At 70.7% G+C, this 54356-nt stretch carries 57 protein-coding genes and 1 tRNA gene (1 of these 58 running past the window's edge); 29 read left to right on the top strand and 29 right to left on the bottom strand.

Annotation, left to right across the window (positions count from 1 at the left end; genetic code table 11):
- Together VEC03_RS09880 and VEC03_RS09875 are read right to left on the bottom strand one after the other, a co-directional pair.
- Window positions 1-731, bottom strand: the 5' portion of a protein-coding gene (locus VEC03_RS09880) for a PDR/VanB family oxidoreductase (RefSeq protein WP_324914763.1). Its footprint begins 226 nt before the window's first position; 731 of the gene's 957 nt are visible here — the first part of the coding sequence; its start codon is at window positions 729-731; its stop codon lies beyond the left edge, outside the window.
- A gap of 5 nt (window positions 732-736) precedes the next feature.
- The gene (locus VEC03_RS09875; protein ID WP_324914761.1) at window positions 737-1780 is read right to left on the bottom strand and encodes an aromatic ring-hydroxylating dioxygenase subunit alpha; all 1044 of its coding nucleotides are present in this window, start codon (window positions 1778-1780) and stop codon (window positions 737-739) included.
- A gap of 208 nt (window positions 1781-1988) precedes the next feature.
- On the opposite strand from VEC03_RS09875, the gene VEC03_RS09870 reads away from it, so the two are divergent.
- From VEC03_RS09870 to VEC03_RS09825, 10 genes are all read left to right on the top strand, one after another.
- Window positions 1989-2732, top strand: coding sequence for a GntR family transcriptional regulator (locus tag VEC03_RS09870; RefSeq protein WP_324914759.1), 744 nt, complete (start codon window positions 1989-1991; stop codon window positions 2730-2732).
- 175 nt (window positions 2733-2907) lie between these two features.
- Entirely contained in the window at window positions 2908-4080 is a 1173-nt protein-coding gene (locus VEC03_RS09865; protein ID WP_324914757.1) for an ABC transporter substrate-binding protein, read from the top strand.
- A 109-nt stretch (window positions 4081-4189) separates the two neighbouring features.
- Window positions 4190-5062: a branched-chain amino acid ABC transporter permease gene (locus tag VEC03_RS09860; RefSeq protein ID WP_324914755.1), complete on the top strand. Its 873-nt coding sequence runs from the start codon at window positions 4190-4192 to the stop codon at window positions 5060-5062.
- Complete coding sequence (locus VEC03_RS09855) at window positions 5059-6033, top strand: branched-chain amino acid ABC transporter permease (protein WP_324914753.1); 975 nt, start codon at window positions 5059-5061, stop codon at window positions 6031-6033. The genes VEC03_RS09860 and VEC03_RS09855 overlap by 4 nt, the downstream gene beginning before the upstream one ends.
- Entirely contained in the window at window positions 6030-6809 is a 780-nt protein-coding gene (locus VEC03_RS09850) for an ABC transporter ATP-binding protein (RefSeq protein WP_324914751.1), read from the top strand. The genes VEC03_RS09855 and VEC03_RS09850 overlap by 4 nt, the downstream gene beginning before the upstream one ends.
- Window positions 6802-7506: an ABC transporter ATP-binding protein gene (locus VEC03_RS09845; protein WP_324914749.1), complete on the top strand. Its 705-nt coding sequence runs from the start codon at window positions 6802-6804 to the stop codon at window positions 7504-7506. Before VEC03_RS09850 ends, VEC03_RS09845 begins: the two co-directional genes overlap by 8 nt.
- An 11-nt stretch (window positions 7507-7517) precedes the next feature.
- On the top strand, window positions 7518-8495 hold the full coding sequence (locus tag VEC03_RS09840) for a Bug family tripartite tricarboxylate transporter substrate binding protein (RefSeq protein WP_324914747.1): 978 nt from the start codon (window positions 7518-7520) through the stop codon (window positions 8493-8495).
- 9 nt (window positions 8496-8504) lie between these two features.
- On the top strand, window positions 8505-9407 hold the full coding sequence (locus tag VEC03_RS09835; protein ID WP_324914745.1) for an NAD(P)-dependent oxidoreductase: 903 nt from the start codon (window positions 8505-8507) through the stop codon (window positions 9405-9407).
- 6 nt (window positions 9408-9413) lie between these two features.
- A complete protein-coding gene (locus VEC03_RS09830) occupies window positions 9414-10379 on the top strand; it encodes an AEC family transporter (protein WP_324914744.1) in 966 nt (321 codons plus the stop codon).
- Between the two features lie 51 nt (window positions 10380-10430).
- Window positions 10431-11414, top strand: coding sequence for an acryloyl-CoA reductase (locus tag VEC03_RS09825; RefSeq protein WP_324914742.1), 984 nt, complete (start codon window positions 10431-10433; stop codon window positions 11412-11414).
- A 1-nt stretch (window position 11415) separates the two neighbouring features.
- On the opposite strand, the gene VEC03_RS09820 is transcribed toward VEC03_RS09825, so the two are convergent.
- The 3 genes from VEC03_RS09820 to VEC03_RS09810 all read right to left on the bottom strand — a co-directional run bounded on the left by VEC03_RS09820 (window position 11416) and on the right by VEC03_RS09810 (window position 13806).
- The gene (locus tag VEC03_RS09820) at window positions 11416-11730 is read right to left on the bottom strand and encodes a hypothetical protein (RefSeq protein WP_324914740.1); all 315 of its coding nucleotides are present in this window, start codon (window positions 11728-11730) and stop codon (window positions 11416-11418) included.
- Window positions 11731-11996: 266 nt separating this feature from the next.
- Complete coding sequence (locus VEC03_RS09815; protein ID WP_324914738.1) at window positions 11997-13001, bottom strand: cysteine synthase A; 1005 nt, start codon at window positions 12999-13001, stop codon at window positions 11997-11999.
- A gap of 70 nt (window positions 13002-13071) precedes the next feature.
- A complete protein-coding gene (locus tag VEC03_RS09810) occupies window positions 13072-13806 on the bottom strand; it encodes a Mut7-C RNAse domain-containing protein (RefSeq protein WP_324914736.1) in 735 nt (244 codons plus the stop codon).
- A gap of 151 nt (window positions 13807-13957) precedes the next feature.
- Between VEC03_RS09810 and VEC03_RS09805 the strand changes: the two genes are divergently transcribed.
- Window positions 13958-15130: an SGNH/GDSL hydrolase family protein gene (locus VEC03_RS09805; RefSeq protein WP_324914734.1), complete on the top strand. Its 1173-nt coding sequence runs from the start codon at window positions 13958-13960 to the stop codon at window positions 15128-15130.
- 30 nt (window positions 15131-15160) lie between these two features.
- On the opposite strand, the gene VEC03_RS09800 is transcribed toward VEC03_RS09805, so the two are convergent.
- The 4 genes from VEC03_RS09800 to wrbA all read right to left on the bottom strand — a co-directional run bounded on the left by VEC03_RS09800 (window position 15161) and on the right by wrbA (window position 18077).
- Window positions 15161-15919: an alpha/beta hydrolase family protein gene (locus VEC03_RS09800; protein WP_324914732.1), complete on the bottom strand. Its 759-nt coding sequence runs from the start codon at window positions 15917-15919 to the stop codon at window positions 15161-15163.
- Window positions 15916-16842, bottom strand: coding sequence for a DUF5996 family protein (locus tag VEC03_RS09795; RefSeq protein ID WP_324914730.1), 927 nt, complete (start codon window positions 16840-16842; stop codon window positions 15916-15918). The genes VEC03_RS09800 and VEC03_RS09795 overlap by 4 nt, the downstream gene beginning before the upstream one ends.
- An 11-nt stretch (window positions 16843-16853) precedes the next feature.
- On the bottom strand, window positions 16854-17411 hold the full coding sequence (locus tag VEC03_RS09790; RefSeq protein WP_324914728.1) for an NADPH-dependent FMN reductase: 558 nt from the start codon (window positions 17409-17411) through the stop codon (window positions 16854-16856).
- Between the two features lie 63 nt (window positions 17412-17474).
- On the bottom strand, window positions 17475-18077 hold the full coding sequence (gene wrbA / locus VEC03_RS09785) for an NAD(P)H:quinone oxidoreductase (RefSeq protein ID WP_324914726.1): 603 nt from the start codon (window positions 18075-18077) through the stop codon (window positions 17475-17477).
- Window positions 18078-18220: 143 nt separating this feature from the next.
- On the opposite strand from wrbA, the gene VEC03_RS09780 reads away from it, so the two are divergent.
- The 3 genes from VEC03_RS09780 (at window position 18221) to VEC03_RS09770 (ending at window position 20234) form a co-directional block, all read left to right on the top strand.
- Window positions 18221-19153, top strand: coding sequence for a LysR family transcriptional regulator (locus VEC03_RS09780; RefSeq protein WP_324914724.1), 933 nt, complete (start codon window positions 18221-18223; stop codon window positions 19151-19153).
- A gap of 117 nt (window positions 19154-19270) precedes the next feature.
- Window positions 19271-19657, top strand: coding sequence for an OsmC family protein (locus VEC03_RS09775; RefSeq protein WP_324914723.1), 387 nt, complete (start codon window positions 19271-19273; stop codon window positions 19655-19657).
- A gap of 127 nt (window positions 19658-19784) precedes the next feature.
- Window positions 19785-20234 carry a hypothetical protein gene (locus VEC03_RS09770; RefSeq protein ID WP_324914721.1) on the top strand — a complete coding sequence of 150 codons (450 nt, stop codon included), beginning with the start codon at window positions 19785-19787 and terminating at the stop codon, window positions 20232-20234.
- 4 nt (window positions 20235-20238) lie between these two features.
- Here VEC03_RS09770 and VEC03_RS09765 read toward each other — a convergent pair whose 3' ends face one another.
- Together VEC03_RS09765 and VEC03_RS09760 are read right to left on the bottom strand one after the other, a co-directional pair.
- Window positions 20239-22161, bottom strand: coding sequence for an FAD-binding monooxygenase (locus VEC03_RS09765; protein WP_324914719.1), 1923 nt, complete (start codon window positions 22159-22161; stop codon window positions 20239-20241).
- Between the two features lie 4 nt (window positions 22162-22165).
- Window positions 22166-23197 carry an NAD-dependent epimerase/dehydratase family protein gene (locus tag VEC03_RS09760; protein WP_324914718.1) on the bottom strand — a complete coding sequence of 344 codons (1032 nt, stop codon included), beginning with the start codon at window positions 23195-23197 and terminating at the stop codon, window positions 22166-22168.
- Between the two features lie 108 nt (window positions 23198-23305).
- Between VEC03_RS09760 and VEC03_RS09755 the strand changes: the two genes are divergently transcribed.
- Together VEC03_RS09755 and VEC03_RS09750 are read left to right on the top strand one after the other, a co-directional pair.
- Complete coding sequence (locus VEC03_RS09755) at window positions 23306-24190, top strand: LysR family transcriptional regulator (RefSeq protein WP_324914716.1); 885 nt, start codon at window positions 23306-23308, stop codon at window positions 24188-24190.
- Between the two features lie 171 nt (window positions 24191-24361).
- Window positions 24362-24628 carry a hypothetical protein gene (locus VEC03_RS09750; protein WP_324914715.1) on the top strand — a complete coding sequence of 89 codons (267 nt, stop codon included), beginning with the start codon at window positions 24362-24364 and terminating at the stop codon, window positions 24626-24628.
- Window positions 24629-24725: 97 nt separating this feature from the next.
- Here VEC03_RS09750 and VEC03_RS09745 read toward each other — a convergent pair whose 3' ends face one another.
- The 3 genes from VEC03_RS09745 to VEC03_RS09735 form a co-directional block, all read right to left on the bottom strand.
- Window positions 24726-25208 (bottom strand): DUF456 domain-containing protein, encoded by a 483-nt coding sequence (locus tag VEC03_RS09745; RefSeq protein WP_324914713.1) that lies wholly within the window; start codon window positions 25206-25208, stop codon window positions 24726-24728.
- A gap of 65 nt (window positions 25209-25273) precedes the next feature.
- A complete protein-coding gene (locus tag VEC03_RS09740; protein WP_324914711.1) occupies window positions 25274-25864 on the bottom strand; it encodes a DUF6064 family protein in 591 nt (196 codons plus the stop codon).
- A 3-nt stretch (window positions 25865-25867) separates the two neighbouring features.
- The gene (locus VEC03_RS09735; RefSeq protein ID WP_324914709.1) at window positions 25868-26764 is read right to left on the bottom strand and encodes an aldo/keto reductase; all 897 of its coding nucleotides are present in this window, start codon (window positions 26762-26764) and stop codon (window positions 25868-25870) included.
- Between the two features lie 129 nt (window positions 26765-26893).
- Between VEC03_RS09735 and VEC03_RS09730 the strand changes: the two genes are divergently transcribed.
- On the top strand, window positions 26894-27853 hold the full coding sequence (locus tag VEC03_RS09730) for a YafY family protein (RefSeq protein ID WP_324914707.1): 960 nt from the start codon (window positions 26894-26896) through the stop codon (window positions 27851-27853).
- Window positions 27854-27883: 30 nt separating this feature from the next.
- Entirely contained in the window at window positions 27884-28585 is a 702-nt protein-coding gene (locus tag VEC03_RS09725; RefSeq protein ID WP_324914777.1) for a trimeric intracellular cation channel family protein, read from the top strand.
- Here the strand turns inward: VEC03_RS09725 and VEC03_RS09720 are convergent.
- Entirely contained in the window at window positions 28539-29180 is a 642-nt protein-coding gene (locus VEC03_RS09720) for a helix-turn-helix domain-containing protein (protein WP_324914705.1), read from the bottom strand. The genes VEC03_RS09725 and VEC03_RS09720 overlap by 47 nt on opposite strands.
- Before the next feature lie 73 nt (window positions 29181-29253).
- Here VEC03_RS09720 and VEC03_RS09715 point away from each other — a divergent pair, with 73 nt between their 5' ends.
- Window positions 29254-29709: a cupin domain-containing protein gene (locus VEC03_RS09715; protein ID WP_324914703.1), complete on the top strand. Its 456-nt coding sequence runs from the start codon at window positions 29254-29256 to the stop codon at window positions 29707-29709.
- Between the two features lie 8 nt (window positions 29710-29717).
- On the opposite strand, the gene VEC03_RS09710 is transcribed toward VEC03_RS09715, so the two are convergent.
- Both VEC03_RS09710 and VEC03_RS09705 read right to left on the bottom strand, forming a co-directional pair.
- Complete coding sequence (locus VEC03_RS09710) at window positions 29718-30458, bottom strand: N-acetyltransferase (protein WP_324914702.1); 741 nt, start codon at window positions 30456-30458, stop codon at window positions 29718-29720.
- A gap of 10 nt (window positions 30459-30468) precedes the next feature.
- Window positions 30469-31341: a hypothetical protein gene (locus VEC03_RS09705; protein ID WP_324914701.1), complete on the bottom strand. Its 873-nt coding sequence runs from the start codon at window positions 31339-31341 to the stop codon at window positions 30469-30471.
- 716 nt (window positions 31342-32057) lie between these two features.
- Between VEC03_RS09705 and VEC03_RS09700 the strand changes: the two genes are divergently transcribed.
- Together VEC03_RS09700 and VEC03_RS09695 are read left to right on the top strand one after the other, a co-directional pair.
- The gene (locus VEC03_RS09700; protein WP_324914699.1) at window positions 32058-32999 is read left to right on the top strand and encodes a universal stress protein; all 942 of its coding nucleotides are present in this window, start codon (window positions 32058-32060) and stop codon (window positions 32997-32999) included.
- Window positions 32989-33543: a hypothetical protein gene (locus VEC03_RS09695; RefSeq protein WP_324914697.1), complete on the top strand. Its 555-nt coding sequence runs from the start codon at window positions 32989-32991 to the stop codon at window positions 33541-33543. Before VEC03_RS09700 ends, VEC03_RS09695 begins: the two co-directional genes overlap by 11 nt.
- Window positions 33544-33564: 21 nt before the next feature.
- Here the strand turns inward: VEC03_RS09695 and VEC03_RS09690 are convergent, their stop codons facing one another.
- Genes VEC03_RS09690 through VEC03_RS09680 form a run of 3 tightly spaced genes read right to left on the bottom strand, consistent with a single transcriptional unit; the run spans window position 33565 to window position 36682 of the window.
- Window positions 33565-33972, bottom strand: a complete 408-nt coding sequence (locus VEC03_RS09690; RefSeq protein WP_324914695.1) for a RidA family protein — start codon at window positions 33970-33972, stop codon at window positions 33565-33567.
- A 16-nt stretch (window positions 33973-33988) separates the two neighbouring features.
- The gene (locus tag VEC03_RS09685; RefSeq protein WP_324914693.1) at window positions 33989-34975 is read right to left on the bottom strand and encodes a tripartite tricarboxylate transporter substrate-binding protein; all 987 of its coding nucleotides are present in this window, start codon (window positions 34973-34975) and stop codon (window positions 33989-33991) included.
- A gap of 42 nt (window positions 34976-35017) precedes the next feature.
- Entirely contained in the window at window positions 35018-36682 is a 1665-nt protein-coding gene (locus VEC03_RS09680) for a thiamine pyrophosphate-binding protein (protein WP_324914692.1), read from the bottom strand.
- Between the two features lie 94 nt (window positions 36683-36776).
- On the opposite strand from VEC03_RS09680, the gene VEC03_RS09675 reads away from it, so the two are divergent.
- Window positions 36777-37766: an AraC family transcriptional regulator gene (locus tag VEC03_RS09675; protein WP_324914690.1), complete on the top strand. Its 990-nt coding sequence runs from the start codon at window positions 36777-36779 to the stop codon at window positions 37764-37766.
- A 122-nt stretch (window positions 37767-37888) separates the two neighbouring features.
- Here the strand turns inward: VEC03_RS09675 and VEC03_RS09670 are convergent.
- Window positions 37889-37962, bottom strand: a tRNA-Gly gene (locus VEC03_RS09670).
- Between the two features lie 110 nt (window positions 37963-38072).
- On the opposite strand from VEC03_RS09670, the gene VEC03_RS09665 reads away from it, so the two are divergent.
- Window positions 38073-39272: a helix-turn-helix transcriptional regulator gene (locus tag VEC03_RS09665; RefSeq protein WP_324914689.1), complete on the top strand. Its 1200-nt coding sequence runs from the start codon at window positions 38073-38075 to the stop codon at window positions 39270-39272.
- A 123-nt stretch (window positions 39273-39395) separates the two neighbouring features.
- On the top strand, window positions 39396-40661 hold the full coding sequence (locus tag VEC03_RS09660) for a hypothetical protein (protein WP_324914688.1): 1266 nt from the start codon (window positions 39396-39398) through the stop codon (window positions 40659-40661).
- Between the two features lie 88 nt (window positions 40662-40749).
- Here the strand turns inward: VEC03_RS09660 and VEC03_RS19125 are convergent, their stop codons facing one another.
- A complete protein-coding gene (locus VEC03_RS19125; protein ID WP_414708474.1) occupies window positions 40750-41325 on the bottom strand; it encodes a helix-turn-helix transcriptional regulator in 576 nt (191 codons plus the stop codon).
- A 112-nt stretch (window positions 41326-41437) separates the two neighbouring features.
- Here VEC03_RS19125 and VEC03_RS09650 point away from each other — a divergent pair, with 112 nt between their 5' ends.
- The gene (locus VEC03_RS09650) at window positions 41438-42496 is read left to right on the top strand and encodes a class I SAM-dependent methyltransferase (RefSeq protein ID WP_324914687.1); all 1059 of its coding nucleotides are present in this window, start codon (window positions 41438-41440) and stop codon (window positions 42494-42496) included.
- Window positions 42497-42516: 20 nt separating this feature from the next.
- On the top strand, window positions 42517-42738 hold the full coding sequence (locus VEC03_RS09645; RefSeq protein ID WP_324914685.1) for a DUF1059 domain-containing protein: 222 nt from the start codon (window positions 42517-42519) through the stop codon (window positions 42736-42738).
- Between the two features lie 168 nt (window positions 42739-42906).
- Here VEC03_RS09645 and VEC03_RS09640 read toward each other — a convergent pair whose 3' ends face one another.
- Window positions 42907-43965, bottom strand: coding sequence for a mechanosensitive ion channel family protein (locus VEC03_RS09640; protein ID WP_324914684.1), 1059 nt, complete (start codon window positions 43963-43965; stop codon window positions 42907-42909).
- 209 nt (window positions 43966-44174) lie between these two features.
- A complete protein-coding gene (locus VEC03_RS09635; protein ID WP_324914683.1) occupies window positions 44175-45653 on the bottom strand; it encodes an NAD-dependent succinate-semialdehyde dehydrogenase in 1479 nt (492 codons plus the stop codon).
- Window positions 45654-45791: 138 nt separating this feature from the next.
- Between VEC03_RS09635 and alaS the strand changes: the two genes are divergently transcribed.
- A complete protein-coding gene (gene alaS, locus VEC03_RS09630; protein WP_324914682.1) occupies window positions 45792-48413 on the top strand; it encodes an alanine--tRNA ligase in 2622 nt (873 codons plus the stop codon).
- A gap of 23 nt (window positions 48414-48436) precedes the next feature.
- A complete protein-coding gene (locus VEC03_RS09625) occupies window positions 48437-48940 on the top strand; it encodes a hypothetical protein (RefSeq protein ID WP_324914681.1) in 504 nt (167 codons plus the stop codon).
- A 4-nt stretch (window positions 48941-48944) separates the two neighbouring features.
- Here VEC03_RS09625 and VEC03_RS09620 read toward each other — a convergent pair whose 3' ends face one another.
- The 5 genes from VEC03_RS09620 to VEC03_RS09600 form a co-directional block, all read right to left on the bottom strand.
- Window positions 48945-50084 (bottom strand): ABC transporter substrate-binding protein, encoded by a 1140-nt coding sequence (locus tag VEC03_RS09620; protein WP_324914679.1) that lies wholly within the window; start codon window positions 50082-50084, stop codon window positions 48945-48947.
- A gap of 135 nt (window positions 50085-50219) precedes the next feature.
- Window positions 50220-50942 carry a tRNA (guanosine(46)-N7)-methyltransferase TrmB gene (gene trmB, locus VEC03_RS09615; protein WP_324914678.1) on the bottom strand — a complete coding sequence of 241 codons (723 nt, stop codon included), beginning with the start codon at window positions 50940-50942 and terminating at the stop codon, window positions 50220-50222.
- Entirely contained in the window at window positions 50935-51816 is an 882-nt protein-coding gene (gluQRS, locus tag VEC03_RS09610; protein WP_324914677.1) for a tRNA glutamyl-Q(34) synthetase GluQRS, read from the bottom strand. The genes trmB and gluQRS overlap by 8 nt, the downstream gene beginning before the upstream one ends.
- Before the next feature lie 6 nt (window positions 51817-51822).
- The gene (locus VEC03_RS09605) at window positions 51823-52902 is read right to left on the bottom strand and encodes an NAD(P)/FAD-dependent oxidoreductase (RefSeq protein WP_324914676.1); all 1080 of its coding nucleotides are present in this window, start codon (window positions 52900-52902) and stop codon (window positions 51823-51825) included.
- Between the two features lie 39 nt (window positions 52903-52941).
- Entirely contained in the window at window positions 52942-53892 is a 951-nt protein-coding gene (locus tag VEC03_RS09600; RefSeq protein WP_324914674.1) for a LysR family transcriptional regulator, read from the bottom strand.
- Window positions 53893-54004: 112 nt separating this feature from the next.
- Here VEC03_RS09600 and VEC03_RS09595 point away from each other — a divergent pair.
- Window positions 54005-54356 (top strand): pirin family protein (locus VEC03_RS09595; protein WP_324914672.1); only part of this gene is annotated, 352 nt, incomplete at its 3' end.

Genomic DNA, 54356 nt, shown 5'->3' with positions numbered 1-54356 from the left:
ACCAGCTGCCCGCTGCTGGCGATCCGGACGTCGAACGCGCCGTCGCCCTCGGCCGCCTTGGGCGCTGCGCCGAAGTACTCCAGGTGGATCTGCTCGGGCCCGAAGCCGGCGGCGCGGGCGCCCTGCACCGCGAAGTCGATGAAGCCCATGGGGCCGCAGACGTACAGGTGGGTGTCGGCATCCTGCGGCCCCAGGGCCGCCGCCAGGTCCAGCTTCTGCGCCGGCCCCCCGTCGTCGAAGTGGAACTGCACCCGGTCCGCGAAGGGCGAGCGCAGGATCTCCTCGCGGAACGCCGTGCGCGCGGCCGAGCGCGTGCAGTAGTGCAGGGTGAAGTCGGCGCCGATCGCCGCCAGCCGCTGGGCCATGCACAGCAGCGGCGTGATGCCGATGCCGCCGGCCAGCAGCACGGTGCGGCGCACGTGGACCAGCGGGAAGTGGTTGCGCGGCTCGCTGATGGTGAGCACGTCGCCCTCGCGCACGCGCTCGTGCAGGCCGGCCGAGCCGCCGCGGCTGGCGGCGTCGCGCAGCACCGCGATGCGGTAGCGGTGCTGCTCGCCGTCGTCGTTGCACAGCGAATACTGGCGGATCGGCCCGCCCGGCACGTGCACGTCGATGTGCGAGCCGGCGCCGAAGGCCGGCAGCGGGCCGCCGTCGGGCCGCACCAGCTCGAAGCTGGCGATGTCCTGCGCTTCCTGCGTCCGGCGCAGGACCTTGACGGTGATGTCGGTCATGCGCTTCAGGCAGCCTGCTTCAGGGGCTGCTCGGCCGCGATCAGCCGGTCGATGATGCGGCGCGACTGCACGCCGCCGGCGTCGATGTTGAGCATCAGCAGCCGGCGGTCCGGCCAGGCCGACAGGTTGCGCTGCTGCGCTTCCAGCACGGCCAGGTCCTCGGCGAACACCTTGCCCTGGCCTTCGCGGATCTGCGCCGTGAGCGCCGCGTCCTGCGGCCGGAAGTTGCGCGCCATGCCCCAGAAGTACCACATGGTGGTGTCGGTCTCGGGCGTGATGAAGTCCACCACGATGCTGGAGACCTTGTCCTTCGGGTCGGCGTGGTAGCCGCCCTTGCCGGCATGGGCCACGCCCACTTCGATCATCACGTGGCTCGGCGGGTAGAAGTGGCAGACCTGCCAGCGGTCCACCGGCACGTCGTCGGCCAGCCCGGCGCCGCGCAGGTTGGCGCGCCAGAAGGGCGGGGCCATCACGTTCTCCATGAAGCGGCTGGTGATCACGTGGTCGCCCTCGGTCTTGGTCGTGACCGGCGTCTCGTCGATCTCCTTCTGGCCGATGCTGCCCACGTGCACATAGGCCTCGTGCGTCAGGTCCATCAGGTTGTCCACCATCAGGCGCCAGTCGCAGGCGATGTGGTACAGGCCGCCGCCGTAGGCCCAGGCCGGGTTGCCGGCCCACTCCAGGTGGTGGATCGTCGACGGATCGGCCAGCGCCGGGTCGCCGGGCCAGACCCAGACGAAGCCGTATTTCTCGGCCACGGGGTAGGCCCGCACCTTGGGAAAGCCCTGCACGCGCTGGCCGGGCATGGACACGGTCTTGCCCTCGCAACCCATGACCAGTCCGTGGTAGCCGCAGACCAGCTGGCCGTCGCAGACCCGGCCCAGCGACAGGGCGGCGCCGCGGTGCGGGCAGAAATCCTCGACCGCGGCCACCTGGCCGGGGGCGGGGCGCCAGAAGACGATCTTCTCGTTGCAGATGGTGCGCCCCAGCGGTTTGGCGTCGATCTCGTCGGGGGTGCAGGCGACGTACCAGGCGTTCTTGGGAAACATGGCAGCGTGGGTCCGGTGGATGGAGAATTGGGTGTTGAGAATACGCAATGTATACAACGAATGCGAAGGGGCGCAAGAAAGCCCTTGCCGAAAGGGCGTCGGGAAGCTCGGGTTCACGCTGGCTTGCCAGCGGCCCGTTCCCCTGTATATTGCTTTGGTTCCCTGCGTCCCGCAGGGGATTCGGCCTCTCTGGTACCTGGATGTATACATGAAAGATCCCAACCTGGATTCGAGTTCCCAGGCCGTCAAGGCCCAGCTGCGCCTGCGCGAGCTGATCCTGTCCGGCGAACTGGCCGGCGGCAGCCGCATCGCCGAGCTGGCCATCGTGGAGAAGCTGGGGGTCTCGCGCACGCCCATCCGCAGCGCGCTGATGCGGCTGGAGCAGGAGGGCCTGCTGGACGCGCTGCCCAACGGCGGCTACGCGGTGCGCACCTTCAGCGAGCGCGACGTGGCCGACGCGATCGAGCTGCGCGGCACGCTGGAAGGGCTGGCGGCGCGGCTGGCGGCCGAGCGCGGTGCGCCGGCGGTGGTCCTGTCCGAGGCCCGCCAGTGCCTGACGGGGATCGACGCCGTGCTGGACCAGCCGGCGCTCGACGACGAGGCCTTCTCCCGCTATGTGGCCCTGAACCAGCGCTTCCACGCGCTGCTGGCGGAACTGGCCGGCAGCGCCGTGTTGGCGCGCGAGCTCGACCGCGTGGTCAGCCTGCCCTTCGCATCCCCTTCCGGCTTCGTGGTCGTCCAGGCCAACTCGGCGCGGGCGCGCGACATGCTGGTCGTGGCCCAGGACCAGCACCGGCAGGTGCTGGAGGCGATCGAGCAGCGCGAGGGCGCGCGGGCCGAGGCCATCATGCGCGAGCACTCCCGGCTGGCTCAGCGCAACCTGCGCGAGGCCATGCAGGGCCACCACCTCGACCGGATGCCGGCCGTGCGACTGATCCGCAAACGCGCCTAGAGGACCAGGTGCGGATGCCTTGCACTCGCCGGATATCGCAAGGCCAGCTATGCCCAAGCGGGATAGCTGATAGACCGGCCCCTCCCTTGGCTCGCGCGCCGGCGCTATGCAGAATCACAGCCCGGCAGCGGATGCGCGGCCCGCGTTCATTCCCTTCCTTCGAGGAGAACTTTCCATGCACAAGAGAACCCTGCTGCGGGCCACGGCCTGCGCGGCCCTGCTCGCCAGCGGCGGCCTGGCATTCGCCCAAGGCGCGCCGCTCAAGATCGGCCTGATCCTGCCCATGACGGGCCAGCAGGCCACCACTGGCCGCCAGATCGAGGCCGCGGCCAAGCTGTGGATCGCGCAGAACGGCGACACCGTCGCCGGCCGCAAGGTGGAACTGATCGTCAAGGACGACACCAGCCTGCCCGACATGACGCGCCGCCTGGCGCAGGAACTCCTGGTCAACGAGAAGGTGGACGTGCTGGCCGGCATGGGCATCACACCGTCCGCGCTGGCGGTGGCGCCGCTCGCCACCCAGGCCAGGACGCCGCTGGTGGTGATGGCTGCGGCCACCTCCAGCATCACCCAGGCCTCGCCCTTCATCGTGCGTTCCAGCTTCACGCTCCCGCAGGTGTCGGTGGCGCTGGCCGACTGGGCACCCAAGAACGGCATCAAGAACGTGGTCACGCTGGTGAGCGACTACGGCCCCGGCATCGACGCCGAGAAGTTCTTCAAGGAGCGCTTCCAGTTCAACGGCGGCAAGGTGCCCGAGTCGCTGCGCGTGCCGCTGCGCAACCCGGACTTCGCCCCCTTCCTGCAGAAGGTGCGCGACCTCAAGCCCGACGCGCTGTTCGTGTTCGTGCCCTCGGGCGCCGGCGCGGCGGTGATGAAGCAGTTCGCCGAGCGCGGCATGGACAAGGCCGGCATCCGCCTGATCGCCACCGGCGACGTGACGGACGACGACCAGCTCAACGACATGGGCGACGTCGCCATCGGCGTGGTCACCTCGCACCACTACTCGGCCGCGCACCCGTCGGCCGCCAACAAGAAGTTCGTCGAGGCCTTCCAGAAGGCCAACAACGGGCTGCGCCCCAACTTCATGGCCATGGGCGGCTACGACGGCATGCGCCTGATCTACGAAGCCGTGAAGAAGACCGGCGGCAAGGGCAAGGGCGAGCAACTGGTCAACGCCATGAAGGGCATGATGTTCGAGAGCCCGCGCGGCCCCGTGCTGATCGACGCCCAGACCCGCGACATCACGCAGAACGTCTACCTGCGCAAGGTGGAGAAGAAGGACGGCCAGCTCTGGAACGTCGAGTTCGACGTGATCAAGGACGTGAAGGACCCCGGCAAGACGAAATGACTGTCTTGCGCCCTCTCCCCCTTGGGGAGAGGGCGGGGGTGAGGGGCACGCGCGCTGCCCCCACCCCAACCCTCCCCCAGAGGGGGAGGGAGCAAATTCCGCCCCCGACATGCTCACCATCCTCTTCGACGGCATCGCCTACGGCATGCTGTTGTTCATCCTGGCCCTGGGACTGGCCGTGACCATGGGGTTGATGAACTTCATCAACCTGGCGCACGGCGCCTTCGCCATGGCCGGCGGCTACGTCACGGTGCTGCTGATGCAGCGCGCCGACGTCCCCTTCCTGGTGTGCCTGCCGATCGCCTTCATCGTCCCGGCGCTGCTGGGGGCGGTGCTGGAGCGCACGCTGTACCGGCCGCTGTACAACAAGCCGCACCTGGACCAGGTGCTGTTCTCCATCGGCCTGACCTTCATGGCCGTGGCCGCCGTCGACTACTTCGTCGGTTCCACCCAGCAGATCATCCAGCTGCCCGAGTGGCTACGCGGCCGCACCGAGCTCGCCGCCGGCGACTGGCGCCTGGGCATGGGCCACTACCGCCTGTTCATCATCGCCGTCTGCGCGGCCCTCACCGTCGCCCTGCAGTACGTGCTGTCGCACACCCGCTTCGGCAGCCGCCTGCGCGCCGCGGTGGACGACCAGCGGGTCGCCGCCGGGCTGGGCATCAACGTGAACGTGGTGTTCCTCGCGACCTTCGCCTTCGGCAGCGGCCTGGCGGGCCTGGGCGGCGCGCTCGGCGCCGAGGTGCTGGGGCTGGACCCGACCTTCCCGCTCAAGTTCATGATCTATTTCCTGATCGTGGTGGCCGTGGGCGGCACCTCCTCGATCACCGGCCCGCTGCTGGCCGCGCTGCTGCTGGGCATCGCCGACGTGGCGGGCAAGTACTACATCCCCAAGCTGGGCGCCTTCATCGTCTACACGCTGATGATCGCCATCCTGATCTGGCGGCCGCAGGGCCTGTTCTCGCGGGGGGCCAAGGCATGAGCGGCGAACGTGCCCAGGCGGCGCTGCTGCGCGCCGCCCGCTGGAAGCCCTGGGAGCCGGTGCTGTGGCTGCTGGCGTTCGCCTCGCCGCTGCTGCTGTCGCAGTACTCGGCGATCGTCAACGAGATCGCCATCGTGGCCCTGTTCGCCGTCTCGCTGGACCTGGTCCTGGGCTACACCGGCATCGTGTCGCTCGGGCATGCGGCCTTCTTCGGCTTCGGCGCCTACAGCGCCGCACTGTTCGCCAAGCACGTGATGCCCGATCCGCTGGCCGGCCTGGCCGTCGGCATCGTGGCTGCGACCGTGCTGGGGGCCGTCGCCAGCCTCACGGTGCAGCGCGGCAGCGACCTCACGCGCCTGATGGTGACGCTGGGCGTCGCGCTGATCCTGCTGGAGCTGGCCAACAAGCTCGACTGGCTGACGGGAGGCGCCGACGGCCTGCAGGGCGTGATCATGGGCCCGGTGCTGGGCCGCTTCGAGTTCGACCTGATGGGCCGCACGGCGGCCTGGTATTCGCTGTCGGTGCTGCTGCTGTGCTTCCTGCTGGTGCGCCGTTTCGCGCGCTCGCCCTTCGGCGTGTCGCTGGAGGCGATCCGCGACAACCGGCTGCGCGCGATGGCGGTCGGCATCCCGGTGGGCTCGCGCGTCGCGATCGCCTACACGGTCGCCGCGGCGCTGGCCGGCGCCGCCGGCGCGCTGCTGGCGCAGACCACCGGCTTCGCCTCGCTGGACGTGTTCGAGTTCCATCGCTCGGCCGACGTGCTGCTGATCCTGGTGGTGGGCGGCACCGGCTGGCTGTACGGCGGCGTGCTGGGCGCCATCGTCTTCAAGCTGATGCAGGACTTCCTGTCGGCCATCACACCGCAGTACTGGACCTTCTGGCTGGGCCTGTTCCTGGTGGTGCTGGTGCTGGTCGGCCGCGACCGGCTGTTGAAGCCCTGGACCTGGTTCCGGCGCGGGAGGGCGGCATGAGCGACATCGTCCTGTCCGCCCAGGGGCTGGTGAAGCGGTTCGGCGGCATCACCGCCACCAGCAACGTCACCCTGGACCTGCAGCGCGGCGCGCGCCACGCCCTGATCGGGCCGAACGGCGCCGGCAAGACCACGCTGATCAACCTGCTGACCGGCGTGCTCGATCCCACCGAGGGCCGCATCACGCTGGAAGGCCGCGACATCACCCGGATGGCGCCGCACCGGCGCGTGCGCATGGGCCTGGTGCGCACGTTCCAGATCAACCAGCTCTTCCCCTCGATGACGCCGCTGCAGACGCTGGCCTTCGTCACCTCGCAGCAACGCGGCGTGGGGGCGCGCTTCTGGCAGGCGCTGGGGCGCGACCGCGGCGTCACGGAACGCTGCGAGCAGCTGCTGGAGCAGTTCCGCCTCTCCGAGGTGATGGACCAGCGCACCGAGCACCTGGCCTACGGCAAGCGCCGCCTGCTGGAGATCGCGATCGCGCTGGCCTGCGAGCCGCGCGTGCTCCTGCTGGACGAGCCGGTGGCCGGCGTGCCGGCGGGCGAGCGCGAGGAAATCCTGCAGACCGTCGCGGCCTTGCCGGCCGACGTGTCGGTGCTGCTGATCGAACACGACATGGATCTGGTCTTCAGTTTCGCCAACCGCATGACGGTGCTGGTCAACGGCGCCGTGCTGACCGAGGGCACGCCCGAGGAGATCGCCGCCGACCACCGGGTGCGCGAGGTCTACCTGGGGACCGGCGAGTCGCACCGTCCCGCGGAGGTGGCCCATGCCTGAGCTGCTCCGGGTCGAAGGCCTCAGCGCCGGCTACGGCGAGGCCGTCGTGCTGCAGGACGTGTCGTTCGCGCTGGAGGAGGGCGCCACGCTGGCCCTGCTGGGCCGCAACGGCACCGGCAAGACCACGCTGATCAACACCCTGGCCGGCGTGACCCGCCGCCATGCCGGCAGCATCGCGCTGGGTGGCGCCGCCCTGCACAAGTTGCCCACCCACCAGCGCGCCGGGGCCGGCATCGGCTGGGTGCCGCAGGAGCGCAACATCTTCAAGTCGCTCACCGTGCACGAGAACCTGACGGCGGTGGCGCGGCCCGGCAAGTGGACGCCGGACGGCGTCTACGCCATGTTCCCGCGGCTGGCGGAGCGCAAGGCCAACCTGGGCACGCAGCTGTCCGGTGGCGAGCAGCAGATGCTGGCCGTCGGCCGCGCGCTGGTGCTCAACCCGCGGCTGCTGCTGCTGGACGAGCCGCTGGAGGGCCTGGCGCCCATCATCGTCGAGGAACTGCTGCGCGCCATCCGCCGCATCACCCGCGACGAGGGCCTGTCGGCCATCATCGTGGAGCAGCATCCGCAGGCCATCCTGGCAATTTCCGATCGCGCCGTGGTGCTCGATCGCGGCACCGTGGTGCATGGCGGCAGCGCGAGCGAGCTGCTGCACGACGAGTCGCTGCTCGACCGGCTGCTGGGCGTGGCGCGCTAAGCTCCGCGCCGATGTTGCACCGACGCCGGATCCTTCGCGCTTCGCTCGCCCTGGCCGCGGTGTCGCCGCTGGCGATGGCCCAGCCGGCCTTCCCCTCGCGGCCGATCCGCATCGTGGTGCCCAACGGCCCGGGCGGCGCCGCCGACCTGACCGCCCGCGCCGTGGGGCAGGCGATGGCCGCCGACCTCGGCCAGCCGATCGTCGTCGAGAACAAGCCGGGTGCAGGCGGCGTGGTCGCCGGCGAGCAGGTCGCGCGCGCCGAGCCGGACGGCCACACCCTGCTGCTGGTGTCCAGCGGCACGGCCGTCAGTGCCGCGCTGTTCAAGTCGCTGCCGTTCGATACGCTGCGCGACTTCGCGCCGGTGTCGCAGCTCGCCGTCTTCGACCTGGTGCTGGTCGCAGCCGAGGGCGGGCGCTTCCGCACCCTGCAGGAACTGCTGGCCTGGTCGCGCGCCCATCCCGGCCGGCTGAACCTGGGCACGCCGCAGGTGGGCACCACGCAGAACCTGGCGGCCGAGCTGTTCAAGGCCGCGGCCGGCCTGGACGCGCAGGTGGTGCCGTTCAACGGCACGCCGCCGGTGGTGAATGCGCTGCGCGCCGGCCAGCTGGACGCGGCGATCGACATCGCCGGCCCGCTGATGGGCCAGATCCGCGGCGGCGCGCTGCGGCCGCTGGCCGTGCTGGGCGATCGCCCGGCGGTGCAGCTGCCGGGCGTGCCGCCGGCGCGCGAGGCCGGCGGGTCGCTGGCCCACTTCAGCGTACGCTCCTGGAACGGCCTGGCCGCGCCGGCGAAGACGCCGGCGGCTGCCATCGAGCGGCTGAATCGCGCCATCAACGCCGCCCTGGCGCGCCCCGAGGTGCGACGGCAGCTGGCCAACCTGAACATGGAGGCGCAGGGCGGCACGCCCGCGCAGCTGGGCGAGCACCTGGCCTCCGACATCCGCCGCTGGGCCGAGGTGATCGCCAGGGCGGGCATTCCACGCCAATAGGAGGACAGCATGCAATTGCCACGCATAGGCCTGGTCGGTTACGGCGAGGTCGGCAAGATCTTCTCGGCCGGCTTGAAGGGCCAGCCGGGCGTCGTCCAGGCCGGCGCCTGGGACCTGAAGTTCGCGCAGCCCGGCACGCGCGACGCCGAGCTCGCGCATGCGCGCGAGGTCGGCGTGGTGGCGCACGATTCGATGCAGGCACTGTGCCAGGCCAGCGACCTGGTGATCTCCGCCGTGACGGCCTCCAGCACGCTGGCCGTGGCGCAGGAAGCCGCGCCGCACCTGCGGCCCGGTGCCGTGTTCCTGGACCTGAACTCGGCCTCGCCGGGCACCAAGCAGCAGGCGGCGGCGCTGGTCGACGCGCGCGGCGCGCACTACGTGGAAGCGGGCGTGATGACCTCGGTGCCGCCCTACGGCATCCGCGTGCCCATGCTGCTGGGCGGCGCGAAGGCGGCGGAGCTCGCGCAGCTGCTCACCGCCTGGGGCATGGACGCGAAGGCGGTCTCGGAGCAGCTGGGCGTGGCCAGCGCCATCAAGATGTGCCGCAGCGTGATGATCAAGGGTCTGGAGGCGCTGGTGATCGAAAGCTACACCACCGCGCGCCAGTACGGGGTCGAGGAGCACGTGCTGCCCACGCTGGCCGAGACCTTCCCCGGCATCGACTGGCCCAGGCAGGGTGCGTACTTCTTCAGCCGCGTGGCGCAGCACGGCAAGCGCCGGGCCGAGGAGATGCGCGAGTCGGCCAATACGGTGAAGGAGGCGGGGTTCCCGCCGCTGATGGCGGCCGCCATCGCCGACAAGCAGCAGTGGGTGGCCGACCAGGCCGCCGCCGGCGTGTTCCAGGGCATCGGCAAGGACGCCCCCTGGCAGGCCTATGCCGACCGGCTGATCGCCGCCTGCCCCAAGGGCTGAGCGGCCTTGGGTTCCGTCCTCTCGATCACGCTGCCGATCTACCTGGTGATGGCGGTGGGCTACCTGGCCACCCGCGCCGGGCTGTTCGCGCGCGCGGAGATGCGCGTGTTCGGCAAGTACGTGATCAACCTCGCGCTGCCGGCGCTGCTGTTCAACGCGCTCTCCTCGCGCAGCGTGGGCGAGGTGCTGGAGCCGGTGTTCGTCGCGGCCTACGGCGGCGGTGCGCTGGTGGCCATGGGTGCCGGCATCCTGTGGGCGCGCAAGGCGGCGGGCAAGAGCGTGTCCGGCGCCGCGACCGTGGGCATGGGCATGTCCTGCCCGAACAGCGGCTTCATCGGCTTCCCGCTGGTCCTGCAGCTGTTCGGCGCGTCCACCGCCGGCGTCGGCCTGGCGCTGGCGATGGTGGTGGAGAACCTGCTGCTGCTGCCGCTGGCGCTGGCCATCGCCGACAGCGACCAGGGCGACGCGCCGTCCGGCAGCACGCGCGGCCAGCGGTTGCGCGCGGCCCTGTGGCAATCGGCGCGCGGCATCGCCCGCAACCCGATGATCCACGGCATCGCCCTCGGCTTCCTGTTCTCGCTGTTCGGCTGGCGGTTGCCCGAGCCGCTGGCCAAGGCCGTCAACCTGTTCGCCGTGTCCACGGCCGCGATCTCGCTGATGGTGATCGGCGGCTCGCTGGTGGGCATCCCGGCGCGCGGCATGGCGCGCGACGTCTCGGTGGTCGCTGTCGGCAAGCTGCTGCTGCACCCGCTGGCGGTGCTCGCGCTGGTCTGGCTGCTGCCGCCCATGCCGCGCGAACTGCAGGTCACCGTGGTCGTGATGGCGGCGGTGCCCATGCTGGGCATCTACCCGATCCTGGCGCAGAAGCACGGGCACGACAGCATGGCGGCGGCCGCGCAGCTGGGCACCACGGTGGCGTCCTTCTTCACCCTCACGACCCTGTTGTGGTTGCTGCCGCAGTTGCCGCGCTGAAGCCGGCGGCTGTGTAGCATCGGGCGATCCACCCGAGCAGAAGGAGCACCCATGGACAAGTTCAAGGCCTACCTGGTCACCAAGCAGGATCGCGTGTCGGCGGCGTTCACCGAGATGGACGAATCGCAGCTGGACGACGGCGAGGTCGACGTCCGGGTGGAGTACGCCAGCATCAACTACAAGGATGCGCTGGCGGCCACGGGCAGGATGCCGGTGATCCGGCGCTTCCCCTGCATCGGCGGCATCGACGCGACCGGCACGGTGCGCGCCTCCCGCTCGCCCCTGTTCAAGCCGGGCGATGCCGTGATCGTGCACAGCCACGGCTTCGGCGTGTCGCACCACGGCGGCTACTCGCCGGTGGCGCGCGCCCCGGCGGACTGGGTCAACCGCCTGCCGGCGGGCATGAGCACGCTGGAGGCCATCACCATCGGCGTGGCCGGCTACACCGCGGCGCTCGCCGTCGAACTGATGGAGCTGAACGGGCTGGCGCCGGACAAGGGCAAGGTGCTGGTCAACGGCGCTTCCGGCGGCGTGGCCAGCGTGGCCATCGACCTGCTGTCGCAGCGCGGCTTCCACGTGGTGGCCGCCACCCGCAAGCTGGCCGAGAAGGACTACCTCACGGCCCTGGGTGCCACCGAGGTGGTCGACGCCGCCACGCTGCCGGTGGGCAGCAAGCCGCTGGAGAGCGCGCTGTGGCAGGGCGCGGTCGATTCGCTGGGCGGCCAGGCGCTGACCGGGCTGACCCGCACCATGCAGCGCGATGGCGTGATCGCCAGCATCGGCAACGCCCTGGGCGTGGAGTTCACCACCACCGTCATGCCCTTCATCCTGCGCGGCGTGCGGCTGATCGGCGTGAACTCCGACAACGACCGCGTCCTGCGCGACCATCTCTGGCAGCGGCTCGGAAGCGACCTGCGGCCCCGGCACCTGGCGAGCATCGCGCAGGTGCACCCGTTCGAGGAGCTGCCGAAGATGATCGATGCCGTGGCGGGCGGGCGGATCAAGGGCCGGACGGTGATCCGCGTGCAGGACTAGCTCAGTTGCGCGCCCCGCCCCCGGCAGCCACGTCGGGTGCCTTGCGGGCCGACCGCCACCAGCGCAGCTGGCGCTCGAAGTCGCCGCCGAAGTCGCGGTGGCGCAGGGCGTCGGCCACCTTCTGGCAGCGGATCATGAAGTCCTGGTCCACGCGCGTCTGCGCCGACACGCGATCGCACTCGAGGTAGGCAGCGCGCAGCTGCCCGCTGCTCGCCCGGGCGAATTCGGCGTCCTGCACGGGCAGGGGGTTCGCCAGGCAGCTCGCGCCCGCGGTCAGGGCGACGAACGGAAAGGGGAGGAACTTGCGAAGGCTCACAGCCGGCTCCTGGAAGGATGGGCTGCCAAGGGTGGAGGTCAGGTCCCTGCCCGGGTACGAGGGTGCGCGTCGGAGCGCTTCGGCGCGCCGGTGGGCAGCTCTGGGAGGGTGCAAGCGCCTGATCGTGCCCGTGGTCGGTCCACGTTGTCGGGGGGCTGGAATATACAGACCGCCCCGGCGAATATCAAAGACTTTTCCTTGTCCAGCAGGTCCGCATGATCGTCGCGCAGCCGATTGCCCGGCAGCGCAGGCCCGTGAGGGGCGCGTCAGGACGCCAGCCAGGCAGGGACGGGCAACGATTTCTCGCGCAGGAACGCGGGGTTGTACAGCTTGGACTGGTAGCGCGTGCCGGAGTCGGCCAGGATGGTCACGATGGTGTGGCCGGGCCCGAGGTCGCGCGCCAGGCGGATGGCGCCGGCCACGTTGATGCCGCTGGAGCCGCCCAGGCACAGCCCTTCCTCCTTGAGCAGGTCGAACAGCAGCGGCAGCGCCTCCTCGTCGCCGATCGCGTAGGCATCGTCGATGGGCGCGCCTTCCAGGTTGCGCGTGATGCGGTTCTGGCCGATGCCTTCGGTGATGGAGCTCCCCTCGCTGCGCAGTTCGCCGTGCTTGACCCAGTGGTACATCCCCGCGCCCATCGGGTCGGCGGCCGCGATGCGCACGCCGGGCTTGCGCTCCTTGAGGTACAGGCCGGTGCCCGCCAACGTTCCGCCGGTGCCGATCGAGCAGACGAAGCCGTCGACCTGGCCGTCGGTCTGGCGCCAGATCTCCGGACCGGTGGTGCGCACGTGCGCTTCGCGGTTGGAGAGGTTGTCCCACTGGTTGGCGTACAGGACGCCGCCGGTTTCCGAGCGCGCGAGCTCCGAGGCCAGGCGCTCGGCCACGTGCACGTAGTTGGCAGGGTTGCTGTAGGGCGCCGCAGGCACCTCGCGCAACTCGGCCCCGTACAGGCGCAGTGCGTCCTTCTTCTCGCGGCTCTGGGTTTCCGGGATGACGACGATGGTGCGGTAGCCGCGGGCGTTGCCCACCAGCGCCAGCCCGATGCCGGTGTTGCCGGCCGTGCCTTCGACGATCACGCCGCCGCGCTTCAGGTCACCGCGTGCTTCGGCACCCAGCACGATGTGCAGCGCGGCGCGGTCCTTGACCGAGCCGCCGGGGTTCATGAACTCGGCCTTGCCGAGGATGGTGCACCCCGTCCGTTCGGAGGCCTTGCGCAGCCTGATCAGCGGGGTGTTGCCGACTGCATCGGCAAATCCGTCACGCACGTCCATGACGAGTCAGGATAGCGCGGCTGGATAAGACTACTGGCGAGTCGAGCATCCGCGATCGGATGGGCGGCGATCACCGCTGCGCTGCCAGCACGGCGCGCAGGCGCTGCCAGTGCTCGCCTTCCCAGAACAGGCGCCCGCAGCCTTCGCAACGTCCGAAGCGGTCGTACCGCGCGCGTACGGTGGGCGGCAGGTGTTCCTCCACCTGCGCCTTGGCCACGGCCTGCAAGGCCGAATTGCAGTGCGGGCAGCGCGTGAAGGGGCGGGCGCTGCGCGCCAGGTCCAGCCGCTCGACGACCTCGCGCAGCTGCTGCTCCGGGTGCAGTGCATGCACGTAGCAGCCGTGCGTGATGCTGGCCCGCATGAGCAGGCCACGGTCGCGCGTCAGCACGACGCGGCCCTGCGCCGCGGCGATGCATTCGATCTCCTCGCCGGCGAATCCGTTGTCGTGCAGGGTGTCCAAGCCCATCATGCGCAGCAGGCGGGCGACGGTGCCGAGGTGGCAATCGGCAACGAAGCGCGTGTCGCGCAGCGGCTGCTCGCGCACGCGCAGCAGCGGCGTGACGTCGAAGGCCTCGAACTTCGGGTACACCGCCACGCGGTCGCCGTCGCGCAGGAGGGCGCCGAAGCCGACCGACTCGCCATTGAGCAGGATGAGCTCCACCTCGGTGTGGGGAACCCCCAGCGCTTCGATCATGTGCTTGGTGGTGGCGGCGCGGGCACAGGGCACGCTGAACTCGCGCCGCCGGCGCGCGGGGGCGAGGAAATCGTTCAGCTCCTCGTAGAAGCGGAAAGTGGCCGTCACCATTGGAGGCTTCAGGGTACGCCGGCCGCCGTGCTGCCGGTGATCTGGCCCATTGGAGCCATGGCGGGGACATCGTCGGCGATGCGAGGCTCGATGGTTCGGGCGGCCCGTGCAGGCTCGACCGTCCGCCACCCACCGACCAGGACCCGCTCCCATGGCAACCGCTCTCCCTCGCCGCGCCCTCGCTGCGGTGCTGGCCGCCTTCGCACTGCTCCTGAACACGGCTTGCGGGGGCGGCGGCGACGGCGAGGCCTCGTCGCCGGAACCATCGCCGCCCCTGGCGTCGGCAGCACCGGTCTCGCGCATGTTCGTGGCCGGTGACAGCCTGGCCGACGTCGGCACCTTCGGCCTGAAGGCCACGGTGCAGAACGCGGCCGACCGGGCCACGGGCTATCCGATCTATCCGGACCTCGTCGCGGCGGACCTCGGTGTCGACCCCCTTTGCAACCACTTCTCCAGTGACGACGGCGAGACCTTCACCCGCAACGAGGCCTGCACCGACTTCGCCGTCGGCGGTGCGCAGGTCGTGAATCCGGTCACCCGCGGTGGATCGAACGTTCCCCTGTCGCTGCAGGACCAGCTCGAGGCCGCCGTCGAAACCAACGGAGGGGCCTGGCAAGCCGGCGACCTGGTCGTGGTGGACGCCGGCGCCAACGATGCGGCGGCCCTGGCGGACGCCTACCTCGACGCCCGCCAGGGCGGCACGGCAGAAGCGGCGATCTACAGCGCCCTGCTCGCGCAACAGCTCGATGCATCCGACATTGCCGACGCCCTCGCGCAATCCGACGGCGAAGCGCTTGCGGCCGGCCGGTACATGCAGGCGCTGGCGCAGACCTACTGGAACACCGTGAAGGCCAACACGCTGGACAAGGGCGCCACCCGCGTCGCGCTGCTGGACGTGCCCGACATCACGCGCACGCCGCGCTTCCGCGCCATCGCGGCCGGGCTGGACCCCGGCGGACCCGTCACGGGTGCCGAATTCGAGGCGGCGCTGCGGCAATGGATCGTGGGCTTCAACACCGAGCTGGCCCGGCTCGCCGCTGACGAGCCGCGGGTGGCGCTGGTGCCGTACTTCGACGCGTTCACCGCGCAGCACACGCGGCCGGCCGAGTTCGGCCTCACCAACGTCACCGATCCGGCCTGTCCGCCCGCCGGCGACTTCGAGGCGTGCACCGATGCCGCCCTCGATGCGTCGCCGCCTGCGGGACTCGCCGCGGGCTGGTGGAAGACCTGGTTCTACTCCGACGAGTTCCACCCCTCGCCGCGTGGACACGAACTGCTGGCGGCGACGGTCCTGCAGGCGCTGGACCGTGCCGGCTGGCGCTGAACGCGGATACGGGTCCGCAGCCTGCGTCCGTCAGGGCAGGTAGCGCTCGCTCCAGGCCGCGATGAGATTGGCGGCGTAGACGGCGTCGCTGCGGCGCCGCAGCAGGTGGTCGGCGTCGGCCAGCGACACGAAGCTCTTGGGGTGCTTCGCGTTGACGAACAGGCCGGTGGCGTTGCCTATCGGCACCGTGTCGTCCACCGGCGAGTGCAGGATCAGCAGCGCGCGGCCCAGCGCGGCTACCTTCTCGCGCACGTTCTGCTCGGCCGCGTCGGCCAGGAATTCGCGCCGGATCCGGAACGACCGCCCGGCCAGCTGCACCAGCGCCTCGCCGCGGGCCTCGATCTCGGGGACCTGCTCGCGAAAGAGTCCGGCGACGTGGGCGACGTCGCTGGGCGCGCCTAGGGTGGCGACGGCCCGCACCTCGGGCAGCGCGGACGCGGCCACCAGCACGGCGGCGCCGCCCAGGCTGTGGCCGATCAGCAGGGAAGGCGCCTGGTGGCTGCGCCGCAACCAGTCGGCCGCCGCCACCAGGTCCTGCACGTTGGACGAGAAGTCGGTGTTGGCGAACTCGCCCTCGCTGTGGCCCAGCCCGGTGAAGTCGAAGCGCAGGACCGCGATGCCGTGCTCGACCAGCGCCTGGGCGATGCGGCTGGCGGCGAAGATGTCCTTGCTGCAGGTGAAGCAGTGGGCGAACAGGGCGTGGGTACGCGGTGCCTCGTCCGGTGCATCCAGTCGCGCTGCGAGCAAGGACCCGTGCGCGCCGGGGAAGGAAGCCGCTTCGCTCTTCATGGCTGGCGCTCCAGCGTGACCCGGTCCCAGTGGCCCCGGCTCGCGGCGGCCTCGTAGGTGCTGTGCAGGAACTGCAGCAGCGTGGCGTCGGGATCGGCCGCGGTGCGCACCGCCTCGTAGGGCAGGACGAACTCGCGCGCTTGCGGGTGGTACGCAGCGGCTGCCGGTGCCACCGGCGCCGTGGCATAGCCCGGCGGCTCCGGGTACGCGTAGGCATAGAACGCGGCCTCGTCCACCGGGCCGCCGCCGGGCCAGAACCCGGCGCTGCAGCACTCGTGCGAGTAGGCCTCCACCATCACGTAGTCGGGGCAGTTGGGCGCGCCGCCTGGATGGCGCGGCGCCGTGCGGCCGGAAAAGCGCGTCACCGCCAGGTCGAAGCTGCCCCAGAAGAAATGCACCGGGCTCTGCTTGCCGGTGAAGCTGCTGCGGTAGCGCTTGAACACGCGATCGGCCTGGATCGTCGCGCGCCACCAGCGCTGCACCGCATCGCGGTCGTAGGCCGAGTGCTGCTCGTCCTCGGCAAAGGGAATCGCCACCTCGACCTCGCTCGGTCGGGCATGGATCCGCAGCTCGACGCCCAGTTCGTCCAGGGCCTGCCGGTACTGCGCGTAGAAGCGGGCCACGGATTGCGGCGCCAGCGCGAACTGGCGGCTCTCACCGTCGCCCGTGCGCAGCACCAGCCGGTGGTCGACGAAGTCGAACTCCACCACCAGCAGGCGCGCACCGGCCGGCATGGGGCTGGTGCTCAGCCCGCGTTCGGAGACGTACAGCGTGCACTGCCACCAGTGGTTCTCCATGGGCGCCAGCGCCAGCCGGGTCTTGCCCACGATCTGGGTCCACATGTGCAGGGTGGCCAGGGTGTCGCGCCAGCCGGCCAACGGCAAGGGTGGCCAGGCCGTCGAAGTCGATGCCGCGGGCGCCATGGATGCCCCGCCTAGCGGCCGGACTGCAGGAAGTCGACGAAGCCTCGCAGGAACTGCTGCAGCTGCGCCTTCACTTTCTCGTCGGCCAGGGTTCCGGCTTCGTCGAACACCTGTCCGGCGCGCGAGACCATCAGCCGCCCGCCGAACCAGGGCCGGGTGCCCAGCGTGCGCAGCACCGGCAGCCAGGCGTTCTGCGCCAGGATGGTTCCGAAGCCGCCGGGCGAGGCGCCGATCACGGCGACCGGCCGGTTGCCGAACACCCGCGCGATGTCCGCCGGCGGCCGGCTGAGCCAGTCGATGCCGTTCTTGAGCACGCCGGGGACGCCGTTGTTGTATTCGGGCGTGACCAGCAGCAGCGCGTCGCTGGCGACGATGCGCTCCTTCAGCTGCTGCACGGCCGGCGGAATGCCGGTGCGCGCTTCGTCGTCGCCGTCGTACAGCGGGATGCCGTGCAGGGTCGCGATGTCCAGCTTCGCGCCGGCCGGCACCAGGCCGGCGGCGGCGCGCAGCAGCGCCGTGTTGTACGAGCCCGAGCGCAGGCTGCCGGAGAGGCCGAGGATGCGGGTCATGCTGTCCTTCCTGGGCGAAGTCCGACTGCACGATAGCACCGGTGGCCGCCCGGCGACGGCGGATCAGCCGAACAGCTTCTTCGCGATGCCGGCCACGTGCTTGCCCTGGAACTGAGCCATGCCCAGTTCCTGCGGGCTGGGCATGCGCTCGCCCTGGCCGCCGGCGATCGTGGAGGCGCCGTAGGGGCTGCCGCCCTTGATCTCGTCCAGGCCCATCTGGCGCTGCTCGGCATAGGGCAGGCCGACCACGACCATGCCGTGGTGCAGCAGGGTCGGGATGAAGGTGAGGATGGTGCTTTCCTGGCCGCCGTGCTGGGTGGCCGAGGAGGTGAACACGGAGCCCACCTTGCCGACCAGCTTGCCCTGCGCCCACAGGCCGCCGGTCTGGTCGATGAAGTTGCGCATCTGCGCCGTCACGTTGCCGAAGCGGGTGGGCGAGCCGAAGACGATCGCGTCGTAGTCGGCCAGGTCGGACGGCTGGGCCACGGGGGCCGCCTGGTCGGCCTTGCCGCCGGCGGACTTGAACGCATCCGCGGGAACGGTCTCGGGTACGCGCTTGAGATCGACGCTCACGCCCGGCACCGTGCGTGCGCCTTCGGCGACCGCATGGGCCATCGTTTCGATGTGTCCGTAGAAGCTGTGGTAGAGAACGAGCACTCGTGCCATCTGGAAATGAACCTCGCTGGAATGGTTGGGGGATCCAGGCGACTCTAGTGCCGGATGGGCGCCGATTTATTGCTGGAACAGCAATGGAGCGGTGCGGCCGAGTCGATAATCGACGAGGCTCATTGCACGGGGTTGCAGCAACGATGGATCGCCTTCAGTCCATGCGCGTGTTCCAGCAGGTGGTGGAAGAGGGCGGATTCGCCGCCGCGGCGCGCAAGCTCGACCTCGCGCCGGCCGTGGTCACCCGGCTCGTGAGCGACCTGGAGAAGCACCTCGGGGTCCGGCTGCTGCAGCGCACGACCCGCAGCCTGTCGCTGACGCAGGCCGGCGAGGCCTACCTGGACCGCCTGCGCACCATCCTGTCCGACATCGACGATGCCGATGCGATGGTGCAGTCGCAGACCCGCGAGATGAGCGGCACGGTGCGCGTGCTGGCGCCCCCCGTCGCCGCGACCCACATGCTGGCGTCCGCCATCATCGGCTTCCAGCGGACGTATCCGGGCGTGCGGGTCGACGTGCACGTGGAGGACTCGCCGGACCCGGCGGTCCACGAATACGACCTCGCCGTGCTGACCAGCACGGCCAACGTCGACTCGAACGTGATCGCCCGGCCCATCATCCTGAGCTACGCCGTGTTCTGCGCCTCGCCCGACTACCTGAAGCGCCATGGCGAGCCCGGGCGGCCGGAGGAACTGCAGCGGCACCGGTGCCTGCGGCTGCGCTCCCCCAGCGTGCGCCTGGGCCCGATGCGGCTGCTGGACCCCACGGACCAGGACCGGATGCTGGAGCTGGACGTGCCGGCGGTGATGACCGCCAACCACACCGACACCCTGTTGCGCGCCACGCTGGAAGGCGGCGGCATCAGCAGCCAGCCGATCGACCTGCTGGCGCCGCTGCTGAAGGCCGGCAGCCTGCAGCGCGTGCTCGCGCCCTGGATCACGGCCCGCCTCAGCCTGGTGGCGGCGCTGCCGAGCCGGCAGTACATGCCGGCCCGCACGCGCGCCTTCCTGGACTACCTGCTGGAGCACGTCCGGTCGTCGATCCAGGGGCTGGACGTGGACATGCCGCAACCCTGAGGGGTGCCGGTCCGCCGTTGTTGCCGCATCGGCAACGGTCAACTGCCGCCAATCGGGTTTTTCCGGCGCGCCGGGCTGCCTACAGTCGACTCGACACCGACCGGAGGACCCACACCCATGACCACCGCCGCACGCAGCTGCCCCCATTCGACGCTCGTCGAGATCGCCACCGGGCCCGTCCGTTGGTGGGCGGATCTCGCACCTTCCGATGGAGGCAGCGGACTGCACCCCACGCCGCACGAGCTGCTGGACTCGGCACTGGCAGCGTGCACCGTCCTCACCCTGAAGCTGTACGCCAGGCGCAAGAACATTCCCCTGGAAGGCGTGCAGGCCCAGGTGAGCAGGGAGCCCGGCGGGGGGGTGCAACGGATGAAGCGACGCCTGGAGCTGGCCGGGCCGTTGACGGCCGGGCAGCGCAAGGACCTGCTGCGCGTGGCAAATGCCTGCCCCATCCACGAGACGCTCGCCGGCAGCTTCGAGGTGCACACGCAGCTGGTGGAGTGACGTCCGGCGCGGCTGTAGTCGCACGCCGACCGCAAGCGTCAAGCCCAGCCGACACGTGCTGGTGCCGCGGCAGCCCTTGGCCGGGGTGCGCCTGCCGGAACAATGTCCGGCAGAAAGGAGCAAGACCATGCGTACCCGACTTCTCACCCTCACCATCGCGCTGGCCGGTGCCTTCGCCGGCGGCGCCTTCGCCGCGGACGGCATGAGCAAGGACGCCTACAAGGCGGCCAAGGACAAGATCGAGACCCAGGCCAAGGCCGACAAGAAGGCCTGCGAGGCCATGAAGGACAACGCGCAGGACGTCTGCGAAGCCGAGGCCAAGGCCAAGGAGAAGATCGCCAAGGCCGAACTGGACGCCCAGAACAAGCCCGGCGCGCGGGCGGACGAGAAGGTCCGCATGACCAAGGCCGAGGGCACGTACGAAGTGGCCAAGGAGAAGTGCGAGGACCAGAAGGGCACCGCCGCCGAGGCGTGCAAGAAGGACGCCCGCGTGGCCTATGACAAGGCCCGGGCCGACGCGCAGGCCAAGGGCGCGAGCGACACGCGCGCGGCCGGCGCGAACAAGCCCAAGTCCTGAGGCCTCAGCCGGGGAGCATGAAGCCGGCCAGGAACGCCGCCAGTTCGTGGTGCCCGTCCAGCGGCAGTACGTGGGCGATGTACTGGTCGGGCCGCACCACGACCAGTGCACCCTGCGCGCGGTCCACGCCGCGCAGGTCGAAGATGTCCGGGCCGTTCTTCAGGTCCGGGCAGAACACCTTCTCGTAGTCGCGCAGGCCGTACCGGCCCTTGCGCGGCAGCAGCAGCGCGGGCATGGCCTCGATCGCCAGCTCGCGGTGCGACGCCTGGAAGATGGCGCGCAGGTCGAACACCGCATCGATGTCCTGGCCCGGCCGCGTGTAGCGGCGCACCGGTGACTCGGGCGACTCCTCCAGGAACCGGCACAGCCCGGCCACGCCGGCGGCGGCATCCCTGTGGTCGTTGGCGCCGGCAAAGGCATACAGCCGCCAGCGCCCGTCGGCCTTGCCGGCATGGCCCAGGTGCTGCGGGCGGGCATCCGTGATGCGCACCACCGGGGCCGAATGGAAGCGGGTTCCGATGACGAAGCCACGCGCCAGGTGCTGGTGCGTCGCCTCCCCGCAGATGAGCGACGGGCGGTAGTGCGTGCCCATGCCGGCCGTGAAGCGGCCGTGCTGCTCGAAGTAGCGCTGGAATTCCTTGGGATCGACACCTTCGGCCACGCTCCCGGCGCCTTCCTTCGCGCGGTCGCTGAACATCTTGGCCCACTCGCGGTCGAAGTCGATCAGCTCCTGGGCCGCCGGCTGGCGCTCCTGCGTATAGGTGTGCAGCAGCTCCGGCGCGCACTGCCCCCGCAGCACGGCGGCCAGCTTCCAGCCCAGGTTGAAGCTGTCCTGCATGGAGAAGTTCATGCCCTGCCCGGCCTTGGGGCTGTGGGTGTGGCAGGCATCGCCGGCGATGAAGACGCGCGGCCGCTGCGTGCCGGCCTGCCCGGCCGGCACGTCGTCGTACTGGTCGCAGATGCGCTGGCCGATCTCGTAGACCGACCACCAGGGCACTTCCTTCACCTCCAGCGTGTAGGGGTGCAGGATGCGCTGCGCGGCCGCGACGAGCTGCTCGATCGTGATGTTGCGGCTGGCGACGCGTTCGTCCTCGCCCAGCTTGTCCATCTCCACGTACAGCCGCACCAGGTAGCCGCCCTCGCGCGGGATCACCAGCAGGTTGCCCTGGGAGGACTGCACCGCCGACTTGTAGCGGATGTCCGGGAAGTCGGTGACGGCCAGCACGTCCATCACGCCCCAGGCCTGGTTGGCCGAATCGCCCACGAGCTGGCGGCCGATCGACTTGCGCACCGCGCTGCGCGCTCCGTCGCAGCCGACCACGTAGCGGGCCAACACCGTCTCCACCTGGCCCGCGTGGGCGGCATCGGTCCGCTCCATCCTGACCGTGACGGGGTAGTCGGCTGCGTCGCGGTCCACCGCCACGTCCAGCACGCGGCGCGAATAGTGCGGCTCAAGCCGGCCGGGCGACTGGCGCATCACGTCCAGGTAGAAGTCGTGCACCCGCGCCTGGTTCAGCACCACGTGCGGGAATTCCGAAAGGCCGTCCTCGGTGTCCTGCACGCGGCCGTGGCGCACGATGGTCGCCGGCTGCCGGGCGTCCGGCTTCCAGAACGTGACCTCGTTGATCCAGCAGGCTTCCTTGAGCACCCGCTCGCTGAAGTTGAAGGCCTCGAACATCTCCATGGTGCGGCAGGCGATGCCGTCGGCCTGCCCGAGCTGCAGCGGGCCGTCCTTCTGCTCGACGATGGCGGTGCGGATGTCGGGGAAGGCGGCCAGTTGCGCCGCCAGCGTCAGCCCGGCCGGGCCGCTACCCACGACCAGCACGTCGACCTGCGCCGGCACCGCGTCGGCATGGACCGCCGCCTCGCTGGATGGCTCGGCGAGGTGGGGGTCGCCGGGCCTGAAACCGTCCAGATGGAATTGCATCCCCTTATTGTGCCGAGCGCGGCCGCAGGCCTCGCTGTGCGGGAATCGGCTCCACCGGCCATCCCAGGTCCCCGAGCGCCTGCCGCACCGCCTGCGGCAGCGGCGTGTGCGGCTCCGGACCGATCAGTGCCTCCAGCCGCTCGTTGGCCAGCCGGTGCGGCGTGGTCCAGAGATAGCGCATCTGCGCCAGCGACGACCAGGTCGGCACCAGCAGGCCGGCTGCGCGGATCAGGGGCCAGGGCAGGCTGCTGACCTTGGCCGCCTGTCCGGGACGCAGCCAGCCCGCTTCGTGCGCGACCGCCTCCAGGGCGTCGCACCAGTCCTGCCCCGTCAGGGCATGGCCTGCGAAGTGCAGCACCTGCGCGCCGTCCAGGCGCTCGTGGTGCCGCGCCACGCGCTCGAAGGTGCGCGCCAGGTCGGGCAGGTAGGCCCAGGGCGTGGCGACGTCCCGTGCGCCCGGCAAGGCGATGCGGCCGCGCCGCAGGTCCTTGGCCAGGACCCTGTCCAGCAGGCTGCCGTGGCCGCTGCCGAAGAAGTCGCCGGCGCGGATCACCACGCTGCGCAAGCCGCTGGCCGCGTGCGCCTGCGCGAGTTGCTCCTCCAGCTCGACCCGCAGCGCGCCTTTCAACGTGCTCGGTTGCCGGGGCGTGTCTTCGTGCAGCAGCGCGGGCATGGCGGCACCGAAGTTGTAGACGTTGCCCGGGAACAGCAGCAGCGCGTCCAGGCGCCGGGCGATGTCGATGGCGGCCCGCATCATGCCGGGCGCCTCGGCGCGCCAGGCCGCATCGGTGTAGGCGGCCGGGTTCATGGCGTGCACCACCACGTCGACGCCGGCGGCGCGCGTCGCCAGGGCCGCGGGATCGGCCAGGTCCGCTTGCAGCCACTGAACGTTGCCGGCGGCCGCGCCGGCGGCACGCAGCGGCCTACGGTGCTGGGCCAGCACGCGCCAGCCGGCGGCATCGAAGGCGCGCACGGCGGCGGCGCCGAAGCGGCCGGTGGCGCCGAGGATCAGGACGGTTCGCAGGGGCTTGTTCATCAGGGTTCCTTCCACGTTGGGGGGTGCACATCGGCACCGATGCGATGGATTGTGGGAAGCGCCGGCCTATTCGACAATTGCCTATCGGTTGATGGCAGCTATTCAGGAATGAAGAACGATTTCGACTGGGGCCTGGCCCGCTCCTTCCTGGCCGCGCTGGAGCACGGCAGCCTGCTCGGCGCCGCCCGGGCCCTGCGCGCCAGCCAGCCCACGATAGGCCGGCACATCGCGGAGCTGGAATCGCAGCTGGGTGTCACGTTGTTCGAGCGCACCGGGCGCGGCCTGCTGCCCACCGCAATGGCCCTGCAGCTGGCCGAGTCGGCCCGGGCCATGGAGGCCGGGGCGCTGGCGCTGGCCCGCCGCGCCACCGGCGCGCAATCGGCCGAAGCCGGCAGCGTGCGCATCACCGCCAGCCAGCCGGTCGCCTGCTACCTGCTGCCGGCCGTGCTGGCGCAACTCCGCGCGGAGCTGCCCGACATCCAGGTCGAACTGGTGGCGAGCAACGCGGTGGCCAACCTGTTGCGGCGCGAGGCCGACATCGCCCTGCGCATGGTGGCGCCGGACCAGGCCACCCTGGTCGCGCGGCGCATCGGCCGGGTGACGCTGGGCACCTATGCGCACCGCGACTACCTGCGTCGCCGCGGCACGCCACGCGAACCGGCCGACCTCCTGGGCCACGAACTGGTCGGCAGCGACCGCAACGAGGACATCCTGCAGGGCTTCGCGGATTTCGGGCTGCCCGTGCAGCGCGAGCAGTTCCAGCTGCGCACCGACGACCTGGTGGTGTACTGGCAGGCCGTCCGCGCAGGCCTGGGGATAGGGTTCGTGGCCGACTTCCTGGCGCGCACGGATCCGGCCGTCGTGCCCGTGCTGCCGATGCTGAAGATCCCGCCGTTGCCGCTCTGGCTGGCGGTGCACCGCGAGGTGCGGGCGAATCGCCGCATCCGCGCGGTCTACGACTTCCTGGCGCAGGCCGTGCCGCGCGTGCTCTGAAGCCGGGCTGGCGGCTGCATCCGTGGCTGAGCCCTGGATGGACGAGCCAACCGGGGGTTAACCGTTGGCAACGCCGCTCGATGTCTGGCGGCAAACGTTGCAGTTTTGCGCCCGATCCGAACGGCCGCCGCTGGCACGCTACAGACTCGAACAACCTCCAAGGAGTCTCCCATGAAGCTGGCCACCTGTTCCCTGCTGCTCGCCGTCGCCCTGGCCGGCTGCAGCAACACCCCGATGATGCGATCGTCTCCGACCGCCTCGTCCGGCGCTTCCGGCACGACGATGGGGGCGTCGAGCGGCATGCGGGCCGAGATGAATTCCCGGATGTGCCAAGTCTTCCGCAGCTACCAGGGTCGTGGCGAGGACTCGTGGGTGCAGGAACGCTGCACCATGCACCTCGGGGCCGAGGGCTGCAACAGGTGCCTGTCGGGGCAGTGATCGCCCGGGTCGGATGCCGGGCCGCTCCAGCGTGGGCGGCTCGACCTCCGCCACCCAGGGGTGGCCGTCAGGTCGTGCTGCCCGCCGGGCCACCCGTTCACACTAGCAGCGCGACCGCGTAGATCCCGATCATCACGAAGGCCAGCACGAACTTGCCCAGCATGCCGGCCAGAAGGCCCAGCCAGGTCGCGATGCCGACGTGCACGGCGCGGCCATGGTCGCGGCGGTCCCAGTATTCGCCGATGAAGGCACCCACCAGCGGCATGAACAGCACGCCGACGATGCCCATGAAGATGCCGGCCACGGTGCCCAGTGCCGCACCGAACAGGGCCTTGCGACTGGCGCCGACGCGCCGCGCGCCCAGCACCGCCGCGACGTAGTCCAGCAGCCAGGCGAGGATCGCCAGCACGGTGACGGTGGCGACCGCGAACCAGCCGACGCGCGTGAAGTCGTCGATCCAGGCGCCCAGCACGATGCCGGCCAGCACGAACAGCGTGCCCGGCAGCGCCGGCAGCACGATGCCCGCCAGTCCCAGCAGGATCAGGGCGGTGCTCAGGATCCACCACAGGGAGTCGGCCATGTCGTCCTTTCTCTTCCCGACGAAGGGGCGCGGTCACTGTAGCCGCCGCGCAGCGCCGGCGGGGCTCACCGGGCCCACAGGAGCCAGGCGGTGGTCCATCCGAGGGCCAGCGACAGCACGGGGATGACCACCAGCAGGCCGCGGTGGCGTTGCGGCAGCGCGAACAGCAGGCCGAGGGTGAACAGCGCGGTCGGCTCCGGCATCAGGCCGGCCACCTCGGCCTGGGCCCAGCCGCGGCCGGCCAGCGGCGCCACCAGCGGATAGGCCACCAGCGCCGCCAGGGCGCAGCCCAGTGCGGCTCCGGCCTGCCAGGCGGGAGGCCGGGTCGAAGCGGGCCGCGTGCCGAGCACCAGCAGCAGCGCGGCCTGCAGCGCCCAGGCTCCGGCCAGCCAGGGCGCCGCCGTGTTGATGTCGGCATGGCGCTGCCAGTGGAAGGCCCAGGCGACCCAGCCCCAGGCGGCCGCCAGCACGATCCCCGACCACCGGGCTGTTACGCGCGGGTGGTGCAGCGCCGCCCACAGCCAGGCCAACCCGATCGCCAGCAGCAGGAATTGCCAGGGCCAGGCTTCGCGGTTGTGTGCTTCCAGCAGGCGCCCCCAGGTGCGCGCCGAGAACATCAGGAAATCCGAGGGCCGGTAGGTCCACCACTCGGACATGGCTCAGAGCTGGCCGATGTGGGATTCGATGCGACGACGCAGCGCCGCATCCGGCATGGGGCCGGATGCGGCCGCCAGGTTCTCCCGCACGTGGTCCACGCGGCTGGTGGCCGGGATGGCGCAGGTGATCGCCGGGTGCGAGACGATGTGCTTGAGCACCAGCTGCGCCCAGCTGCGGCAGCCGATCTCGGCCGCGAAGGCGGGCAGCGGATGCCGCGCCAGCCGGTCCACCAGCTCGCCTTGGCGGAAGGGGCGGTTGGCCAGCACCGCGATGCCGCGCTCGCGCGCCAGTGGCAGCAGGCGCTGCTCGGCTTCGCGGTCGACCGGGTTGTAGGTGAGCTGCACGAAGTCCAGCGGGTGCGTGCGCATCACCTGCTCGAAGTCCCGGTGGCGCCGGCCTTCCGAGGTGGTGATGCCGACGTAGCGCACGCGGCCGGCCTGCTTCATCGCCTGCAGCATGGGCAGCTGCTGCTCCCAGGCCAGCAGGTTGTGCACCTGCAGCAGGTCGAAGCGCGGCACGCGCCAGAGCTGGCGCGACTGCTCGACCTGGGCGGCGCCATCCGAGGAGGTCCAGACCTTGTCGGCGGCGAACAGCGCCTTGGGCATGCCCAGCTTCTGCAGCCCGTCGCCGACCACCGGCTGCGCCGAGCCGTACATGGGCGAGGAATCGATCAGCCGCCCGCCCGCCGCGAAGAAGGCCCGCATCACCTCGGTGGCCTGCTGCCGCCCTTGCGGATCCTTGCCGACGTTGAAGGTGATCCAGGTGCCGAGCCCGACCACGGGCAGCTGCTCGCCCGAGGAGGGGATCGCCTTGGTCAGCGGCGCGGGCGTTTGCGCCAGCACGGGCAGTGCGGGCAGGGCAGGCCCACCCAGCCACTGGAGCAGGTGGCGGCGGTTCATGGCGGCAGGTTAGCAAGATCCCACGGCATCGTGCACGGCGCTCCCGGCCCTTAGGCGCTTCCCCCGATGCGAGCGGGCCCTCCCCGGTCCAGGATGTACTGGCAAGCAGAACGTTGGAGGGAGGGCGCCGTGAGCGAGCTCGTACGTCTCTATCGCTACCGGGAGCTGTTGAGCGCGCGCCGCGCCCTGTCGGCACAGGAACTGCAGCAACGGCTGGAGATCTCGCCGGCCACCTTCAAGCGCGACCTCGCCAAGCTGCGCGACCAGATCGGCCTGCCGATCCGCCACGACCGCGAGCGGGGCGGCTACGTGCTGGAGCCGGGTGACAGCCACGAGCTGCCCGGCCTGTGGTTCCGCCCCGAGGAGATCCAGGCGCTGGTCACCATCCGGCACCTGCTGGAGCAGCTCGAGCCCGGCATGCTGGGCCCCAGGCTGCGGCCGCTGCAGGACCGGCTGGCGCAGCTCATGGCCAGCCACGGCCTCGCGCACGAGGACGTGGCGCGCCGGATCCGGCTGGTGCACGCCGGCAAGCGGCAGCTCGAGCCGCAGCACTTCGAGGCGGTCGCCGCGGCCACCCTGGGCCGGCACCGGTTGCGCGTGCGGCACTTCAACCGCCAGAGCGGCGAACGGAGCGAGCGCACCCTGTCGCCGCAGCGGCTGGTGCACTACCGCGACAACTGGTACCTCGATGCCTGGTGCCACCTGCGCGAGGGCCTGCGCAGCTTCTCGGTCGATGCGCTGTCGGACGTGCATGTGCTGGAGGAAGCCGCGACGGAGATCGACGATGCGGTCCTCGACGAGCAGCTCGGCGCCGGCTACGGCATCTTCGGCGGTTCGGCGGGGGCCTGGGCGGTGCTGCGGTTCACCCCGGAGCGCGCGCGCTGGGTGAGAAGGGAGCAGTGGCATCCGAAGCAGCGCGGCCACGACGAGCCCGATGGCGGCTACGTGCTGGAGGTGCCGTACTCGGACGACCGGGAGATCCTGGGGGACATCCTGCGCTTCGGCGCGGACGTGGAAGTGCTGGGGCCGGCGGACCTGCGGCGCAAGGTGCATGCGGCCTCGCTCGCCATCGCGGCCCGGTACGTGTAGCCGCAACCGGGCGGGGCGCGTTTCGTCCGCATCGACGGTCGATCGGCAGCGGCCGAATGCCGCGACAATCCGTCCGCCGCCATTGATTCCTCCCCCTCCGCCATCTCCACCGCCCTGCTGCTTGCCGAAGCCCTCGGCACGCTGGCCTTTGCCGTGTCCGGCCTGATCGCCGCGGCCGGCCGCCGGTTCGACGCGGTCGGCGTGGTGATGGTGGCCGGCGTCACGGCGTTCGGCGGCGGCACGCTGCGCGACGTGCTGCTGGATCGCCGGCCCTTCTTCTGGGTCGAGCGGGTGGAGTGGCTGTGGGCGCTGCTGGTGCTGTGCCTGCTGGCGATGCTGATGCTGCGCGCGCGGCACTTCGGCATCACGCGTCGCGCCATCCTGTGGCCCGATGCCATCGGGCTGGGGCTGTTCACCGCCAACGGCGCGCAGATCGCCCATGCGATGGACCTGCCGGCGCTGGTGTGCGTGCTGATGGGAATGATCACCGCGGTGTTCGGCGGCGTGATCCGCGACGTGCTGTGCAACGAGCTGCCGGCCGCCTTCAGCGACCACCGCCCCTATGCCGTGTGCTCGTTCGCTGGCGGCTGGGTGCTGCTGGGGGCGCACGCCCTCGGCTCGCCGGTGTGGCTGGCGCTGGTGATGGCGACGGTGGCCACCGCCGGCCTGCGCATGGCGGCCGTGTTCAGCGACTGGTCGCTGCCGCCCTGGAAGGCGCACGAGGACGCCTGACCCGTCCGGGCGGCGGCTTCAGGCCGGCCAGCGTCTGCTCGATCGCCAGTTGTGCCGCCGCGATGCTGTCCTCCAGGCTGAAGCCGAAGTAGAACCGGTAGTAGTGCCAGGTCGAGGCCGCGAGCAGGTAGCGGATGTGGGCAGCTGCGAAGGCGCGCACGCGTTCGCTGCGCCGCGGTGCCCAGGCGTCGACCAGCGCGCGGATGCGGGCCCAGCGGTCCCGGGCGACGGAATCGCGGATGCGGTCGAACAGCTCCGAGTGCAGGGCGGTCGTGGTCAGGCTGGCATGGGCCTCGAACGCGGCATAGAACTTGCCCGCCGAGCGCGCCAGTTCCGGCGCGGTGGCCGGCAGGGCGGGCAGTTCCAGCCGCCGCGACACTTCGACCGCCAGTTCGTCCAGCAACTGCTCGCGCGAGGCGAAGTAGCGGAACACCGTGCGCTCGGCGATGTTGGCGCGCTGCGCCACCGAGCGCATGGTCACCTCTCGCAGCAGGCCGTCCTGGGCCTGCTGCACGGCGGCATCCAGGATCAGCTGCCGGGTCAGCTCGCCCTGGCGTTCCTTGAGGCTGGCCAGCTCGTCGCTACGGCTGCTCACACAATTCCTTTTGCAGGCACCCTGCCTGGATGTCATAGTGTATGACATCGGCTCTTTCCACAGGAGGCGTTCCATGGGCAAGCAGCAGGTGACGGTCAGGCAGGGCGAAGCCGAGTCGCTTCGCGTGATGGGGGCGGACGTCCGCTTCCTCTGCACGGGCGAGCGGACCGACAAGGCCTGGTCGCTGATGGAGGTGGGCATCCCGCGCGACGCCGGGCCGCCGCCGCACACCCATGCGTGGGACGAGGCGTACTACGTCGTCACCGGCGAGATCCGCTTCGTGGTCGATGGCCGCGAGCAGCTGGTGCGCGCCGGCGACTTCATCTACGCGCCCGGCGGCACCCCGCACGGTTTCAGCGGCGTCTCGGACGAGCCGGCCCGCATGCTGATCTTCGACGCGCCGGCCCATGCGGAATCCTTCTTCCGCGAGGTGAGCCGCGAAGTGCAGGGCCCCGCCGACATGGCCAAGGTGCCGGCGATCGGCAGCCGGCACCAGATCGACTTCCTGCCGATGCACGAGCCGGCCTGAGCCAGGGCCTACGCTGGTTCGCGAAGTGCTGGCGCCGCCATGCCGGTGGCGGCGCACAGCCGGTCCAGCGTCCAGTCGCCGCCCAGCAGCACCATGCGCGTGTGCAGGTCGTCCAGCAACGCGTCTTCCACTTCGGTGCCCAGGCAGCGCAGCGCCTTGTCGCGCACGTCGACGTACACCAGTTCGTGGTGACGTTCGAGCGCGCGCCACAGGCCGTGCGCGCCGGTGGACTGGCGCGCACCGCTGATCAGGCACAGGCCGGACCCCAGCGCCCACTCGTAGACCGCCGTCGCGATGCCGCGGCGCTGGTACTCTGGCGCGTAGCGCGAATGCGGTGCGCGCAGGTAGCGGTCGGCGCGGCGGTTCAGCTCGACCAGGCGGTTGAACACGGTGTAGCCGGCCAGCCGGCCGTGCACCACGTCCTCCACGTAGACGTAGTACTCGCCGTCGGCCTCGCGCGTGCGGAAGACCAGGCCCGGCAGGCTGGTGGGCACCGTGGCGCTGCCGGACATCGGATCACCCGGCGTGCGCAGGCGGCGGTACAGGTTGTCCAGCTCGGTGGCCAGGTCCTCGGGACGCAGGTCGACGTCGATGCGCAGCTCGGTGCAGGTGCTGAGGCCACGCGGGCGGGTCGCGTGTCGCGCGAGCTGGCGCGTGAGCCAGGAAGCCGTCGTTCCCGCGAAAGCGGGAATCCGGGGCTTCGGCCCATCGCCAAGTGCGAACGGCAATGGAAGGCTGAGGACAGACATGGCAGCTCCCTCAGACCGCCAGCAAACCGGCCCAGCAGCCGCTCATCAACCCTTCGGGCCGCGAGCTCGCGCTGACGCGCGCGCTGGTGTCCCAGGTGTCGCGCGGCACCGAGAGGCCGGCGAACACGCCGTAGCCGTCGCCGGCGCGCAGCTCGCCCGCCGCGAACAGGCTCTCACCGGCGCGGATGGAGCCGCCCGCGGCGATGCTGTCGCCGGCGCGGATGCCCCAGCCGGCGTCCAGGTGCCAGCGCGCATGGATGGCGCCGCCGCACTGGATGCCCTGTCCGGCCCGCACGCTCGCGCCGGCCTCGATGTCGCCGCCGGCGCGCACGCCCTTGCGGCAGGCGAGCTCGCCGTCCACCCGCAGCGCCTGCCCGGCCACGATGCCGCCGGCGACGTCCAGCCCTTCGCGGCAGGCGATGTCCCAGCCCGCGCGCAGCTCGCCGCCGCAGCGCACCGGTCCCTGCGCGTGCAGTCCCCAGGCGACGTGGATGTCGCCGCCCGTTTCCAGCGCGCCTTCGCCATGCAACCCGCCTTCCACCCGGATGTCCTCGCCCGCGCCCACCGGCCCGCCGGCACGCAGCCCCGCGCCGCAGCGGATCGAGCGGCCCGCGCGCAGCACGCCGTCCACGTCGATCCCGCCGCGCACTTCGATCGTGCCGGCGAACACCACCGCGGTCGCGTCGATCGCATCGACCTGCAGCACCGCGTTGGTCGGGCCGAACTGCGACAGCAGCCAGCACGCGTCGTCGATGCGGCCGTCCGCCACCAGCGCGTCCAGCAGCTGCTGGTAGTCGCCGCGGTCCTCGTGGTGGCGCACGAACCAGCGGAAGCCGGCGGCGCAGGGGCTCTTGGCCCGGATCAAGCTCTTCGTCAGGTCCATGCAGGCGATGCCGCCCGCCGGCCTCACGGGCCGGTCATGGGCAGTCCTTGGGCGGACTCGTCCCGCGAGGCGGGATCAGGCCGCAAGCGCGCTGGGTGGGGGCCCGGCGATGAAGAGGAAGCGCGAAAGGGGGGAGGGTTATCGCCGGGCGGTGGGATGTGCGACCGGCCGGTGGGGACGGATCGCACGCACGGCCGCACGCCTCGCCACGAGCGGGCGATTCATCGAGGGAGTGATGAACGAGGGGCGTGCCATGGAAGCGATGTTGTGTGTGCGTCGACGAAGCCGTCGAGCGCCCGGGCATGGTAGCCACGAAGCAATGTCGCACGCCAGCGAGCGGTTATTGCGCGCGCCGCATCGCTCGCAATACTGGCACGCATCGCAGGTGAATGCTTGCCCTGGCAGCAGGGTCTTTCCTATACTCCAGCCCATGATTCGCCTGACGCCTGTCCGTTTTGCCACCGCCGCGCTGCGCGCCGCGGGGCAATCGCGCGCGCGTGCGCTGCTGCTGCTTGCGGGCGGCCTGCAGCGAACGCCTGCGCATCCGTAGGCCCGGCGGTCCGCTTCCTTTCCCCTCCCCACGCAGACCATCGACCGCCGGGCCTGAGCACCCAGCGCGGCAGTGCGCCCCCATGGCGCCGCCGATGGAGCCTTTCACCTTCACCCGCCTGCCGCGCCGTTCGTCGCGGTGGCACCAGCCTTTGGAGGGATGGGAGATGAACATCCAGAACGTCGCGGTCGTCACCGACCTGTCGTTGCGAGAGGGCATGGCCGTGCAGCGCGCCTGCCGGATCGCCGAAACCCATGGTGCCCAGCTCAAGCTGGTCCATGCGCCGACCGGCGCACGTGAGTCGCATCCGAATGCGGCCCGCCGGCTCGCCAATGCCGCCGCCCAGATCGAGGAATCCTCGGGCCAGCCCGTGAGCGCCGTCGTGGCGCGTAACGGATTGGTGGCCGCCATCGCGGAGGAAGTCGCCGGTTGCGACCTGCTGGTGCTGCCGGACCGGCGCGAGCGCTCGCTGGCCGCCCTCGTGGCGGGGCAACCGGCGCAGCGGCTGCTGCGCATGACCGGCGTGCCGGTGCTGGTGGTGCGCTCGGTGCCGGCCGAGGACTACGGCCGCATCCTGGTGGCGGTGGACATCAGTCCCGAGTGCTTCGAGGTCGTGGCCGCGGCCGCGTCGCTGGAGCCGAGCGCGGAGCTGGAGCTGTTCCACGCCACCAGCACGCTGAAGGAGGCCTGGCTGCGTTCGGCCGAGGCCTCGGAGCAGGCAGTGCGGGCCTATCGCAAGGCCACGCACCGGCATGCGCAGCAGCGGCTGCTGCGCATTTCCGATTCCTTCTCGGCTCGGCGCAACCGCGTGCAGACCACCATCGGCCGCGGCGACCCCGCGCGGCAGGCCCTGATCCAGCAGGAGCACACCGGCGCCGCGCTGGTGGCCGTCGGCAAGCGGCGGCGCGCGGCCTGGTTCGACTTCCTGTTCGGCAGCGCCGCCCAGCGCATCCTGGGCTGGGGCCGCAGCGACGTGCTGCTGGTGCCGCAGGACCTGGGTTCCGGCGACGAACCGGTGCGCGCGCCCGCCGGCGGCGGTGCGATCGGCGCCTGGGGCGGGCTGGTGGCGATGCGCGCGGCGGACGGGGAGGGCGGCCATGTTCGCTGACGAACTCCTGGACCGGTTGCCGCTGCGCCAGTGCGTCACGCCCAGCGGCGAGGCCGTGGTGCCGTTCGCCGAGCGCAAGCTGCTCGACTGGCTGTCGCGCCCGGCGCAGTTCCAGATCACGCGCTACGGCGAGGGCGGGCAGATCCACGCGGCCAGCGAAGCGGCCCTGGGCGAGGCGCAAGCGCTGCTGCGCGAAGCGTACGGCGAGCTGATCTCGTTCGGCCAGCCGGTGGTGCACACCTGGGTCTGCCCGCGAGAGGAGCAGCTGATGGAGCCCATCATGCAGGTGCGGGTGGAGGCGCCGCGCGCACACGTGCTGCCGGTGCTGGGTGAGCTGAAGGAGCGCAACGCCGACCTGCAGGAGGTGGAACTGGAGCCCGATCGCGCCGTGCTGCGCGGCGAGATCCGGCTGGCCGAACTGCTGGGCTACGAACGCGCCGTGGAAGGCCTGACCGGCGAACCCGCCCACGTGGTCAGCCGGCTCGCCCGATACCAGCCCGCATCCAGCGGCGGCATGCCGGGGGCGGGGCGGTGGTATTCGTGACGCGACTAGGCATGGACCGGGTCAGGGAGCCGTATTCGCCGCCCCGCCTTCACCGGCTGCGAAGGCCTGTACCTCGATCTCGATCCGAGCACCATTGACCAGATCGGCACGCACGGTGCTGCGTGCCGGTAGCGCGCCCCTGAAGTGCTGCTCGTAGACGCGGTTGAATCGCTGGAACTCGGCAAGGTCGGCCAACCACACGGTGGCCTTCACCACGTCACTCATGCTGGCACCATGCTGCTGCAGGGCCTGGGCGATGGCGCTCAGCACGGCTTCGGTCTGCGACTCGATGTCGGGCAGGGGAGTGCCGTCCGGCGCACGCACGGCCATCTGGCCGGACAGGAACAGGAAATCGCCCGCCTGAACCACCTTGGAAAACGGCAGCGGCAGTTCGGATGCGAAGCGGCGGATGGTCGAAGTGCCAGTCATGTTGCGGGAATCCGACTCAATCCATCATCTTGAAACCGGTCGCCTTGACGATCTGGCGCCACTTGGCGGTCTCGCGGGCGATCCGCTCGGCAAAGAGTGCTGGCGAGGTGGGGGCCGCCTCGACGGTCAGGGCCTTCAGCCTTTCAGTGAGATCGGGCTCTCGCAGCGCCTGCTGCAACGACTTGTTCAGCGCATCCACCATGGCGTCCGGTGCGGCGGCGGGCATGAGCAATCCATACCATTCCTGGAGCGACAGGTCCTCGAACCCGGCCTCCTGGAAGGTCGGGACCTCGGGCGTCGCGGCGGCGCGCTTCGCGCCGGAGGTGGCCAGCACGCGGAGTTTGCCGCTCTGCAGGTGCGGCACCACGTCCGCCAGCATGCCGACATAGGCGGGGATCTGGCCACCCAGCAGGTCCTGCACGGCTGGCGCAGCCCCCTTGTAGCCCACGTGGAGCATCTCGAAGCCAGCCGACTTTCCCAGCATGAGGCCGACGAAGTGCGGCGAGGCGCCGGTGGCCGGCGAGCCGTAGGTGGCATTGCGCGGGTCGGCCTTGCACCAGTCGACGTACTGGCCGATGGTGCGGGCCGGATTGGCCGTGCTGCTGGTGACCAGCGCGAAGTCGAGCGTGCAGGCAACCGTGACCGGCTTGAAGTCGCGCAGGGCGTCGTACGCGAGCGATTTGTAGATGTGCGGATAGAGCGTGAGGATCGAGCCGGGTGTCTGGAGGATGGCCGAGCCGTCCGCCGCGGCGCGCTTCACGGCTTCGACGCCGATGCGTCCGCCGGCACCGGCGCGGTTCTCCACGATGACGCTGGGCGCGTACTGCGGCTGGATCCTGGCGGCCAGGAGGCGCGCAATAGCGTCGTTGCTGCCACCGGCGGGGAAGCCCAGGATGATCCTGGCGACCTCGGGCGAGGACCGCGCGAACGCCAGTGGCGAAACGGCCAGGGAACTGGCGGCCAGGCCAGCGGCACCAGCGAGGATTCGACGGCGTGTGGTCATGCTTGTCTCCTTTTGAGTCGTTCGATCGAGGGGCGGGGCGAATCAGTAGTAGGCCGAAGCCGCAACGTGCACGTCCAGCAGGACGGGCGCATTCATGCCCATCGCCTGTTCGAGCGCGTGCGGCAGTTCGTCGGCACTGCGGACGGCCCTGGCCTGAACGCCAAGGCCGCTCGCGAGCCGGCAAAGGTCGACTTCGGGCTGCGAGATGAAGGATCCCGGGAATCGGTGGCTGCCGCTCGCATGGCCCCCGAACTGGCCCAGTCCGCGTCGCACGGCCATGTAGCCGCCGTTGTTGACCACCACAACCACCACCGGCACCTTCAGGTTCGCGGCGGTCCACAGGCTCTGGATGTTGAACAGTGCACCGCCGTCGCCGACCACGGCGACCACGCGCTGGTTGGGCAGGCCGAGCTGTACGCCGATGGCGGCGGGAATGCCCCACCCCAGGCCGCCGCCGGAGGTGCCGAAGTAGCGGCGGCTCCCGCCCAGGCGCAGGTGCGACTGGACCAGCGACTTGGAGAGGACCGACTCGTCGACGATGACAGCACCGGGGGGCAGCACCTGGTCGAGGGCGGCGAGCAATCGATCCGGGTGCATGCCACCGTGTGTCGCTGCGATGCCGGGGCGTGGCGCCGTGGCGTCCCCGGGCGGCGCCGGCCGCTGTGCGCTTTCTCGCCGGGTGTCGGCCAGGTCGGCCGGCACCGTCCCCGGAATTCGGATGAGCGCGAGCAGGTCGCTCAGCGCCCACCCGATATCGCACATCAGGGCCCGTTCGGCGGGATAGATCTTCCCGAGTTCGGCGGCGTCGGAACCGAGCTGCAGCAGCCGCACCCCCGGGCGGATGTAGGGTGTGTCGGGATAGCTGTACTCCATGAACATGCGTGCGCCGAGCGCGACGACCAGGTCGGCATCGCGAAGCACGGACTTGTCGGGGGAAAAGTTGCCGTGGTAGAGGGGATGGTCGTTCGGGAAACTGAGCGTGTTGGTCGTGAAGACCTCTTCGCCGAGCACCGGCAGGCACAGGCGCTCGGCCAGTTCGACAGCCAGGGGCATGGCCTGCGCCTGTCCGACTTCGTTTCCGGCAATCAGCACCGGCTGCCGGGCAGCCACCAGCGCGGCCAGGATCGGCCGCAACTCGTCCGGGTGGGCTCGCACGGTGATCCGGCTCGCCCGGCGGGCATGCTGCTCCATCGGCATGGGTTCGACCGGCGCTGACATGTGGTTCTCGTGGACCGCCATGAACACGGGGCCCGGAGTCGGTGCCTGTGCGATCTTGAGACCGCGAAGCGCGAGTTCGGCCATCTTCTCGGGCCGGCTCACGCGCCAGGCTTCCTTGGTCACCGGCCGCAGCAGCCCCGGAAGATCGGGAACTTCGCAGAACGATCCCCGACCCATCAGCCGATCGTCCTTGTCGCCGGCGATCACCAGCAGGGGCCGGGCGTCGCTCCGTGCATTGATCAGGTTGGTGAGGGTGTTCGCCGCGCCGACCGAGGTGTGGACCATGACGGCCCCGACGGTACCGGTCGCCCGGCCGAAGCCGTCGGCCATGGCGACGGCCGCACCCTCATGCAGGCACAGATGAAAATCAATGCCCTCGGACACGGTGGCATCGAGCAGGGCCAGTTCGGTCGTGCCGGGGTTGCCGAACAGGCGCTCGATTCCGTTGGCCTTCAGGACACCGAGGGTCTGCTTGGCGGCGCTGTTCATCGGGGAAAGCCTCCTGTTGCGGTTCGGGGGATCCTAGATACTTGACGCGCCGGCGCTATCCCCTTGGCGCTGCGGCTATCCACACAGCGCCGATATGACCGCCAGCACACTGCCCCTGATCGAATTCGAGCGCTTCCGCACCCGGGACGTCGATGAGGCGCGCCACCGAGCCGAGCGCCTGCTGTCCAGCCACAGCATCCAGCCAGCCGCCGGCGCCCGCCTGGACGTGCGGTACCACGCGGTCGACCTGCTCGACTGCTCGGTGCTCTATGCCCAGTACGGCGCGGCGGTGCGCCTGGATCCCGGCGCACTCGAGGACTTCTACCTGGTGGGCGTTCCGCTGGCTGGTACCTCGCTCGTGTCCTGCGGGGGGCAAGATCTCGTCACCCACCCGGGCCTGGCCTCCGTGCAGTCGTGCCGGCAACGGGTGGTGACCGAATGGCACGAAGGCTGCCGCAAGCTGTCGGTGAAGATCGACCGCCAAGCGCTGGAACGGTGCCTGAGCCGCATGCTCGGGCGCCTGACCCGGCGCCCCGTCGTGTTCGACGTCGCGTTCGACCTGGGGCAGGGATGCGGCGCCAGCTGGCGTCGACTCATGGATCACCTCGTGACGGAACTCTCGCCCGCATCGGGCTACCTGCGCTCCGCACCCGCCCGGCGGGCGTTGAGCGACACCATCATCTCCACGCTGCTGGTGACTCAACGGCACAACTACTCCGATCAGCTCCAGGCGGAGCCGCAGGCGCCTGCACCGCGCCACGTCCGGCGCGCGGAGGAGATCGTCTGCGCCGATCCTTCATCGCCCCATCGTCCGAATGAACTCGCGGCCGAGGTCGGTGTCAGCCTGCGCAGCCTGCAGGCCGGTTTCCAGCGCTACCGGGGCATGACGCTCACCGCATTCGTGCAGCAACGCAGGCTGGCACTGGCGCACGAAGCCCTGCGCAACGCACCCGCCGGTGCGAGCGTGACCGCCATCGCCCTGGATGCGGGATACACGCACATGGGCCGGTTCGCGCGCGACTACAAGGCGGCGTTCGGAGAATCGCCATCGCGTACGCTGCAGGCGGCGCCGGCAGATCGCTGAGGCGGCTGCCAGGGCGGGCACGGTCTTCACCGGCACCGCGGCGAAGCAACTGCTGCCTGGAGTCTTGCGTTAGAAGGGGCAGAGTCGCACGACCGTGTCGAGGATCGGCGCTGCGAAAGACGTGGAGCGGGCGATGGGAATCGAACCCACGTCTTGAGCTTGGGAAGCTCAGGTCCTGCCATTGAACGACGCCCGCGACAGAGGTGCCGATTCTACAGCCAGCCCGGTCCGGATCGAACGCCCTCCAGGCCTGTCCGGGAGCAAGTCCGGTGCTCGCGGCTACACTCGGGCGCCGCTCACGGCGGCATGAACAGCAGTATCCCGATGGATGTGTCCGAGCCCTCTTTCCACCGGTTCATCGACCTGGTCTACGAGGCCGCCGAGAACCCGGCCCACTGGCGCCGCTTCTACGACGCGTTGCAGCAGGCACTGGGCGTGCAATCGATCCACGTGCTGGGAACCGACAAGCGGCATGGCACCCTCTCGTACAGCGACGGCGCCAACATGCCGGTGGAGGGCGAGCTCGCCTACCTGCAGCACTACCGCTTCATGGACCCGCGCGTGCCGGCCATCCTGCAGCGCGACGCCGGCGAGTGGACCCATTGCCACGAGATCCTGGATGAAGGCGAGGTGGCCCGCCACCCGTTCTACCAGGAGTTCCTGATCCCCTACGACCGCCGCTACATGAGCGGCACCAAGCTGGTCGACACGCCCGAGGCCACCATCATCTTCGCCACCCTGAGCAGCACCGCGCAGGGCCCGCTGTCCGGCGAGGCGCTTGCCTTCATGGACCGCCTGCTGCCGCACCTGCAGCGCGCCTGCCGCATCGGCCTCAAGCATTTCGTGTACTCCACCCAGGCGCTGGTGGGCCAGTTGCTGGTGAACAAGCTGCGCCAGCCGGTGATCCTGGCCACGCCGGGCGGCGAGGTGATGCACACCAACGAGGCGGCGCAGCAGCTGCTGCGGTCCACGCCCCTGGTGAAGGTGCAGGACGGGCGGGTGCAGTTGCCGCAGCCGCACCACGGCGACCTGCTGCGGCACTGCGCCGAGATGGAGCAGGCGATCAAGATCGCTCGCGCCGACCCCGCGGGCGCCGAGGTGCCGGCCGCGTCCATGTTTCGCTCGCTGACGATCAGGCAGGACGTGAACGGAGAGCGGGCGCCGGAGGCGCTGTACGCCTTCTTCAGCATGCTGGCCCCGGAAGACATGATGGGCAGCTTCGGGCTGCGGCCGGTGGTGATGCTGATCTTCTACCACCCGGCCTCGGCGCCTTCGATCGATTCCGGCCTGCTCTACGCCGTGTTCGGCCTGACGCCGGCGGAGTGCCGCGTCGCGACGCTGCTGGCCGAGGGCCTGCCGGTCAAGCGCATCGCCGAGATCCAGGGCACGCAGCACGACACGGTGCGCAAGCAGCTGCGCTCGATCTACCAGAAGACGGCGACCAACCGCCAGCCCGAACTGGTGCGCCTGCTGTTGCACCTGCCACACAACGCCGTGCAGAACTGAGGGTCGATCCCCCAAAGGGGGAATGGAGCGGCCTGCGCGTTTCGCTCATGCTCGCGGCCGGCAAGGGGAATGCCCCTGCCGAACACGATGGCAACCACGAGTGAATAGAGCAGGAACCCCTCCATGAAGTTGAAAGCAGTAAGTCTGAGCGCGATCGCACTCGCAGCCGCCGTCCTGGTGGCCGCGTGCGGCGGTGGTGGTGGCAGCAGCCCGTCCGCCGAGGATGCGACGCCCGTCGCCGGCGTCGAAGTGGGCGTGCTGACGGACGCCCAGATCCAAGGCGTCCGTTACGTGACCTCCTCCGGCGTCAGCGGCACGACCGATGCCGACGGCCGCTACAACTACAACCCCGGCGACACGGTGACCTTCACGATCGGCGAGGTGACCCTGGGTGAAGTGCCCGCAACGGGCATCGTCACCCCCATCCAGCTGGCCAACGGCAGCGATGCGAAGCTGAAGAACCTGCTGGTGGTGCTGCAGTCGCTCGACGCCGACGGCGACCCGGCCAACGGGATCAGCATTCCGGCGGCAGCCGCGACCGCGCTGACGACCGCGATCGATCTGTCCGGCAGCCTGTCCTCCTCGGCCACCGATGCGATCAAGGCCGCCATGACGGCCGCCGGCATCCAGGGCGAGATGAAGACCGTCGAGGACGCGGAGCACCACTTCCTCTCGCAGGCCGCGGCGCTGCTCGCCAGCAACGTGTGGATCTCGGTGGAGGGGGGCAAGCCCGTCGCAGCCGTCTACGTGGCCTCCAACGGGTACTACCTGATCGGCGAAGCCAATGCCGCGGATGACGCAGGCCATTCCGGCTTCGAATGGGGCACCCTGGGAGTCAGCAGCGTCAACAGCAAGGGCTTTGCGGTCGACGCAACGGCCCTGAAGGACACCACCGGCGAGTGGGGCCTGTCCCACCCGCAGCCGGACGAGCGGTTCTCCACCGATGGTGAAAACCTGATCGTGACGGACTCGCTGGAGACCGTGAAACTGGTCAGGATGGAGAACGATCCCGCCGGCATCGTCGGCGCCTGGGCGGTCGCGGACGAGGAAGGCCACCCCTCCACGGATGGCCTGGTGCTGTTCTTCAAGGACGGCTACTTCATGTACGCCGACAGCGTCGGCGAGTCCAAGACCATGCCGCCGGGCGACCAGTGCAGCACCGGCGGGGTCGAGTTCGGCAAGTACGACTACGACACCGCCAGCAAGGTCGTGACGCCCTCCGCGCAGGAGTACAACACCAACGGCTGCGTCGGATTCTTCGAAGCCGACGGCTCCAGCAATGCGACCACGCACACCTTCACGCTGTCCGCGGACGGCAAGACGGCCGTGTGGAAGAGCACCGAAGGCAGCGACTCCTGGGAAGTCAACCTGGTTCGCGTGTCCCGGTAATCGCGGCTAGGCTTGAAAGAAGCGGCTCCTTCGGGAGCCGTTTTTCATGGGCTCGCACCGTCTGCGCGCTTGCGGGCGACCCGCCCGGTCAACCGACAGCCGCGCGGCGCACCGCCATCACCGCGGCCGTCCTCGTCTCCACGCCCAGCTTCTCGTAGATGTGCTCCAGGTGCTTGTGCACCGTGCGGGGGCTGATCGCCAGCAGTGCGGCGATGTCGGCGTCGGTCTTGCCGCAGGACAGCCAGCGCATCACGTCGTCCTCGCGCGGCGTGAGCTGGCGCGTGCGGATCGGCGGCGGCGCCTGCGGGCACGCGGTGGCGCTCAGGGCCGGACGACCCTGGGCGCTGGCCTGGCGGTACAGGTAGCCCAGGTGCGGTTGCAGCAGGGCGAGCCGCTCGCGGTCGCGCTCGCTGAAGGCCGGCCGGCGGCGCCGCAGGACGAGCCAGATGCGCGCCGGGCCATCGGCCGGCAGGAGCAGAGACGCGGCGAAGGGAGCCCCCGGGTCGACGTCGCCGGTGACCAGCACGGCTGTATCGCAGGGGATGAACCCGGCCATCCGCTCGACCGTGGCCTGCAGCAGGTGCGGGGCATCGACGGCGGCCTGCTCCAGCTCGACGAGCAGCGCCAGCGCCGTCGCGTAGTCGTTGCGGGTGAGATGGCTCATGCAGGCCCTCCCGGGTGGTACGCATTCCGTCGTATGGAGCCGCGCGCCGCGCCGCGCCACCATGCCCGGCCGAAGAAAAAACCATATCGGCAGCGCAATCAAGGAGCAAGACATGGCGATCGACGAGGCGAAACTGAATGTGTTCATGGAGAACTTCGTGCGCGATGCCGGCGCCGTGATGCATGCCGCTACGGTGGTCGTGGGCGACCAGCTCGGCCTCTACAAGGCACTGGCCGGGCAACCGGCGACCCCGCGCGAGCTGGCGACGAGGACGCAGACGGACGAGCGCTACCTGCGCGAATGGCTGTCGGCGCAGGCGGCCAGCGGCTACGTGAGCTACGAGGCCGCGAGCGGCCGCTTCTTCCTGACCGAGGAACAGGCCTTCGCGCTGGCGGAGGAAGGCAGCCCGGCGTTCATCCCGGGGGCGTTCCAGGTCGCGGTCGCGCAGTTCAAGGCCATTCCCAAGATGCTGCAGGCCATGCGCACCGGGTTGGGCATAGGCTGGCACGAGCACGACACGGCGCTGTTCCACGGAACCGAGCGCTTCTTCCGGCCGGGCTATGCGGCGCACCTGGTCGGCGAATGGCTGCCGGCGCTGGACGGCGTGGTCGATCGCCTGGAGCGCGGCGCGCGGGTGGCCGACGTGGGCTGCGGCCACGGTGCATCGACCACCCTGATGGCGCAGGCCTTCCCCAAGTCCACCTTCGTCGGCTTCGACTACCACGCGCCGTCGATCGACCGCGCGACCAGGGCCGCGGCCGAGGCCGGCGTGCCCATGGATCGCCTGCGCTTCGAGGTGGCCGGCGCCAAGGACTATCCGGGCCGGGACTACGACCTGGTCGCCTTCTTCGACTGCCTGCACGACATGGGCGATCCGGTGGGCGCCGCGCGGCACGTGCGGGAGACGCTGGCGCCCGGCGGCACCTGGATGCTCGTGGAGCCGTATGCCAACGACCGGCTGGAGGACAACCTCAACCCGGTCGGCCGGGTGTTCTATTCGGCGTCGACGTTCATCTGCACGCCGGCGTCCCGCTCGCAGGAGGTCGGCCTGTGCCTGGGCGCGCAGGCCGGCGAGCAGCGCCTGCGCGAGGTGGCGAAGGAGGGCGGCTTCGGCTCCTTCCGGCGCGCATCGCAGACCCCGTTCAACCTGATTTTCGAGGCACGCCCCTGAGCGGGCGAAAGGAGAGCACCATGGCCAGACAGTACATCGACTGCCGCGAGATCCCGAGCGAGAACAACTGCACCGTCGCGATCGCGGCCGACTCGGAGAAGGAACTGGTGGACGCGGCCGTGCAGCACGCGGTGGCCGTGCACGGGCACACCGACACGCCGGAACTGCGCCAGATGGTGGCCGGCGCGATCAAGCCCGGCACGCCGCCGATCGACGCTCCCCGCCAGCAGCAGGCGGCCTGAGCGGCTCTGGCCGCCCACGCCGGTGGCGCCGCTCCTGGAGCGGCGCTCGAGCGCGCCTGACTCCTGCTTGCGGGGTCGGGCTACGCTGCCCCAGCCATTGCACCGCCCGGCAAGGAAAAGCCCGGACGGGAGCACCTCCACGGCCCGGGCTTGGTTGACGATCGCTTCTCAGCCTTCGCTCGGATGGCGGGGCGACGAGGGTGTCGGGTACATCTGGTCGTGGCCTTCCGGCTGGGAGGCGCCCGCACCACTGCGGGGGCCGCCGTCCGCGGGGTACTGCGGGCCCGGCCGCCTGCCTTCGTAGGTACCACCGCCGCCACCGGAACCGTAGCTGCCGCCTTGCGGGCCACCGTAGCCGCCCTGCGGACCGCCGTAGCCACCCCCCCCTTGCGGACCGCCGCTGCCGCCGCCCGTGCTGCCGCCACCGTACTCGCCACCGCCACCGCCGTAGCCACCGCCTTCGTAGCCGCCACCGCCGCCCTGCATGCGCTCGCGAGCCATCTGCCCGCCCGCCTCGGCCGCATGGGCCAGCTGCGGCCCCTTCTCCTGGCCGCGCGCGTACCACTTGGCCAGGATCTGGCCGGCGGTCTCGCGGCCGCCCAGGCCGAACGCCAGGCCCAGGCCCAGCGCGATGGCGCCGACGAAGGCCATGAACAGCGTGTTCACCAGCGCGGTCGCGATCCCGATCTGGTTGACGGCCACCACGATGGCAAAGGCCCAGACCAGGGCGGAGGCGACCTTGGCGAGCATGTTGGCGTTGGACAGCCCGGCTTCGCCGGCGGCGCCGCGGACCAGGTTGCTGAGCGCCCGGGCCGCCAGGCCACCGATGACCAGCACGACCAGCGCCACCACCACGTTCGGCAGCCACAGGAGCAGGTCCTGCAGCACTTCGGACACGGCCGGCAGGCCCAGCGCGTCGAAGGCCACCACCAGCGCGATCAGGCGGATGAACCACTTGACCACCAGCCCGATCATCCCGGACGAGTCGGTGCCCGTGCCCATCTTGTGGATGAAGCCCGCCAGGCCGGCTCGCTGCGACAGGTCGTTGAACTTCACCGCGCGCAGCAGGACGGCAACGCCCCGTTCGGCCAGCGAAGCGAGGAACCAGCCGACGATCAGGATGACCGCGAAGCCGATGATCTTCGGGATGGCCGAGAGGAACATGGCCATGGCGGCGGCCAGCGACGTCATCATCGCGTCGCCCCAATCGGTGATGGCAGTGGGCATGGAGTGTCTCCGGAAGTCGTTGGAACGGAATGCTCCAGACTCTCCGGCGCGCCCCTGCCGGCCCGGGTCAGCGCAGGTCAGTGGCTGCTGTAGGAGGACATTCCCCGGCTGCGCGGCTCGTCCATTCCGGGCAGGCGGGATTCCAGGGCTGCCGATGCCCGGAACGGCCCCGCCTGGTGCTCAGCCGCTCGCGCGGCGCCCATCCACGCCTACTTCAGCACGTCGCCCAGGCAGAGGTACTTCATCTCCACGTACTCGTCGATGCCGTGGCTGGAGCCCTCGCGGCCCAGGCCGGACTGCTTGACGCCGCCGAAGGGCACGTGCTCGGTCGAGATGATGCCGGTGTTGATGCCGACCATGCCGTACTCCAGCCCTTCGCTCACGCGCACGATGCGGCCCATGTCGCGGCTGTAGAAGTAGCTGGCCAGGCCGAATTCGGTGTTGTTGGCGGCGTCCACCGCTTCCTGCTCGGTCCTGAAGCGGAACACCGGGGCCACCGGGCCGAAGGTCTCTTCGCGGGCGCACAGCATGTCGCCGCGCGCGTCGGCGATGACGGTCGGCTCGAAGAACTGGCCCTGCAGGCGCTTGCCGCCGACCACGACCTTGCCGCCCTTGGCCTGGGCGTCCTCCACGTGCTGCTGCACCTTGTCGAGCGCGGCCGGTTCGATCAGCGGGCCCTGCACCACGCCGTCCTCGAAGCCGTTGCCGACCTTGAAGCCGCGGACCTTGGCGGCCAGCTTCTCGACGAAGGCGTCGTACACGCCCTCCTGCACGTAGAGCCGGTTGGCGCACACGCAGGTCTGGCCGGCGTTGCGGTACTTGCTGGCGATGGCGCCTTCCACGGCCGAGTCGAGGTCAGCATCGTCGAACACGATGAAGGGCGCGTTGCCGCCCAGCTCCAGGCTCAGTTTCTTGATGGTGGGCGCGCTCTGCGCCATCAGGATGCGGCCGACCTCGGTCGAGCCGGTGAAGCTCAGGTGGCGCACGGTGTCGCTGGCGCACAGCGCCTTGCCGACCGCGATGCTGTTGGCGCTGTCGGCCGTCACCAGGTTCAGCACGCCGGCGGGAATGCCGGCCCGGATGGCCAGCTCGGCCGCGGCCAGCGCCGTCAGCGGCGTCAGCTCGGCCGGCTTGATCACCACCGTGCAGCCCGCCGCCAGCGCCGGGGCCACCTTGCGCGTGATCATGGCCAGCGGGAAGTTCCAGGGGGTGATGGCTGCGCACACGCCGATCGGCTGGCGGATCACCGACACGCGCTTGTTGGCGTCGTAGGTGGGCAGCGTCTGGCCGTTGACGCGCTTGGCCTCCTCGGCGAACCACTCGACGAAGGCGGCGCCGTAGGCCACCTCGCCGCGCGACTCGGCCAGCGGCTTGCCGTTCTCGGCCGTCATCAGGCGGGCCAGGTCCTCCTGGTTGGCCACCAGCAGGTCGAACCACTTGCGCATCAGCGTGCTGCGCTCCTTGGCCGTCTTGCCGCGCCAGGCCGGCCACGCGGTGTTGGCCGCGGCGATGGCCTGCCCGGCTTCCGCCGCGCCGAGGTTGGCCACGTCGGCCAGCTTCGCGCCGGTGGCCGGGTCGTTCACGTCGAAGCGCGCGGGCCCCTTGACCCACTGGCCGCCGACCAGGGCGTCGGTCTTGAGCAGGGTGGGGTCCTTCAGTTGCGCGAGCGGCGAGGTCTTCATGTCCATGGGGTGCTGTCTCCGGAAAATGCAGGCGGCATTGTGCGCCGAGGTGCAAGGACGCACGGGCGGCAGGGCGGTAGCGCAGCCCGGGGGCGGGCCGGCCCCAACTCATAAAATCTCCGGTTTGCCCCTCCGCCCGCCCGTATGACCCCCCGCTTCACCGTCGCCGACATCCGCAAGACCTTCCTGGATTTCTTCGCCAGCAAGGGCCACACGGTGGTCGAGTCCAGCCCGCTGGTGCCGGGCAACGACCCCACGCTCATGTTCACCAACTCGGGCATGGTGCAGTTCAAGGACGTGTTCCTGGGCACCGACAAGCGCTCCTACGTGCGCGCCGCCTCGGTGCAGGCCTGCCTGCGGGCCGGCGGCAAGCACAACGACCTGGAGAACGTGGGCTACACGGCGCGGCACCACACCTTCTTCGAGATGCTGGGCAACTGGAGCTTCGGCGACTACTTCAAGCGCGAGTCGCTGGTGTGGGGCTGGGAGCTGCTGACCGAGGTCTACAGGCTGCCCAAGGAGCGGCTCTGGGCCACGGTCTACCAGGAGGACGACGAGGCCTACGAGATCTGGACGAAGGTGATCGGCCTGCCGCCCGAGCGGGTGGTGCGCATCGGCGACAACAAGGGCGCGCGCTACGCCTCCGACAACTTCTGGATGATGGCCGACACCGGTCCCTGCGGCCCCTGCTCGGAGATCTTCTATGACCACGGCCCGGAGATCCCCGGCGGCCCGCCCGGCAGCCCGGACGAGGACGGCGACCGCTACATCGAGATCTGGAACCACGTGTTCATGCAGTTCGACATGCAGCCGGACGGCAGCGTGAAGCCGCTGCCCGCCCCCTGCGTGGACACCGGCATGGGCCTGGAGCGGCTGGCCGCCGTGCTGCAGCACGTGCACAGCAACTACGAGATCGACCTGTTCGACACGCTGATCAAGGCCGCCGCGCGCGAGACCGGCTGCCAGGACCTGGAGAACCCTTCGCTGCGCGTGATCGCCGACCACATCCGCGCCACCGCCTTCCTGGTCAGCGACGGCGTGATCCCCAGCAACGAGGGCCGCGGCTACGTGCAGCGCCGTATCGTGCGCCGCGGCATCCGCCACGGCTACAAGCTCGGCTGCAAGCGGCCCTTCTTCCACAAGCTGGTGCCCGAACTGGTGGCGCTGATGGGCGCCGCCTACCCGCGCCTGAAGGCGGAGGCGCAGCGCATCACCGAGGTGCTGAAGGCCGAGGAGGAGCGCTTCTTCGAGACGCTGGAAAACGGCATGGAGATCCTGGACGACGCGCTGGGCGGCGGCCAGAAGGTGCTGCCCGGCGACATCGCGTTCAAGCTGCACGACACCTACGGCTTCCCGCTGGACCTGACGCAGGACGTCTGCCGCGAGCGCGGCGTGACCGTGGACGTGGCCGGCTTCGATGCCGCCATGGACCGGCAGAAGGCGGCCGGCCGCGCCGCCGGCAAGTTCCGGATGGACCGGGCGCTCGAGTACACCGGCGCCGGCCACCCCTTCACCGGCTACGAGAAGCTGGAGGAGCCGGCCCGCGTGGCCGCGCTGTACAAGGACGGCGTGCCGGTGCAGCAGCTGGCCGAAGGCGAGCCGGGCGTGGTCGTGCTGGACACCACCCCGTTCTATGCCGAGAGCGGCGGCCAGGTCGGTGATTGCGGGGTGCTGGCGGCCGAAGGCGTGCTGTTCGGGGTGGAGGACACGCAGAAGATCAAGGCCGACGTCTATGGCCACCACGGCACCCAGACCCAGGGCACGCTGAAAGTGGGCGACGCCATCGTGGCCAAGGTGGACGTGGCCCGCCGCCAGGCCACCATGCGCAACCACAGCGTGACCCACCTGATGCACAAGGCGCTGCGCGAGGTGCTGGGCAGCCACGTGCAGCAGAAGGGCTCGCTGGTCGATCCCGACAAGACCCGCTTCGACTTCACCCACAACCAGCCGGTCACGCCCGACCAGCTGAGCGAGATCGAGCGCCGCGTCAACGCCGAGATCCTGGAGAACCGCGCGACCGAGGCGCGCGTGATGGACATCGAGTCGGCCAAGGCCACCGGCGCCATGATGCTGTTCGGCGAGAAGTACGGCGACAGCGTGCGCGTGCTGGACATCGGCTCCAGCCGCGAGCTGTGCGGCGGCACCCACGTGCAGCGCACCGGCGACATCGGCCTGTTCAAGATCGTCAGCGAGGGCGGCGTGGCCGCCGGCATCCGCCGGGTGGAGGCGGTGACCGGCGCCAACGCGCTGGGCTACCTGCAGGAACTGGAGGCGACGGTGCACGGTGCCGCCGCCGCGCTGAAGGCGCCCGTGGCGGAACTGCAGCCGCGCATCGGACAGGTGCTGGAGCAGGTGCGCGCGCTGGAGAAGGAGATCGCGCAGCTCAAGGGCAAGCTGGCCGCCTCGCAGGGCGACGAGCTCGCCGGGCAGGCGGTCGACGTCAAGGGCATCAAGGTGCTGGCCGCCACGCTCGAGGGCGCCGACGCGAAGACCCTGCGCGAGACCCTGGACAAGCTCAAGGACAAGCTCAAGAGCGCGGCCATCGTGCTGGCGGCCGTCGATGGCGGCAAGGTCCAGCTGGCGGCCGGCGTCACGTCCGACCGCACGGCCAAGGTCAAGGCCGGCGAGCTGGTCAACTTCGTCGCGCAGCAGGTGGGCGGCAAGGGCGGCGGCAAGCCCGACATGGCGATGGCGGGCGGCACCGACGCCAGCAAGCTGCCGGCAGCCCTGCAGTCGGTCCAGGGCTGGGTGGCCGAGCGAGCCTGAGCGGAAAGCCCGATGATGGCGCCGTGAAGAGCCTCTCGCACATCTTCTCGGCGGTCCATGGGGTGATCGCGGCGCTGTTCGTGGCCGCGGCCGTCGTGCTGGTGCTGATCGCGGTCCGCATCGCCTGGCTGGCGCTGGGCGAAGGCCTGGATGGGGCGTCGGCGCTGGTCGTGATCGAGGCGCTGGGCCTGCTCGCCGCCGCGGTGGTCGCGCTACAGATCGCCCAGACCGTGTTCGAGGAAGAGATCGTGCGCGATGCGCAGATCAGCGCCCCGACGCGCGTGCGGCGCTTCCTGTCGCGCTTCCTGGTGGTCGTGGTGGTCGCGCTGGCGATCGAGGGCCTGGTGGCGGCCTTCAAGGCCATCCACGAGGACATGGCCGAACTGCGCTACGCGGCGGCGCTGCTGCTGTCCACTGCCGCCGTGCTGGCGGCCTGGGGCATCTTCATCCGCCAGAACCGGTCCGCCGAGGAGCTGGAACCCGAGGCCATGGAAGAGGCCAAGCGGGAAGACCACAAGCTGGAATAGCGCCCTACCGCACCACCTTGCCGTCCGCCGTGATCGTCACCAGGTCGACCGCCCGCACCGAGTCGCGCACGCCGGCGCGCAGGTTGATGCGGAAGCCGCCGACGTCGTAGTCGTTCATGCCGGCCATCACCCGCTGCAGCCCCGCGCGGTCGGTGGCCTTGCCAGCCCGGCGCACCGACTCGGCGAGGGTCTTGGCGGCGATGTAGCCCTCCAGGCCCTCATAGCTGGCGACCTGGTCCGAGTTGTCGATCGCGGCCAGGTAGTCCTTGACGACCGGGGTCGCCGAGCTGCGCGGCGAGGGCACCACCTGCGACACCACCACGCCGCTGATCTCCCTGCCCAGCGCGGTGAACAGCGGATCGATGCCCACCACCGAGAAGTTCATGAAGCTGCCGACGAAGCCCGCCTTGCGCATCTTGCGCACGAAGGCGGCGCTGGTGTTGAACAACGCCACCTGGATGATGGCGTGAGGCTGCGCCTTGGCGAGGGTCGCGACGGCGGCGTCGACCTTGTCGCTGTTGACCGGCACGAACGCCGAGGCCACCAGCGGCGGCAGCTTCAGCTCCTGCATCGCCTGCTGCACGGCGGCCAGGCCGGCGCGGCCCATGGCGTCGTCCTCGGCCAGCACTGCGATGCGGTTCTGGCCCAGGGTGGCGCAGTGACGCACCATCTTGAAGGCCTCGTCGGCCAGGCTGGGGCGCACGTGGAAGACGTGCGTCATCGAGCCGTCGCGCAAGGCGTCGGCGGCGGCGAAGGGGGCGAACAGGATGGCCGCCTGTTCCCGCGCCACGGCCGCGGCGGCTTCGCTGCTGCCGGTGCCGACGAACCCGAACAGCAGGTCGGCGCCGTCGGCCAGCAGCTTCTTCGCGTTGGCAGCCGCCTTGGCCGGGTCGTAGCCGTCGTCGACCTGGCGCAGCTCGAAGGTCCAGCCGGGGTTGTTCTTCGCCTCGTTGAAGGCGTCGAAGAACAGCTTGGCGCCGCCCGCGAAGGCCAGCCCGATCTGGTCGGCCGCGCCGGTCAGCGGGACCGACTGGCCCAGCACGATCCTGCGCGCGACCCCGCGCGCCTGGGCCCGCAGCGTGGCCGGCAGGCCGGCCAGCGCCCCGGCTCCGGCCGTGGCCCGCATGAAATCGCGCCTCTTCACAATCAGGATCTCCTTGGTTGCCGGCCGTGCGCCGGATGGAGCGCGACCTTACGCTGGAGCGGGTGCCCCAGCAATCCGGTTGCACCCGCAAAGTGATGCGGGGAGCACATGCGGACATGCCGGCCGCCGAATACTTCACAGCCGCCGGAACACCACGTCCCATACGCCGTGCCCCAGGCGCATGCCGCGCTGCTCGAACTTGGTCAGCGGCCGGTACTCGGGCCGCGGTGCGAACCCCTGGGCGGTGTTGCGCAGCAGTGGCTCGGCGCCCAGCACCTCCAGCATCTGCTGCGCGTACGGCTCCCAGTCGGTCGCGCAGTGGATGTAGCCGCCGGGCTGCAGGCGCGAGGCGAGCCGGGCCACCAGAGGCGCCTGGATCAGGCGGCGCTTGTGGTGGCGCAGCTTGTGCCAGGGGTCGGGGAAGAAGACGTGCACGCCGGCCAGCGAATCCGGCGGCAGCATGTGGTCCAGCACCTCGACCGCGTCGTGCTGCACGATGCGGATGTTGGGAAGGTCCTGCTCCCCGATCCGCCTGAGCAGCGCGCCGACACCGGGCTCGTGCACCTCGCAGCACAGGAAGTTGGTCCCCGGCATCAGCCCCGCGATGTGCGCCGTGGCTTCGCCCATGCCGAAGCCGATCTCCAGCACGGTGGGCGCGTGCCGGCCGAAGGCGGCATCCAGGTCCAGCAGCGCGGGCCGGTACGGAAGGATGAAGCGCGGTCCCAGGACCTCGAAGGCGCGCGCCTGGCCGGTGGTCACCCGGCCGGTGCGGCGCACGAAGCTGCGGATGGCGCGCGGGTGGGCCACGCCCTCGGGTGCACGGTTGCGGGGGGAGTCGGAATCGCCGGGTTCAGTCACCCGTGGATTGTAGGAACGGCCACTCGGCGGCCCAGGCGCGCAGGGCGTCCGCGATGGGGCCCGGCTGCAGGCCCAGGCCGAGCACCCGCGCGGCCTCGTTGAGCGCCTGCAGCGGGTCGCGCAGGTCCAGGGCCTGGGCGCCGTTCTGCTTGGACAGCTTCTCGCCGTCTGCGCCCCGTACCAGCGGCGTGTGCAGGTAGCCCGGCCTGGGCAGGTCCAGCGCGCGCTGCAGCAGGATCTGCCGCGCCGTGTTGTCGGCCAGGTCCTCGCCGCGCACGACCTGGGTGATGCCCTGGTCGGCGTCGTCCACCACCACCGCGAGCTGGTAGGCCCACAGGCCGTCGGCGCGGCGCAGGACGAAGTCGCCGACTTCGCGCGCCACGTCCTGCTGCTGCGCGCCCAGGCGGCGATCGGTCCAGTGGACGAGGCCATCGGGCACGCGCAGCCGCCACGCGCGCGCCGGGCGGCCGTGCAACCCATTGCGGCAGGTGCCGGGATAGGGCACTTCCTGGCCGCGTCGGCGCGACCGGCCCTGCGCTGCCAGTGCCTGTTCGATGTCCCGGCGCGAGCAGGCGCAGGGATAGGCACGGCCGGCCGCCACCAGCCGGTCGAGCGCCGCCTGGTACAGCGTGCCGCGATGCGACTGCCACAGCGGCGGCTCGTCGGGCAGCAGGCCGCAGGCGGCGAGCTGGCGCAGGATCTCCCGGTCGGCGCCCGGCACACAGCGTGGGGTGTCCACGTCCTCGATGCGCACCAGCCACCGGCCGCGGTGGCGCCGGGCGTCGAGCCAGCTGGCCAGCGCGGCCACCAGCGATCCGGCGTGCAGGGGCCCGGTGGGCGAGGGAGCGAAGCGGCCGCGGTACGGCGCGTCCATGGCGACTCAGGCCGGTGCGGCCGCCAGCGCGAGTTCCAGTCCGGACACGAAGGCGTGCTCGATGCGCTGGCCCAGGCACCAGTCGCCGCACAGGCCCAGCCGCACCTGCGGATCCCACAGGTGCGAGCGGCCCAGCGGCTGCAGCGTGCGCGAGTAGCGCCAGCGGCGCACCTCGGCGTGCCCCGGCTGGGCGCGGATGCCGGTCACCTCGGCGAAGGCCTTGAGCAGCTTGGCCTGGATGCGCGGCTCGTCATCGGACAAGTGCTCGGTGGACCAGTTCGCGCTGGCCTGCACCGTCCAGCGCTCGATCGGGCCGCGGCCCGGCTTGGACGACTCGCGCGCCAGCCAGGCCACCCGGTGGTGGGTGCTGCGCGCCGCGTTCCACTGAGGGCCCAGGTGGGCCAGCCCGGGCTGCAGCGCCTGCGGGAACGCCAGCATCAGCGTCCAGCACGGTGCCATCTCCACGCCCGCGAGCCGGTCGACGAAGGCCGGCGCCAGGCGCGAGCGCTCCAGCAGCGTGGACGCGTGCGGGGCGGGGATCGCCAGCAGCACGGCGTCGAAACCGGGATAGACGTGGACCGTGTCCTGCGGCCCGCTGGTGTGCAGCTGCCAGCGCCGCGGATCCAGCGCGTCAGGTTCGATGCGGTCCACGCGCGTCAGCAGCATCAGGCCGTCCGCATCCGCCAGCGGCTGGGCCCAGGCGCGCGGCAGGGCTTCCATGTCGGGCGTGCCGACCCAGTGCGGCTCCACCTCGGGCCGGGGCGCTTCGATCACGTGGCCGATGGGGTCCAGCACGCGCACGGCCGTCGCGCTCCAGCGCCGCCGGACTTGCGGGACGGTGTCCAGCGCCTGCTCGAAGCGCCGGTCGCGCACGGTGAAGAACTGGGCACCGCAATCGAAGCTGCCGAAGGGCGTCCGGCGGGTGGCGATGCGCCCGCCCACGCTGCCGGACTGCTCGAACACCGTGACGCGGTGTCCCGCCTGCGCCAGCGTGCGCGCGCAGGCGATGCCGGCCAGGCCGGCGCCGATCACGGCGAAATGGGAGGGGGCAGTGGGGCTTGGGGTCGGCGTGCGGGCGGCGGGCATTGGCGGTGATTGTCGCTCGGCCGCAGCCCAGGTCATCCGTCAGCCCACCCGCAGGCCGCTGTGGCGCTCCAGCAGGGCCTTGCGGGTGGCCTCGCTGTCCAACTGCTTCAGCCACCACTCCAGGCCGCGGCCCGGGCCCAGGGGGCCGCTCTCGCGCCAGGCGCAACTCAGGCGGGTCACGCGCGCGGGCCGCTGCACCTGCTTGAGCACGAGGCGGCCGGTCTCGACGAAGGGCCGCGCCATGGGCTCGGGCAGGAAGCCCACGCCGAGGCCGCGAACCTGCGCTTCCAGCTTGGCGGTCATGGTGGGCACGGTGAGCACGTCCTGTCCGGCCAGCAGGCCCAGCGTGAGCCCGTCGCCGCGCCGGACCGAGTCGGCCACGGCCACGGCGCGGTGCTGGATCAGCACATCGTCGCTCAGGGGTTCCGGCAGCGAGGCCAAGGGATGGTGAGGCGCGACCGCGAACACGAACAGCAGTTCGCCGAGGCTGCGGCTCATGAGCCCGGTCATCGAGCCGGGATCCAGCGGCACGCCCAGCGCCAGGTCGGCGCCGCCCGTGAGCAGGGCCTCCACCGTGCCCCCCAGCGCCTCGTCGCGCAGCCGCAGCCGGGTGTGCGGGGCGACCTCGAAGAAGGCGTCGGCCAGTTCCATCACGGTGCCGGACGAGATCACCACGTCCACCGCCAGGGTGAGCTGCGATTCCCAGCCGGTCGCGACGCGCCGCACGCGGTTGGCCACCGCGTCCACCTCGCCCAGCAGGCGCTCGCCCTCGCGCAGGAGCTCCGCGCCCGCCGCCGTCAGCCGGGCCTGGCGGGAGCTGCGGTCGAACAGCAGGGCATCGAGCGCGTCCTCGACCTGCCGGATGCGGTAGGTGACGGCACTGGGCACCAGGCCGAGTTCACGCGCGGCGCCGGCGAAGCTGCCGGCCCGTGCCACCGCCTGCACCAGCGCGAGCGCATCGGGCGTCAGGACGTCGCGGGGGGTGGCCATCGCTTGCGTTCAGGATTTTTGAATGATGCCATCAAAGCCGGCTCCTGCATCGCGCCGGGACCGGCACCTACAGTGAAGGGAACCGAGGCGTCACAAGCTAACGGAGCACGACATGCAGACCATCCGCCGATCCCAGGACCGCGGCCATGCCAACCATGGCTGGCTGGACTCGCACCACAGCTTTTCGTTCGCGAACTACTACGACCCCGATCACATGGGCTGGGGCAACCTGCGGGTGATCAACGAGGACCGCATCGCCCCGGGCACCGGCTTCGGCACGCACGGACACCGCGACATGGAGATCATCTCGTACGTGCTGGAAGGCGAACTCGCCCACAAGGATTCGATCGGCAACGGCGCTGCGATCCGGCCAGGCGAGGTGCAGCGCATGAGCGCCGGTCGCGGCATCCTGCACAGTGAATACAACCCTGCGCCGCAGCAGAGCACGCACTTCCTGCAGATCT

It is taken from the genome of Ramlibacter sp. (assembly GCF_035627355.1).
Lineage (GTDB): Bacteria > Pseudomonadota > Gammaproteobacteria > Burkholderiales > Burkholderiaceae_C > Ramlibacter.
The sequence above is the reverse complement of the archived record's forward strand: the minus strand, read 5'-3'. Positions and strand labels throughout refer to the sequence as shown.

Bases quoted from the DNA above. Each gene is read 5' to 3' on its own strand.
- VEC03_RS09740 (WP_324914711.1), bottom strand. From the start codon at position 25,864: ATGTCCGAGTGGTGGACCTACCGGCCCTCGGATTTCCTGATGTTCTCG.
- VEC03_RS09680 (WP_324914692.1), bottom strand. From the start codon at position 36,682: ATGAACAGCGCCGCCAAGCAGACCCTCGGTGTCCTGAAGGCCAACGGA.
- VEC03_RS09710 (WP_324914702.1), bottom strand. From the start codon at position 30,458: ATGTCTGTCCTCAGCCTTCCATTGCCGTTCGCACTTGGCGATGGGCCG.
- VEC03_RS09870 (WP_324914759.1), top strand. From the start codon at position 1,989: ATGAAAGATCCCAACCTGGATTCGAGTTCCCAGGCCGTCAAGGCCCAG.
- VEC03_RS09660 (WP_324914688.1), top strand. From the start codon at position 39,396: ATGAAGTTGAAAGCAGTAAGTCTGAGCGCGATCGCACTCGCAGCCGCC.
- VEC03_RS09675 (WP_324914690.1), top strand. From the start codon at position 36,777: ATGACCGCCAGCACACTGCCCCTGATCGAATTCGAGCGCTTCCGCACC.
- VEC03_RS09835 (WP_324914745.1), top strand. From the start codon at position 8,505: ATGCAATTGCCACGCATAGGCCTGGTCGGTTACGGCGAGGTCGGCAAG.
- VEC03_RS09600 (WP_324914674.1), bottom strand. From the start codon at position 53,892: ATGGCCACCCCCCGCGACGTCCTGACGCCCGATGCGCTCGCGCTGGTG.
- VEC03_RS09755 (WP_324914716.1), top strand. From the start codon at position 23,306: ATGAAGAACGATTTCGACTGGGGCCTGGCCCGCTCCTTCCTGGCCGCG.
- VEC03_RS09700 (WP_324914699.1), top strand. From the start codon at position 32,058: ATGAACATCCAGAACGTCGCGGTCGTCACCGACCTGTCGTTGCGAGAG.
- VEC03_RS09690 (WP_324914695.1), bottom strand. From the start codon at position 33,972: ATGACTGGCACTTCGACCATCCGCCGCTTCGCATCCGAACTGCCGCTG.
- alaS (WP_324914682.1), top strand. From the start codon at position 45,792: ATGACCCCCCGCTTCACCGTCGCCGACATCCGCAAGACCTTCCTGGAT.
- VEC03_RS09640 (WP_324914684.1), bottom strand. From the start codon at position 43,965: ATGCCCACTGCCATCACCGATTGGGGCGACGCGATGATGACGTCGCTG.
- VEC03_RS09775 (WP_324914723.1), top strand. From the start codon at position 19,271: ATGACCACCGCCGCACGCAGCTGCCCCCATTCGACGCTCGTCGAGATC.
- VEC03_RS09695 (WP_324914697.1), top strand. From the start codon at position 32,989: ATGTTCGCTGACGAACTCCTGGACCGGTTGCCGCTGCGCCAGTGCGTC.
- VEC03_RS09855 (WP_324914753.1), top strand. From the start codon at position 5,059: ATGAGCGGCGAACGTGCCCAGGCGGCGCTGCTGCGCGCCGCCCGCTGG.
- VEC03_RS09715 (WP_324914703.1), top strand. From the start codon at position 29,254: ATGGGCAAGCAGCAGGTGACGGTCAGGCAGGGCGAAGCCGAGTCGCTT.
- VEC03_RS09840 (WP_324914747.1), top strand. From the start codon at position 7,518: ATGTTGCACCGACGCCGGATCCTTCGCGCTTCGCTCGCCCTGGCCGCG.
- VEC03_RS09865 (WP_324914757.1), top strand. From the start codon at position 2,908: ATGCACAAGAGAACCCTGCTGCGGGCCACGGCCTGCGCGGCCCTGCTC.
- VEC03_RS09750 (WP_324914715.1), top strand. From the start codon at position 24,362: ATGAAGCTGGCCACCTGTTCCCTGCTGCTCGCCGTCGCCCTGGCCGGC.
- VEC03_RS09745 (WP_324914713.1), bottom strand. From the start codon at position 25,208: ATGGCCGACTCCCTGTGGTGGATCCTGAGCACCGCCCTGATCCTGCTG.
- VEC03_RS09860 (WP_324914755.1), top strand. From the start codon at position 4,190: ATGCTCACCATCCTCTTCGACGGCATCGCCTACGGCATGCTGTTGTTC.
- VEC03_RS09770 (WP_324914721.1), top strand. From the start codon at position 19,785: ATGCGTACCCGACTTCTCACCCTCACCATCGCGCTGGCCGGTGCCTTC.
- VEC03_RS09650 (WP_324914687.1), top strand. From the start codon at position 41,438: ATGGCGATCGACGAGGCGAAACTGAATGTGTTCATGGAGAACTTCGTG.
- VEC03_RS09760 (WP_324914718.1), bottom strand. From the start codon at position 23,197: ATGAACAAGCCCCTGCGAACCGTCCTGATCCTCGGCGCCACCGGCCGC.
- gluQRS (WP_324914677.1), bottom strand. From the start codon at position 51,816: ATGGACGCGCCGTACCGCGGCCGCTTCGCTCCCTCGCCCACCGGGCCC.
- VEC03_RS19125 (WP_414708474.1), bottom strand. From the start codon at position 41,325: ATGAGCCATCTCACCCGCAACGACTACGCGACGGCGCTGGCGCTGCTC.
- VEC03_RS09805 (WP_324914734.1), top strand. From the start codon at position 13,958: ATGGCAACCGCTCTCCCTCGCCGCGCCCTCGCTGCGGTGCTGGCCGCC.
- VEC03_RS09825 (WP_324914742.1), top strand. From the start codon at position 10,431: ATGGACAAGTTCAAGGCCTACCTGGTCACCAAGCAGGATCGCGTGTCG.
- VEC03_RS09735 (WP_324914709.1), bottom strand. From the start codon at position 26,764: ATGAACCGCCGCCACCTGCTCCAGTGGCTGGGTGGGCCTGCCCTGCCC.
- VEC03_RS09765 (WP_324914719.1), bottom strand. From the start codon at position 22,161: ATGCAATTCCATCTGGACGGTTTCAGGCCCGGCGACCCCCACCTCGCC.
- VEC03_RS09645 (WP_324914685.1), top strand. From the start codon at position 42,517: ATGGCCAGACAGTACATCGACTGCCGCGAGATCCCGAGCGAGAACAAC.
- VEC03_RS09850 (WP_324914751.1), top strand. From the start codon at position 6,030: ATGAGCGACATCGTCCTGTCCGCCCAGGGGCTGGTGAAGCGGTTCGGC.
- VEC03_RS09705 (WP_324914701.1), bottom strand. From the start codon at position 31,341: ATGGACCTGACGAAGAGCTTGATCCGGGCCAAGAGCCCCTGCGCCGCC.
- VEC03_RS09810 (WP_324914736.1), bottom strand. From the start codon at position 13,806: ATGGTGACGGCCACTTTCCGCTTCTACGAGGAGCTGAACGATTTCCTC.
- VEC03_RS09815 (WP_324914738.1), bottom strand. From the start codon at position 13,001: ATGGACGTGCGTGACGGATTTGCCGATGCAGTCGGCAACACCCCGCTG.
- VEC03_RS09780 (WP_324914724.1), top strand. From the start codon at position 18,221: ATGGATCGCCTTCAGTCCATGCGCGTGTTCCAGCAGGTGGTGGAAGAG.
- VEC03_RS09795 (WP_324914730.1), bottom strand. From the start codon at position 16,842: ATGGCGCCCGCGGCATCGACTTCGACGGCCTGGCCACCCTTGCCGTTG.
- VEC03_RS09800 (WP_324914732.1), bottom strand. From the start codon at position 15,919: ATGAAGAGCGAAGCGGCTTCCTTCCCCGGCGCGCACGGGTCCTTGCTC.
- VEC03_RS09790 (WP_324914728.1), bottom strand. From the start codon at position 17,411: ATGACCCGCATCCTCGGCCTCTCCGGCAGCCTGCGCTCGGGCTCGTAC.
- VEC03_RS09605 (WP_324914676.1), bottom strand. From the start codon at position 52,902: ATGCCCGCCGCCCGCACGCCGACCCCAAGCCCCACTGCCCCCTCCCAT.
- wrbA (WP_324914726.1), bottom strand. From the start codon at position 18,077: ATGGCACGAGTGCTCGTTCTCTACCACAGCTTCTACGGACACATCGAA.
- VEC03_RS09635 (WP_324914683.1), bottom strand. From the start codon at position 45,653: ATGGACATGAAGACCTCGCCGCTCGCGCAACTGAAGGACCCCACCCTG.
- VEC03_RS09875 (WP_324914761.1), bottom strand. From the start codon at position 1,780: ATGTTTCCCAAGAACGCCTGGTACGTCGCCTGCACCCCCGACGAGATC.
- VEC03_RS09845 (WP_324914749.1), top strand. From the start codon at position 6,802: ATGCCTGAGCTGCTCCGGGTCGAAGGCCTCAGCGCCGGCTACGGCGAG.
- VEC03_RS09685 (WP_324914693.1), bottom strand. From the start codon at position 34,975: ATGACCACACGCCGTCGAATCCTCGCTGGTGCCGCTGGCCTGGCCGCC.
- VEC03_RS09665 (WP_324914689.1), top strand. From the start codon at position 38,073: ATGAACAGCAGTATCCCGATGGATGTGTCCGAGCCCTCTTTCCACCGG.